This window comes from Volucribacter psittacicida (genome assembly GCF_004339025.1).
Taxonomy (GTDB): Bacteria; Pseudomonadota; Gammaproteobacteria; order Enterobacterales; family Pasteurellaceae; genus Volucribacter; species Volucribacter psittacicida.
Map to the genome: position 1 here is coordinate 57,672 of NZ_SMFT01000003.1, position 57,671 is coordinate 115,342.

General features: G+C 37.3%; 44 protein-coding genes (2 of these 44 cut by a window edge). 16 read left to right on the forward strand and 28 right to left on the reverse strand.

Annotated elements, in window-relative coordinates; genetic code table 11:
• The 4 genes in view from lepA to era are tightly spaced (at most 16 nt apart) and all read left to right on the forward strand, a layout consistent with a single transcriptional unit that may run on beyond the window.
• Nucleotides 1–1,224, forward strand: partial view of a translation elongation factor 4 gene (gene lepA / locus EV694_RS07080; RefSeq protein WP_132690971.1) — the 3' portion only. The gene continues 573 nt to the left of window position 1, outside the view; only the last 1,224 of its 1,797 coding nucleotides appear in the window; its start codon lies beyond the left edge, outside the window; the stop codon is at nt 1,222–1,224.
• A 16-nt stretch (nt 1,225–1,240) separates the two neighbouring features.
• On the forward strand, nt 1,241–2,194 hold the full coding sequence (gene lepB / locus EV694_RS07085; protein WP_132690973.1) for a signal peptidase I: 954 nt from the start codon (nt 1,241–1,243) through the stop codon (nt 2,192–2,194).
• 2 nt (nt 2,195–2,196) lie between these two features.
• On the forward strand, nt 2,197–2,868 hold the full coding sequence (rnc, locus tag EV694_RS07090) for a ribonuclease III (protein WP_132690975.1): 672 nt from the start codon (nt 2,197–2,199) through the stop codon (nt 2,866–2,868).
• Nucleotides 2,865–3,767 (forward strand): GTPase Era, encoded by a 903-nt coding sequence (gene era / locus EV694_RS07095; protein ID WP_132690977.1) that lies wholly within the window; start codon nt 2,865–2,867, stop codon nt 3,765–3,767. The genes rnc and era overlap by 4 nt, the downstream gene beginning before the upstream one ends.
• 80 nt (nt 3,768–3,847) lie before the next feature.
• Here the strand turns inward: era and ubiD are convergent, their stop codons facing one another.
• The 17 genes from ubiD to mraZ all read right to left on the reverse strand — a co-directional run bounded on the left by ubiD (nt 3,848) and on the right by mraZ (nt 23,648).
• Nucleotides 3,848–5,314, reverse strand: a complete 1,467-nt coding sequence (gene ubiD, locus EV694_RS07100; RefSeq protein ID WP_132691294.1) for a 4-hydroxy-3-polyprenylbenzoate decarboxylase — start codon at nt 5,312–5,314, stop codon at nt 3,848–3,850.
• Between the two features lie 156 nt (nt 5,315–5,470).
• On the reverse strand, nt 5,471–6,388 hold the full coding sequence (gene lpxC, locus EV694_RS07105) for a UDP-3-O-acyl-N-acetylglucosamine deacetylase (RefSeq protein WP_132690979.1): 918 nt from the start codon (nt 6,386–6,388) through the stop codon (nt 5,471–5,473).
• Nucleotides 6,389–6,421: 33 nt separating this feature from the next.
• Nucleotides 6,422–7,717 (reverse strand): cell division protein FtsZ, encoded by a 1,296-nt coding sequence (gene ftsZ / locus EV694_RS07110; RefSeq protein WP_132690981.1) that lies wholly within the window; start codon nt 7,715–7,717, stop codon nt 6,422–6,424.
• 81 nt (nt 7,718–7,798) lie between these two features.
• The gene (gene ftsA / locus EV694_RS07115) at nt 7,799–9,070 is read right to left on the reverse strand and encodes a cell division protein FtsA (protein WP_132690983.1); all 1,272 of its coding nucleotides are present in this window, start codon (nt 9,068–9,070) and stop codon (nt 7,799–7,801) included.
• Between the two features lie 39 nt (nt 9,071–9,109).
• Nucleotides 9,110–9,892 carry a cell division protein FtsQ/DivIB gene (locus EV694_RS07120; protein ID WP_132690985.1) on the reverse strand — a complete coding sequence of 261 codons (783 nt, stop codon included), beginning with the start codon at nt 9,890–9,892 and terminating at the stop codon, nt 9,110–9,112.
• Nucleotides 9,892–10,815, reverse strand: coding sequence for a D-alanine--D-alanine ligase (locus EV694_RS07125; RefSeq protein WP_132690987.1), 924 nt, complete (start codon nt 10,813–10,815; stop codon nt 9,892–9,894). Before EV694_RS07125 ends, EV694_RS07120 begins: the two co-directional genes overlap by 1 nt.
• Before the next feature lie 98 nt (nt 10,816–10,913).
• Nucleotides 10,914–12,350: a UDP-N-acetylmuramate--L-alanine ligase gene (gene murC / locus EV694_RS07130; protein ID WP_132690989.1), complete on the reverse strand. Its 1,437-nt coding sequence runs from the start codon at nt 12,348–12,350 to the stop codon at nt 10,914–10,916.
• A gap of 18 nt (nt 12,351–12,368) precedes the next feature.
• On the reverse strand, nt 12,369–13,424 hold the full coding sequence (gene murG, locus EV694_RS07135; RefSeq protein WP_132690991.1) for an undecaprenyldiphospho-muramoylpentapeptide beta-N-acetylglucosaminyltransferase: 1,056 nt from the start codon (nt 13,422–13,424) through the stop codon (nt 12,369–12,371).
• Nucleotide 13,425: 1 nt separating this feature from the next.
• Nucleotides 13,426–14,616 carry a putative lipid II flippase FtsW gene (gene ftsW / locus EV694_RS07140; protein ID WP_132690993.1) on the reverse strand — a complete coding sequence of 397 codons (1,191 nt, stop codon included), beginning with the start codon at nt 14,614–14,616 and terminating at the stop codon, nt 13,426–13,428.
• An 11-nt stretch (nt 14,617–14,627) separates the two neighbouring features.
• Complete coding sequence (gene murD, locus EV694_RS07145) at nt 14,628–15,944, reverse strand: UDP-N-acetylmuramoyl-L-alanine--D-glutamate ligase (protein WP_132690995.1); 1,317 nt, start codon at nt 15,942–15,944, stop codon at nt 14,628–14,630.
• 51 nt (nt 15,945–15,995) lie between these two features.
• Nucleotides 15,996–17,081 carry a phospho-N-acetylmuramoyl-pentapeptide-transferase gene (gene mraY, locus EV694_RS07150; RefSeq protein ID WP_132690997.1) on the reverse strand — a complete coding sequence of 362 codons (1,086 nt, stop codon included), beginning with the start codon at nt 17,079–17,081 and terminating at the stop codon, nt 15,996–15,998.
• Nucleotides 17,075–18,457, reverse strand: coding sequence for a UDP-N-acetylmuramoyl-tripeptide--D-alanyl-D-alanine ligase (gene murF, locus EV694_RS07155; RefSeq protein ID WP_132690999.1), 1,383 nt, complete (start codon nt 18,455–18,457; stop codon nt 17,075–17,077). Before murF ends, mraY begins: the two co-directional genes overlap by 7 nt.
• Nucleotides 18,454–19,926: a UDP-N-acetylmuramoyl-L-alanyl-D-glutamate--2,6-diaminopimelate ligase gene (gene murE, locus EV694_RS07160; RefSeq protein WP_132691001.1), complete on the reverse strand. Its 1,473-nt coding sequence runs from the start codon at nt 19,924–19,926 to the stop codon at nt 18,454–18,456. The genes murF and murE overlap by 4 nt, the downstream gene beginning before the upstream one ends.
• A gap of 20 nt (nt 19,927–19,946) precedes the next feature.
• Entirely contained in the window at nt 19,947–21,785 is a 1,839-nt protein-coding gene (ftsI, locus tag EV694_RS07165) for a peptidoglycan glycosyltransferase FtsI (RefSeq protein ID WP_132691003.1), read from the reverse strand.
• 7 nt (nt 21,786–21,792) lie between these two features.
• Nucleotides 21,793–22,110 (reverse strand): cell division protein FtsL, encoded by a 318-nt coding sequence (gene ftsL / locus EV694_RS07170; protein ID WP_132691005.1) that lies wholly within the window; start codon nt 22,108–22,110, stop codon nt 21,793–21,795.
• Entirely contained in the window at nt 22,110–23,081 is a 972-nt protein-coding gene (rsmH, locus tag EV694_RS07175) for a 16S rRNA (cytosine(1402)-N(4))-methyltransferase RsmH (RefSeq protein ID WP_132691007.1), read from the reverse strand. The genes ftsL and rsmH overlap by 1 nt, the downstream gene beginning before the upstream one ends.
• Before the next feature lie 108 nt (nt 23,082–23,189).
• A complete protein-coding gene (gene mraZ / locus EV694_RS07180) occupies nt 23,190–23,648 on the reverse strand; it encodes a division/cell wall cluster transcriptional repressor MraZ (RefSeq protein ID WP_132691009.1) in 459 nt (152 codons plus the stop codon).
• A 285-nt stretch (nt 23,649–23,933) separates the two neighbouring features.
• Here mraZ and EV694_RS07185 point away from each other — a divergent pair, with 285 nt between their 5' ends.
• Nucleotides 23,934–24,779 (forward strand): patatin-like phospholipase family protein, encoded by an 846-nt coding sequence (locus EV694_RS07185; protein WP_132691011.1) that lies wholly within the window; start codon nt 23,934–23,936, stop codon nt 24,777–24,779.
• A 99-nt stretch (nt 24,780–24,878) separates the two neighbouring features.
• On the opposite strand, the gene arcA is transcribed toward EV694_RS07185, so the two are convergent.
• The 3 genes from arcA to gap form a co-directional block, all read right to left on the reverse strand.
• The gene (gene arcA, locus EV694_RS07190; protein WP_132691013.1) at nt 24,879–25,589 is read right to left on the reverse strand and encodes a two-component system response regulator ArcA; all 711 of its coding nucleotides are present in this window, start codon (nt 25,587–25,589) and stop codon (nt 24,879–24,881) included.
• Between the two features lie 134 nt (nt 25,590–25,723).
• Complete coding sequence (gene prfC, locus EV694_RS07195) at nt 25,724–27,307, reverse strand: peptide chain release factor 3 (RefSeq protein ID WP_132691015.1); 1,584 nt, start codon at nt 27,305–27,307, stop codon at nt 25,724–25,726.
• Nucleotides 27,308–27,506: 199 nt separating this feature from the next.
• Nucleotides 27,507–28,508: a type I glyceraldehyde-3-phosphate dehydrogenase gene (gene gap / locus EV694_RS07200; RefSeq protein WP_132691017.1), complete on the reverse strand. Its 1,002-nt coding sequence runs from the start codon at nt 28,506–28,508 to the stop codon at nt 27,507–27,509.
• 459 nt (nt 28,509–28,967) lie between these two features.
• Here gap and rpsU point away from each other — a divergent pair, with 459 nt between their 5' ends.
• The 3 genes from rpsU to rpoD all read left to right on the forward strand — a co-directional run bounded on the left by rpsU (nt 28,968) and on the right by rpoD (nt 32,988).
• Nucleotides 28,968–29,183, forward strand: a complete 216-nt coding sequence (gene rpsU, locus EV694_RS07205) for a 30S ribosomal protein S21 (RefSeq protein WP_132691019.1) — start codon at nt 28,968–28,970, stop codon at nt 29,181–29,183.
• Between the two features lie 102 nt (nt 29,184–29,285).
• Nucleotides 29,286–31,064, forward strand: a complete 1,779-nt coding sequence (dnaG, locus tag EV694_RS07210) for a DNA primase (RefSeq protein WP_132691021.1) — start codon at nt 29,286–29,288, stop codon at nt 31,062–31,064.
• A gap of 55 nt (nt 31,065–31,119) precedes the next feature.
• Entirely contained in the window at nt 31,120–32,988 is a 1,869-nt protein-coding gene (gene rpoD / locus EV694_RS07215) for an RNA polymerase sigma factor RpoD (protein WP_132691023.1), read from the forward strand.
• Nucleotides 32,989–33,059: 71 nt separating this feature from the next.
• Here the strand turns inward: rpoD and EV694_RS07220 are convergent, their stop codons facing one another.
• On the reverse strand, nt 33,060–33,803 hold the full coding sequence (locus EV694_RS07220) for an OmpA family protein (protein WP_132691026.1): 744 nt from the start codon (nt 33,801–33,803) through the stop codon (nt 33,060–33,062).
• 43 nt (nt 33,804–33,846) lie between these two features.
• Nucleotides 33,847–36,279, reverse strand: a complete 2,433-nt coding sequence (locus tag EV694_RS07225; protein WP_132691028.1) for a YadA-like family protein — start codon at nt 36,277–36,279, stop codon at nt 33,847–33,849.
• 395 nt (nt 36,280–36,674) lie between these two features.
• Between EV694_RS07225 and gshAB the strand changes: the two genes are divergently transcribed.
• A complete protein-coding gene (gshAB, locus tag EV694_RS07230) occupies nt 36,675–38,948 on the forward strand; it encodes a bifunctional glutamate--cysteine ligase GshA/glutathione synthetase GshB (protein WP_132691030.1) in 2,274 nt (757 codons plus the stop codon).
• A 707-nt stretch (nt 38,949–39,655) separates the two neighbouring features.
• Here gshAB and EV694_RS07235 read toward each other — a convergent pair.
• From EV694_RS07235 to EV694_RS07250, 4 genes are read right to left on the reverse strand one after another with little or no spacing between them, the layout of a single operon-like run.
• Entirely contained in the window at nt 39,656–40,303 is a 648-nt protein-coding gene (locus EV694_RS07235) for an ABC transporter ATP-binding protein (RefSeq protein ID WP_132691032.1), read from the reverse strand.
• Nucleotides 40,300–41,097, reverse strand: coding sequence for an ABC transporter permease (locus EV694_RS07240; RefSeq protein WP_132691034.1), 798 nt, complete (start codon nt 41,095–41,097; stop codon nt 40,300–40,302). Before EV694_RS07240 ends, EV694_RS07235 begins: the two co-directional genes overlap by 4 nt.
• Nucleotides 41,097–42,212: a capsule biosynthesis protein gene (locus EV694_RS07245; protein WP_132691036.1), complete on the reverse strand. Its 1,116-nt coding sequence runs from the start codon at nt 42,210–42,212 to the stop codon at nt 41,097–41,099. The genes EV694_RS07240 and EV694_RS07245 overlap by 1 nt, the downstream gene beginning before the upstream one ends.
• 13 nt (nt 42,213–42,225) lie before the next feature.
• On the reverse strand, nt 42,226–43,383 hold the full coding sequence (locus EV694_RS07250; protein ID WP_165865509.1) for a polysaccharide biosynthesis/export family protein: 1,158 nt from the start codon (nt 43,381–43,383) through the stop codon (nt 42,226–42,228).
• Between the two features lie 308 nt (nt 43,384–43,691).
• On the opposite strand from EV694_RS07250, the gene EV694_RS07255 reads away from it, so the two are divergent.
• The 7 genes from EV694_RS07255 to ilvD all read left to right on the forward strand — a co-directional run bounded on the left by EV694_RS07255 (nt 43,692) and on the right by ilvD (nt 56,127).
• Nucleotides 43,692–44,795, forward strand: a complete 1,104-nt coding sequence (locus EV694_RS07255; protein WP_132691038.1) for a stealth family protein — start codon at nt 43,692–43,694, stop codon at nt 44,793–44,795.
• A 12-nt stretch (nt 44,796–44,807) separates the two neighbouring features.
• Nucleotides 44,808–48,554, forward strand: coding sequence for a CDP-glycerol glycerophosphotransferase family protein (locus EV694_RS07260; RefSeq protein ID WP_132691040.1), 3,747 nt, complete (start codon nt 44,808–44,810; stop codon nt 48,552–48,554).
• Between the two features lie 107 nt (nt 48,555–48,661).
• Nucleotides 48,662–50,725 (forward strand): capsular polysaccharide biosynthesis protein, encoded by a 2,064-nt coding sequence (locus EV694_RS07265; RefSeq protein ID WP_132691042.1) that lies wholly within the window; start codon nt 48,662–48,664, stop codon nt 50,723–50,725.
• A gap of 76 nt (nt 50,726–50,801) precedes the next feature.
• A complete protein-coding gene (locus tag EV694_RS07270) occupies nt 50,802–52,025 on the forward strand; it encodes a capsule biosynthesis protein (protein ID WP_132691044.1) in 1,224 nt (407 codons plus the stop codon).
• A 333-nt stretch (nt 52,026–52,358) separates the two neighbouring features.
• Nucleotides 52,359–54,017 (forward strand): acetolactate synthase 2 catalytic subunit, encoded by a 1,659-nt coding sequence (ilvG, locus tag EV694_RS07275; RefSeq protein ID WP_132691046.1) that lies wholly within the window; start codon nt 52,359–52,361, stop codon nt 54,015–54,017.
• Nucleotides 54,018–54,019: 2 nt separating this feature from the next.
• Nucleotides 54,020–54,253, forward strand: a complete 234-nt coding sequence (gene ilvM, locus EV694_RS07280) for an acetolactate synthase 2 small subunit (RefSeq protein ID WP_132691048.1) — start codon at nt 54,020–54,022, stop codon at nt 54,251–54,253.
• A gap of 35 nt (nt 54,254–54,288) precedes the next feature.
• Nucleotides 54,289–56,127 (forward strand): dihydroxy-acid dehydratase, encoded by a 1,839-nt coding sequence (gene ilvD / locus EV694_RS07285; protein WP_132691050.1) that lies wholly within the window; start codon nt 54,289–54,291, stop codon nt 56,125–56,127.
• 200 nt (nt 56,128–56,327) lie between these two features.
• On the opposite strand, the gene EV694_RS07290 is transcribed toward ilvD, so the two are convergent.
• Nucleotides 56,328–57,098: a M48 family metallopeptidase gene (locus EV694_RS07290; RefSeq protein WP_132691052.1), complete on the reverse strand. Its 771-nt coding sequence runs from the start codon at nt 57,096–57,098 to the stop codon at nt 56,328–56,330.
• A gap of 72 nt (nt 57,099–57,170) precedes the next feature.
• Nucleotides 57,171–57,671: the 3' portion of an inorganic diphosphatase gene (gene ppa / locus EV694_RS07295; RefSeq protein ID WP_132691054.1), read on the reverse strand. Its footprint extends 27 nt past the window's final position; 501 of the gene's 528 nt are visible here — the last part of the coding sequence; its start codon lies beyond the right edge, outside the window — the gene reads right to left on this strand; the stop codon is at nt 57,171–57,173.

Here is a 57,671-nt window from a genome sequence, read left to right on the forward strand (position 1 = left end):
CAAGCCTTGATTATTGACTCTTGGTTTGATAATTATCTTGGAGTGGTGTCTTTAGTTCGCATAAAAAATGGTACGTTGCGTAAAGGCGATAAGATTAAAGTGATGAGTACAGGGCAAACTTATGGCGTTGATCGCCTTGGTATTTTTACCCCGAAACAAGTGGATACCACCGAATTAAAATGTGGCGAAGTAGGTTGGGTGGTTTGTGCTATTAAGGATATTTTAGGGGCACCTGTGGGCGATACCCTTACTCATCAACATAATCCAGCTAACGCCGCTCTCCCTGGCTTTAAAAAAGTCAAACCGCAGGTTTATGCCGGGCTTTTCCCCGTCAGTTCTGATGATTATGAAGCATTTCGTGATGCACTGGGTAAATTAAGCCTAAATGATGCCTCGTTATTCTATGAACCAGAAAACTCAACCGCCTTGGGCTTCGGCTTCCGCTGTGGTTTTCTTGGTTTATTGCATATGGAAATTATCCAAGAACGATTAGAACGAGAATATGATCTTGATCTTATTACCACCGCCCCAACGGTAGTTTACGAAGTAGAATTAACCAATGGCGAAGTGGTTTATGTGGATAGCCCAGCGAAATTGCCACCATTAAATAATATTGCGGAAATTCGTGAACCTATTGCGGAATGTAATATGCTTTTACCACAAAGTTATCTAGGTAATGTGATTACCCTTTGTGTGGAAAAACGTGGTGTGCAGACGAATATGGTTTATCATGGCAATCAAGTGGCGTTGACCTATGAAATTCCAATGGGCGAAGTGGTACTGGATTTCTTTGATCGCTTGAAATCCACTTCTCGTGGCTATGCGTCCCTTGATTATGGTTTTAAACGTTTCCAAGCGGCGGATATGGTTAGGGTAGATATTATGATCAATGGTGAACGTGTTGATGCCTTAGCCTTAATTGTGCATAAAGATAATGCCCCTTATCGTGGACGAGAGTTGGTGGAGAAAATGCGTGAGCTTATTCCTCGCCAACAATTTGATATTGCGATTCAAGCGGCAATAGGTAATCATATTATTGCACGCTCAACAGTGAAACAATTACGTAAAAACGTCCTCGCAAAATGTTATGGTGGTGATGTTAGCCGTAAGAAAAAACTGTTACAAAAACAAAAAGAAGGTAAAAAACGAATGAAGTCTTTAGGGAATGTTGAAGTACCGCAAGAGGCGTTTTTAGCTATTCTTCATGTTGGCAAAGATAAATAACAAATAAGGAAATATTATGTCAAAATTTTTTCTGCCTATTCTACTTGTTGTTGCGTTTATCGGTTGGAAAATCCTTGATAATTTAGGTTTACCAAATACTTTTTCAATTTTGTTGGTTATTTTAACCTTTATTGCCGGGATATTTTGGTGTTACAACCGCTTTTCAGTTTTACCCAAGCGTAAACGACAAATTGCTCGTGCGGAACAACGTTCAGGTAAAACCTTAACAGAGGCAGAAAAAAATCAAATTGAACCTATTTCAGAAGGGGCGGAGTTTATTGGTTCATTATTTCCTGTGCTTGCCTTTGTGCTAATTCTACGCTCATTCTTATTTGAGCCATTTCAAATACCTTCTGGTTCTATGGAACCGACATTAAGAGTGGGGGATTTTTTATTAGTGGAAAAATATGCCTATGGCATTAAAGATCCTATTTTTCAACATACCTTAATTGAAACTGGCAAACCTCAACGTGGCGATGTGATTGTGTTTAAAGCACCACCACAACCAAGCCTTGATTATATTAAGCGTGTTATTGGGGTAGGAGGAGATAAAATCATTTATGATTTAGCCACAAGAGATATTACCCTTATTCCTAATGTCAATGGCAATCCTTGTGAACAAGATTGTGACGTTATTCATTTTAAATACTCACAACCAGTCGCTAACCCAGAATTTATTTACTACCAACAACCACAATTAGAGCGCACAGAATATGGTAGCGTTACCCATAAAATCTTAAATAATCCAGAAGCATTTTATTACCCTCAAACGGAATGGGTCGTACCTGCTGGGCATTATTTTGTGATGGGCGATAACCGTGATAATAGCGAAGACAGCCGTTTTTGGGGATTTTTACCAGAACAATCTATTGTGGGTAAAGCAAGCTATATTTGGCTAAGTTTAGATAAAAAACCAAATCAATGGCCGACAGGGTTAAGATTTGATCGAATGTTTAGCAAAATTCAGTAACAATGAATAAATTAAAAAGATTACAACAAAAAATTGGTTATCAATTTCAGCAAATTGATCTATTAGAACAAGCCCTCACTCATCGTAGTGCAGGGTATAAACATAATGAACGGTTAGAATATCTTGGCGATGCCATTTTAAATTTAACCATCGCAGAAGCCTTATATTACCGTTTTCCCAAAGCTAACGAAGGTGAGCTTAGTCGTATGCGAGCCACCTTAGTTAGAGAGCAAACCCTTGCGATTTTAGCACGAGAGTTTGACTTAGGCAGTTATTTATATTTAGGACCAGGGGAATTAAAGAGCGGTGGTTTTCGCCGAGAATCCATCTTATCTGATGGTGTTGAGGCCATTATTGGGGCTATTTTACTTGATAGTGATTTAACCTCAGCTTGTGAAGTGGTAAAACAATGGTATAAGCCATTATTACAACAAATTCAACCCGGAGAAGAGCAAAAAGATCCTAAAACAAGATTGCAAGAATATCTACAAGGCAAGCGTCTTCCGCTACCTCATTACGAAATTGTTGATATTCAAGGCAGAGATCATTGCCAAACCTTTAAAGTGAAATGCCATATTAAAAATTTGGATAAAACCTTTATGGGCATAGGATCCAGTCGCCGAAAAGCCGAACAGGCTGCCGCTGAACAAATTTTAAAAGAGTTAAAACTATGACAGAACAACAAACCTATTGTGGATTTATTGCGATTGTAGGACGTCCAAATGTGGGCAAATCTACCCTACTAAATAAGATCTTAGGTCAAAAAATTTCCATAACCTCACGCAAAGCACAAACCACTCGCCACCGCATTGTAGGTATTCATACCGAAGGGGCTTATCAAGCCATTTATGTTGATACCCCGGGCTTACATATTGAAGAAAAACGCGCTATTAATCGCTTAATGAATCGTGCTGCAAGCAGTGCTATTGGCGATGTCGATCTTATTATTTTTGTGGTAGATGGCACACATTGGAATGATGACGACGAAATGGTGTTAAACAAACTACGCAAAACGAAAACCCCTGTATTACTAGCGATTAACAAAATTGATAACGTTAAAAATAAAGATGAATTACTTCCTTTTATCAGCGAGCTAACGGCTAAATATCCTTTTGCTTATGTGGTACCTATTTCCGCTCAACGGGGAAAAAATGTACAAGAAATAGAAAAGATTGTACGTGAAACCCTACGTCCTGGAATTCATCATTTTCCTGAAGATTATGTCACAGATCGCTCCCAACGTTTTATGGCATCAGAAATTATACGCGAAAAATTAATGCGTTTTACTGGCGAAGAATTGCCTTACTCGGTAACTGTTGAGATCGAGCAATTTAAAGTGAATGAGCGTGGTATTTATGAAATTAATGGCTTAATTTTAGTAGAGCGAGAGGGACAGAAAAAAATGGTCATTGGTCGTGGCGGACAAAAAATTAAAACCATTGGCACTGAAGCTCGACAAGATATGCAACGCTTATTTGATGCAAAAGTACATTTAGAATTATGGGTGAAAGTCAAATCTGGTTGGGCTGATGACGAACGAGCTTTGAGAAGTTTAGGGTATATGGATAACTAAGAATAAAATATGAGGGATAGATACATTTTTATCTATCCTTACCCTTTAAAAGTATCATTTAAGATACTCTATTTTTCTTACTACAAAATCCCCAACTCATCCCATATCTGATCTATATGCTTTACCACCTCTGGATCTTTTTTAATGGGGGTTCCCCATTCTCTTTGGGTTTCGCCTTGCCATTTATTAGTAGCGTCTATACCCATTTTGGAGCCTAATCCAGCGATAGGCGAGGCGAAGTCGAGATAGTCTATGGGGGTGTTTTCTACAAGCGTGAGATCTCGAGCGGGATCGCAACGTGTTGTAATTGCCCAAATAACATCTTTCCAATCCCTTGCATTAATATCATCATCACAAACAATCACAAATTTGGTGTACATAAACTGACGTAAGAATGACCAAACACCCATCATCACACGTTTAGCATGACCTGCATATTGTTTTTTCATCGTTACTACCGCCAATCGATAAGAACAACCTTCTGGTGGTAAATAGAAATCAACAATTTCTGGGAATTGCTTTTGTAAAATAGGGATAAAAACTTCGTTTAATGCTTCCCCTAATACCGCTGGCTCATCTGGTGGACGTCCTGTGTAAGTGGAATGATAAATGGGATTTTGCCGCATGGTTATATGGGTTACCGTAAAAACCGGAAAATATTCTTGTTCATTATAATAACCCGTATGATCGCCATAAGGACCTTCTAAGGCTTGTTCATGGGGATCAATATAGCCTTCAAGCACAATTTCCGCACTGGCTGGCACTTGTAGATCGTTACTTATTGATTTTACCACTTCCGTTTTATTGCCTCGTAATAAGCCCGCAAAGGCATATTCTGATAGGCTATCAGGAATGGGGGTAACGGCACTTAAGATTGTGGCTGGATCTGCCCCTAATGCCACAGAAACAGGAAATGGCTGGTTAGGGTTGGCTTGTTGCCATTCTTGAAAATCTAATGCACCACCACGATGAGAAAGCCAACGCATAATTAATTTATTTTTACCAATAAGCTGTTGGCGATAGATCCCTAAATTTTGCCGAGATTTATAGGGGCCTTTTGTAATGGTTAATCCCCAAGTAATTAAGGGGGCAATATCATCTTTCCAACATTGCATTATGGGTAATCGATAAAGATCCACTTGTTCATCTTGCCAAATAATTTGTTGGCAATCTGCTTTGCTTAATACTTTGGTTGGCATATTTAAGACTTGTTTCCACTGGGGTAATTGCCCCATAAACTGTTTAAACCCCTTTGGCGGTTCTGGTTCTTTTAGAAAAGCCAGTAATTTACCCAGTTCTCGCAAGGCTTGTGTATCCTGTTGTCCCATACCTAGGGCAACACGTTTTGCTGTGCCAAATAAATTGCATAATACTGGGATATCAAAGCCTTTTGGGTTTTCAAACAATAAAGCGGGGCCTCCTGCTCGTAAAGTGCGGTCCGAAATTTCGGTCATTTCTAAATAGGGATCAATTTCTTGTGTGATACGTTTTAATTCGCCTTGCTGTTCTAATAAGGCAATAAAATCCCGTAGATTTTTATATTTTATGTTTGTCATATTAGATGATTTAAATATCGTCCTGTTAATGTGAAATAAGGTAAGTTGGCAAATCACACATTAAAGTGTTGCGTTACCAACGCTGTGGGCTATACAAAAAAAGCTATATTTCTGCTGAAATATAGCTTTTATTCTTAATATAATCAGTTAGATAAAGACTTGATTAGCGACCATATAACCATTTGGTACAGTAGCTTTATCTTCAAAGGTAACATATTCCCAAGCCTGTTGATTATCTAATAAAGCACGCAATAATTTGTTATTTAAACCATGCCCTGATTTATAAGCCTTGAAAGAACCAATGATATTATGCCCACACATAAATAAATCGCCAATAGCATCAAGCATTTTGTGGCGGACTAATTCATCTTGGAAGCGTAAACCTTCTTCATTTAAAATACGGTAGTCATCTAATACAATGGCATTGTCTAAGCTACCGCCTAAGGCTAATCCTTGTGATTGTAAATATTCAATATCTTTCATAAAGCCAAAGGTTCTCGCACGACTGATTTGATGAACAAAGGCTTGTACCGAAAAATCCATAGCGTAATGGCGTACTTTTTCACTGATAGCTGGATGATTAAAATCAATAGTGAAATCTAAATGAAAACCATTGTAAGGCGTGAACTCCGCCCATTTATCGCCATCTTCTACTCTAACTTTTTGTTTTACGCGGATAAATTTTTTCGCCGCATTTTGTTCTTCAATGCCCGCATCAAGTAATAAATAAATAAATGGGCTTGCACTACCGTCCATAATTGGAATTTCAGGGGCATCAACTTCAATAATAATATTATCAATGCCTAAGCCAGCTAAAGCGGCATTTAAATGCTCAACCGTAGAAATTCGTACGCCATCATCATTCACTAAACAAGTACAAAGCATCGTATCACGAATTGATTTCGCATCAGCTTGGAAAGAAACAGGTGGATTTAAATCTGTACGGCGATAAATAACCCCTGTATTTGCCATAGCAGGGCGTAAAGTCAAGGTAACTTTATTACCACTATGTAAGCCTACACCCGTTACTTTTACACTTTGTTTTAAGGTTCTTTGTTTAATCATTTTCTATCCTTATTATGCCAAGTGCATAAGGTATTAATCGCCATTTTTGCGTAAGAACGCGGCAACATTTAACAATCTATCATCTTCCGCTTTTAATTTACGCATTGCTGGCGGAATATCAAATTCATTTTTTGGCTCAGGATTACGATAGCCATATTGTGGATTGTTAGTTGGTGCTGTATTCGCTTGTTGCTGATTATTCTCAAAACCATGAGAAATCGCAGGTTGCGTTGGCGTTGCTGCACCCGATACTTTTGGTTTTTGTACCATAGAAAGTTCCGTTGGAGCAGGCGAACCAATGCCTGTGGCAACAATGGTTACTCGAATTTCATCTTCTAACTCTGGCATTAAGCTAGTACCAACAATCACTGTAGCATCTTCTGATGCAAAAGCACGTACAGTATCACCCACTGCACGAAATTCATCTAAAGTTAAGTTCAACCCTGCTGAAATATTAACAAGAACGCCTTTAGCACCTGATAAATCAATATCTTCTAATAATGGGCTAGCTACTGCCTCTTGAGCCGCTTTTTCAGCACGTCCGTCACCGACTTCACCTGTGCCAATTCCTGTTCCCATCATAGCGTGTCCCATTTCAGACATTACCGTTCTTACATCAGCAAAGTCCACGTTAATTAAGCCTGGAGAGGTAATCATATCAGAAATACCGCGCACAGAATTATTTAAAATATCATTTGCTGCCGAGAAAGCATCAATTAAAGAAATGTTTTTACCAAGTACTTTTAATAATTTTTCATTTGGGATAACAATTAATGAGTCAACATGTTTAGAGAGTTCTTGAATACCTAATTCAGCAAAGTGCATACGTTTTTTGCCTTCAAAAGAAAAAGGTTTTGTAACTACCGCTACTGTTAAAATACCTAATTCTTTGGCAATTTGTGCCACAACAGGGGCTGCACCTGTCCCTGTACCACCGCCCATACCAGCGGCAATAAACACCATATCAGCCCCTTCTAACATAGAACGAATAGCATCTTGATCGTCTTCCGCGGCTTTACGTCCTACATTCGGGTTAGCACCTGCTCCCAATCCTTTTGTGGTGGTTTCACCAATTTGAACGGTTTGGGTAACCTTACTTTTGCGTAAGGCTTGAGCATCAGTATTTACCACAAAAAAGCCTATGCTCGCATGTTGATCGGGATCTAATCCACCTAAGGACTGAATACCATTAACCATTTGGCTCATTTCAGCATGACCTTTCATACTTTCCACCATATGATTCAAGGCATTACCGCCCCCACCACCAACACCGACCACTTTAATGACGGCACCTTCTTGGAACGATTCGTACTCTACTGGCTCAAACATTTTCTACTCTCCCTGCTGTTAGATAGGCTAACACTCTATAAAACTCAAATTGTTACTATTGTAGATGAAAAATAAGAATTTTCAAAACTCAGACTTCACTTTATTAATAATTTTTTTCAAAATATCAAAGGTTTTACGCCCAAAACTCTCTTCATCGGCATTTGGCTTTCTTGGTTGTTCATTATTATTGTGGCTATAATGCAATAGCCCCAATACTGTTGCATATTGTGGTTTATCCACATAATCCGTCAAGCCAGCTAAATTTAATGGGCTACCAATTCGCACTTGCGAGCCAAAAATATCGGCAGCACATTGGGCGGCATCTTCTATTTGGGCACCGCCTCCTGTCAGTACGATACCTGCGATTAACTCTGACGGCATTTTGCGTTCATCTAATTCATAACGTAACTTACTCAGCTCCGCTTTTACCATAGAAAACAATTCCATATAACGGGCAGAAGTAATTTCAGATAAACTTTCTTTGGTTAAAATACGAGGCGGCCTTCCCCCCACGCCTGCCACTTCAATTTTCTTTTCTGGCTGTAAGGTTGGTGGTGTAATGGCACTACCATAATTCACTTTAATTTCTTCCGCTTTGGCTCTTGAGGTTGCCACCATATAAGCCACATCATCAGTAACCCGATTTCCTGCATAGGGAATAACCTTGCTAAAACGTAACGCACCATTGGTATAAACCATAATATCCATAGTGCCTCCGCCCATATCAATCAAACATACCCCTAATTCTTTTTCATCTTCGGTTAGCACTGAATAGCTTGAGGCAAGTCCAGAAAACACCACTTCATCAACTTTTAATTTACAACGCTCTACCGCTTTCTTTAGGTTTTTTAACCAATCTTGATGACAAGCAATAAGATGAGCCTGTGCGGTTAAGCGTACGCCTTGTAAGCCTAACGGGCTTTTTACATTGAACTGGCGATCTACGGCATATTCTTGCGGAATAACGTGCAATACTGCTAACCCCTCGTCCATTTTTACTGAACTTGCTGTGTACATCGCATTTTCAATATCATCTTGAGTGACCTCGCCATCAACAATGGGAGCCAGACCGCTTTCATTAATACTTTGAATATGCTCCCCTGTAATGGCTAAGGTTACACTCATAATTTGGCAATCGGCGACAGATTCCGCAGATTCAATGGCGCGTTGAATAGAATTCACCACCGCTTCTAAATCCGTAATCCCGCCTTTATCAATACCACGAGCAGGACAACTTCCTACCCCCAATACATTTACCACGCCGTCAGGGAGTACTTCGCCAACCACAGCAACCACCTTAGAAGTACCCACTTCTAAGCCAACCACAATTTTCGATTCCACGATTTTTGCCATATTTATACTTCTTATCTTGCTTATCTTAATATTGTTAAATTATTCCACCGCATCACTTGATTGATCAACAAACCCCACTGCGGCACCTACTTTATAACGCAAATCCACATAGGCTAATTTTTTATGTTCTGGTACTTCAATTTGCGGATAAATGGTAACAAATCGTTCAATTTTATCATTCCAATCACCACGCCCTAATTTTAATACCACATCATTATCTAAAGTAATTTGCCACGAACCTCGTTCATCTACCCCTACCGCTTTTAATTTTAAATTTCGTGCAGTTAAATGACGATAAATTTTTTGCCAAGCCTCAAGTACCATTTCCGTTTGAAAATCCGCCCCAGATAGCTGAGGTAGATTCGGGTTTTTCAACTTATCAAAGGGTAAACTAAAAACTTCTCCCTGTGGTGAAACAAGCTGCGTATCATTCCAAATTGCCACAGGTTGATATTCCAATACCCAAATACTCAAACGATTTGGCCAAATTTTCCTCACAATCGCCCCTTTGACCCAAGGCAAGGATTCAATTTGTTGGCGTAAGGTTTCCACATCTTGCCCAAAAAAGCCTTTTAATTCGCCCAGTTGCAAAAGGCTATCACGCACATCGGTATAATTGGTAAATTGTGGATTACCTAACAAAGCAAACTGACTAATAGGCTCTTTATCTAATTTCTCTAACCAATTATGCCAATTAGCATAAATAATATAGCCAATAACAACGCATAATAGCACAAATAAGGGCTTAATTAGCACAAAAAATCGGTGCGATTGTTCGCCATATCTTACATTTTGTGGGGTTTTGCGTTTTAGCATATTCATTAAACACTGAGCTCCAAAATTTTTTCCACTAGCTGTTCAAAGCTATATCCTACAGTTTTTGCCGACTTTGGAAACAAGCTATGACTGGTCATTCCCGGTGTGGTATTCACTTCCACCAAACGAAAATTGCCCTGTGCATCACTCATTACATCAATGCGACTCCAACCTCGGCAGCCCACAATATCATAAGCCCGTTTTACCAAGGTTCGGATCTCTTGCTCACGTTCCTCACTTAAACCTGCTGGGCAAAAATATTGGGTATTATCCGACACATATTTTGCCTCATAATCATAAAACTCGCCCTCTGGCACAATTTTAACCGCTGGTAAAACTTCACCGTCAAGCACTGGCACAGAAAACTCATCGCCAGCTAACCATTCTTCAATTAAAACCGTTTCATCAAATTGTAATGCGTATGCCACTGCACCTTGTAATTCATCGACAGTTTTTACTTTGGTTAAGCCCACGCTTGACCCCTCTTGTGAGGGTTTTACCATTAAAGGCAAGCCCAATTTTTTGACCACCGCTTCACAATCAAGTTCAGCAAACTGTGATTTATGCACAATCACCATATCCGCAATAGGTAAACCAAAGGCTTTCCATAACATTTTGGTTCGCATTTTGTCCATCGTTAATGCCGAGGTCATTACCCCACAACCTGTGTAAGGAATAGCTAATTGCTCAAGCAAGCCTTGTAATGAACCGTCTTCGCCACCTCGTCCGTGCAAAATATTAAAGACCCGTTCAATGCCTTGTTCTTTTAGTTTTTCCAACGGAAAATCTTTGGTATCAATGCCTTGCACATCATAGCCCTGCTGGCGTAACGCTGCTAATACCGCTTGTCCTGAGGCTAAGGAAACATCACGTTCTGCTGAATTTCCACCGTATAACACCGCGATTTTTTGTTGTTTTAATGCTTTCATGCTTTTCTCTTAATAACCACAAATAATAAAAAAATTTTTTGATTTTTGACCGCACTTTTTATCGTTGTTTCTATTTAAAATGGAACGATGATAAGGACTTATTGCGTCCATAATTTGACTAAATTGCGTGACAACACACTTACATTGCCTGCACCCTGTGCCAAAATTAAATCGCCATCTTGTATCACTTGATCGATCACGTCCGCTAATTGCTGATGATCTGTGACTAAAATAGGATCGACCTTACCCAAATTACGAATAGAACGGCATAAAGATCGGCTATCAGCACCCGCAATAGGGCTTTCGCCTGCCGCATAAACATCCAGCATAAGTAGCACATCCACTTGTGATAACACTTGCACAAAATCATCAAATAAATCCCTCGTGCGTGAATAACGATGAGGTTGAAAAATCATCACAATACGTTTATTTTGCCAACCTTGGCGTGCTGCTTGAATAGTCACATTCACTTCCGTTGGGTGATGTCCATAGTCGTCCACTAACATCACTTTGCCATTAGGGCGAATAAACTGCCCAAGCTGATCAAAGCGTCTGCCAGCCCCTTGGAAATCCGCAAGGGCGGTCAAAATTGCCGAGGTTTCAATGCCCTCCTCTTTGGCAACCGCTAATGCAGCAGTGGCATTTAAGGCATTATGCTTACCCGGCACATTTAATAAAACAGGGATATGTTCTTGCTGTGGGGTAACCACCGTATAATGCCCTTGAAAGCCCGTTTGTTGATAATCCTCAATACGATAATCCGCCTCGGCACTAAAACCATAGGTAATGACCTGTCTGCCCACTTGCTGCTCTAGCTCCACTAGCACAGGATCATCAGCACATAGCACCGCTAAGCCATAAAAGGGCAAATTATGCAAAAAATTCACATAGGTGCGTTTCATCTCTTCAAAATCGCCGTGGTAAGTATCCATATGATCAGGCTCAATATTGGTTACCACCGACACCATAGGTTGCAAATGTAAAAACGAGGCATCGCTTTCGTCCGCTTCGGCAATTAAATAACGGCTTGCGCCTAAATGTGCGTTAGTGCCAGCAGATTTAACCAGCCCACCATTCACAAAGGTGGGATCTAAACCTGCTTGAGCATAAATCATTGCCACCATTGCAGTGGTGGTGGTTTTACCATGGGTACCTGCAATGGCAATACCATGGCGAAAACGCATAATCTCTGCTAACATTTGGGCACGTTGAATCACAGGGATACGCTTTTCCTTTGCAGTAATGACTTCAATATTGTCCGCTTTAATGGCACTGGATACCACCACCACGCTGGCGTTATCCACATTTTGTCCTTGATGCCCAAAGAAAATTTTTGCCCCCAACGCCATAAGACGTTGAGTAACCGCACTTTCCGCAATATCTGAGCCTGTTACCTGATATCCCTCATTCAATAATACTTCGGCAATACCGCCCATACCTGCACCACCAATGCCGACAAAATGGATTTGTTTTACTCGGCGCATTTCAGGGATCATACAACGAATACGTTGTTGTAATTCTTGTTTTGTTGTCATCTTATCTCTCTATTCCTTTTATTTGCAATTTTGTTTAATTGCTTCTGCCACATCATAGGCTGCTTGTGGTTTTGCTTGCTGTTTCGCTAGCATTGCCATGCTTAATAATTGTTGTCGATCAAACTGTTGCAATAATTGAATTAAACACTCAGGGGTTAAATCCTGTTGTTCTATAATCTTTGCGGCTCCCACATCAGCTAAATAGGTGGCATTATAATATTGTTGCCGATCCTTATGCTGAAAAGGCACAAAAATGGCAGGCACGCCCACCGCCGCAATTTCGCTTACTGTTAATGCCCCTGCACGACAAATCACAATATCCGCCCACGCATAGGCTTCGCCAATATCATCAATAAACTCCGTTAAGGTAACTTGAGCGTCAGCAGGATATAAGGCACGCACCTGCTCCACATTGCCCTTGCCTACTTGATGACGAATATCTAACTTATCGCCAAGCTGTTTCGCAACCTCTGGCAAGGTCAAGTTCAATACTCTCGCCCCTTGACTGCCTCCCACTACAAACACTCGCAAGGCACCACTTCGTTCAGCAAAACGCTGTTCGGGGCTAGCAATCTCAAACAAGGCTTGACGCACAGGATTGCCTACCACTTCCCCTTGTGGAAATGCGCTAGGAAAGGCTTGCAAAACCTTGCGAGCAATTCTGGCTAATAATTTATTGGTAATGCCTGCTACGGCATTTTGCTCATGTAGGATAATGGGAACGCCACATAATTTTGCTGCCACGCCACCTGGGCCTGAAACATAACCGCCCATACCTAATACCGCATTAGGGCGATAATCCTTGATAATCTTTACCGCTTGCCAAATGGCTCGCAATAACATAAAAGGGGCAGCGAATAAAGGTTTAAGCCCACGATCTCGTAAGCCTTCCACTTGAATAAAACGAATAGGAATACCATATTTAGGCACCAAATTCGCCTCCATACGATCAGGCGTACCTAACCAACAAATATCCCAGCCCTGTTGTTGTAACTGTTGAGCAACGGCAATGGCAGGGAAGACGTGTCCACCTGTTCCCCCTGCCATCACTAATAATCTTTTTTGTTCTTTCATTCTAATCATCTCTTAAATAAGCATGTCCACCACGCAATAAGCGATTTTCGTGGTCAATGCGTAATAAAATGGTTACCGCTATCGCCATAATAATTAAACTGGATCCCCCATAGCTCACTAAAGGGAAAGTTAATCCTTTGGTCGGTAACAATCCTAATGCCATACCTAAATTCACAAAGCCTTGAAAGAAAATCCAAAAGCTAATGCCAAAAGCAAAAAAACCATTAAAGCGTTGTTCTAGCTGTAAGGATTCTCGCCCAATTTTCATAGCACGAAACACTAACGCCCCGAGCAACAACACCATAATCACAATGCCTAATAAGCCAAATTCTTCGCCCATTACTGCCATAACGAAGTCCGTATGGGCTTCAGGTAAATATTCTAACTTTTGGATTGAATTGCCCAAGCCTTCTCCCCAAAATTCGCCACGTCCAAATGCCATTAAGGAATTGGATAATTGGAAACCTGAGCCATAGGGATCTTTAAAAGGCTCCATAAACGCCGTTACCCGTTTTAAACGGTAAGCTGAAGATAAAACCAAGACAATAAATAAGAAAACAGCCACGCCAAATAAAGCAATAAACTGCCAAATTTTTGCCCCAACAATAAAGAGTAAGCCAAAGGTAATGACCACCAAAACCACCGCACTACCTAAATCAGGCTGTTGCAATAATAAAGCCCCCAATAATGCCACCACTAAAAAGGGCTTAAAGGCACTTAATTGTTTGCTGCGTACTTCATCATATTTACGCACAAAGTAACTGGATAAGTAACAAGTTAGGGCTAATTTCGCAAATTCTGCTGGCTGAAAGTTAAACACCACTAAGGGAATCCAACGTCTTGCCCCATTCACTTCTCGCCCTATGCCCGGGATCATCACTAACACTAATAAAATGAATGCCATAAAAAAGAGAATAACATGGCTTTGTTCCCAACGTTTCATAGGAATTTGCAAAAAGAAATAGCTGATAAAACCCGCTAGCACAATATACAAGGCATCACGTTTAGCAAAATAAAAGGGATCATCAAACAAGCGTGTGCCTACGGGAATTGAGGCGGAAGTTACCATCACAAAACCAATTAATAACAGGATCATAAATAACCATAACAAGGTGCGATCATATAATGCTCCTGTTGGCGTTATTTGTGTCCAACGCAAATAATCCTGTTTCAAGTTGTGCCAAAATTGCATACTAAATCCCATTATTTCTGGTTATTACCGTAATCTTTCGCAAGTTGAGTAAATACTTCGCCACGTTGCTCAAAATTGGTAAATTGATCCAAACTGGCACAAGCTGGCGATAATAAGACCATATCCCCTGCCACTAATTTGTCCGCCAAGGCGGCAATGGCTTGTGGCATATTGTCAAATAAAGCACTTTGTGGCGACAGGCTCGCCAGCTGTTTGCCATCACGCCCAAAGCAATAACAATGGATATGTGGTTGATTTAATAAGGGTTTTAGCTCAGAAAAATCTGCCCCTTTGCCATCGCCGCCGAGCAATAGATAAAGGTTGCCAGCTACTTGAAGCCCATTTAATGCCGCCACTGTGCTACCCACATTGGTGGCTTTTGAATCGTTGATCCAGCCTACGCCATTGGCATAATGTGCTAATTGAAAACGATGAGGTAAGCCAGTAAATTGTTGAAGTGCGGTTAAAATTGCTTGAGAATTGATTCCCGCCCCCTGTGCCAAAGCAATGGCGGCAAGGATATTGAGGTAATTATGTTGCCCTGTGAGTTTTACTTGTTCCGCCGATAACCAAACCTTATCCCCTTGCATAAATTGCACAGGCTGATGAGGGGTTAAATGATAATCCGCATTTTCTATGCCAAAACTGACCGCACTTTTTGCACTGTCCGCTGGCGGATAGGTTAGGGGATCTTGTTGATTAAATACCGCCCTTTGGCAATGTTGATAAATGCGTAACTTGGCTTGAGCATAATCTGTCATATTGTCGTAACGATCCATATGATCTTCACTGACATTTAATACCGTAGCACTGACCGCTTGTAAACTTGAGGTAGTTTCTAACTGAAAACTAGAGAGTTCTAACACATAAATATCGCAATCTTGTTTGAGCAAGGATAAGGCTGGAATACCGATATTACCGCCCATTCCCACCTTTAAGCCAGCTGATTTTGCCATTTCTGCCACTAAAGTGGTTACCGTACTTTTGCCATTGGAGCCTGTAATGGCAATGATCGGCTTTTGTGCCTCTCGGCAAAATAATTCAATATCGCCCACCACTTCCACGCCAGCTTGAAGTGCGGTCTGAATTTCCGCTGTTTTTAGCGATAATCCTGGGCTAATCACAATCAAATCCGCTTGCAATAACCATTGCTGATTTAAGCCACCTGTGTGTAATGGAATCTGGGGATCAAGTTGTTCCGCCCCTGCTGGGTTAGTCCTTGTATCCATCACCCTTAGATTAGCTTGTTTTGCCAACAAAAAATCCACAACGGATAAGCCTGTTTTGCCTAAGCCGATAATGGCGATATTTTTATTTTGATAATTCATTATTTCTATGTTCTCTATTGATTATTTGTTTTTGGCTCGCTCAATATTTGATTAACGAATTTTTAAGGTAACCAAGCCAATTAGCACTAACATTAAGGAAATAATCCAAAAGCGCACGATCACACGAGGTTCAGGCCAACCTTTCTTTTCATAATGATGATGAATCGGTGCCATCAGGAAAATGCGTTGCTTGTTACGGAGTTTATAAGAACCTACTTGTAAAATCACTGATAGGGCTTCCATAACAAATACCCCGCCCATAATCACTAATAACAATTCTTGGCGTACTAGCACCGCCACCACGCCCAATGCACCACCTAAAGAAAGCGAACCTACATCGCCCATAAACACTTGAGCAGGGTAGGTGTTAAACCATAAAAAGCCCAGTCCTGCACCCACAATCGCAGTACAAAATACCGCCAATTCTGAGCTAAATTTAATATAAGGAATATGCAAATATTCAGCAAAATTCACGTTACCTGTCGCCCAAGCAATCAGGGCAAAGGCACCTGCCACCAATACCGTTGGCATAATGGCAAGTCCGTCCAAGCCATCGGTTAAATTGACTGCATTACTCGTTCCCACAATCACAAAATAGGACAGAACAATATAGAACAAGCCTAGCTGTGGCATTATTTCTTTGAAAAAGGGAACAACCAACCTTGTGGCATCGCTATCTTTGCCAAGGGCATACATAATAAACACCGCCACCAAGGCAATGGCTGATAACCAAAAATATTTCCAACGGGCAATTAAGCCATCGGTATTTTTGCGTACTACTTTGTAATAATCGTCCACAAAGCCCACGATGCCATAACCAAATAAAATAAATAAACTTAACCAAATATAAGGATTGGTTAAATTTGCCCACAATAACACACTAATACCAATGGCGATTAAAATCATAATACCGCCCATTGTAGGTGTGCCTTTTTTGCTTAAATGGCTTTCTGGGCCTTCCGCTCGGATTACTTGCCCAAATTTTAATAACTGTAAACGGCGAATGGTTTTAGGTCCAATCCATAAACAAATTAATAAGGCAGTTAATAAGGCAAGGATTGCTCGCACTGTAATATATGAAATCACATTAAAAAAGCTATGATATTGAACTAAATAGTCCGCAAGCCACACTAACATACAAATTCACCTTCTAATTGTTGGATCAGCTCTTCCATTTTCATACGGCGAGCGCCTTTCGCTAATACTACTACGGGTTGATTTTCGTTTAATTTTTGTTTGATTATTGGGATAAGTTGGGCGATTAACGCTGTTTTCTGCTCAAAATGTTGCCCCGCACAGGCTTGGCTAATTACAGCACTTTGTTCGCCAAAGGAAAAGACCACATCAAGTTTGGCTTGAGCGGCAAAATCGGCCACCTGTTGATGACAAGCTAAACTGCTTTCGCCCAGTTCTGCCATATCGCCCACCAATAAAATGCGATAAGCAGGGTAGGCTTGCAACACCTTAATAGCGGATTGCAATGAATCCACATTGGCATTATAACTATCATCAAGTAACAATAAATTGGCACAAGGCTGGAGCGGATATAACCGTCCTTTTACCCCTTTGACTTGCTCTAATCCTTGTTTAACATCATCTAAACTCGCCCCCACATTCATCGCCAACGCCGTTGCCGCAAGGGCATTGCTGATATTATGCTCGCCGAGGTAAGGCAAATTAACAGCAATATTACCCTGTGGGGTACAAAGGGTAAATTGTGAACCATTGGCTTGTAACTTTATATCTTGGCAAAAATAATCCGCCGCCGAATTTTTTTGTGAAAACGACCGCACTTGGCGGTTTTGTATTTCACTTTGCCATTGAGGGAAATAATGGCAATCAAGGTTAACAATCGCAACGCCTTCAGCGGATAGTCCTCCATAGATTTCCCCTTTGGCTGTGGCAACGCCTGCAAGACTGCCGAAGCCCTCTAAATGAGCGGCGGCAACATTATTGACCAACGCCACATCTGGACGTACCAAATCCACCGTATAAGCAATTTCGCCCAAATGGTTCGCCCCTAATTCAACGACAGCAAATTGATGTTGCTCAGTTAAACGCAATAAAGTCAAAGGCACGCCAATATCATTATTAAAATTCCCTTGAGTAAATAACACTGCCTCTGCATTTTTCGCCGTTTGGCTTAAAATACTGGCGGTCATCTCTTTCACTGTTGTTTTGCCAGAAGATCCTGTGATGGCGACAGTTTTAGGCTTAATTTTTTGCTTTAACCATTTCGCCAATTTTCCCAATGCTAGCCGTGTATCTGCCACCACAATTTGCGTGGCAGTGAGTGCAGGTTGATATTGCTCCACCACCAACGCCACTGCTCCTTGTTGCAAGGCTTGGGGTAAATACTGATGAGCGTCAAAATTCTCGCCCTTTAAAGCAAAAAATACTGCATTATGACAAGGCTTACGGCTATCGGTGCTAACTTGATGAAAACTGACAAGCTCGCCATAATGCTGAGCGGTTAAAATCTCTGCCAGTTGTTGGCTGTTTAATGAAATCATTGTTGTAATAAATCGTTAATTATTGCTTGATCAGAAAAATGGAACTTAGTCTGTCCAATAATCTGATAATCTTCGTGTCCTTTGCCTGCCACTAAAATCACATCATCGGCTTTAGCGTGGCTTATGGCATATTGCAAAGCGAGTTCTCGCCCATGTATCACGGTGGCGTGAAGCGGATCAGCTAATCCCTGTAAAATATCTCGAATAATACGTTCAGGTTGTTCGGTACGAGGATTGTCATCAGTAATTACCACTTGATCCGCATAGCGTTCGGCAATATTCCCCATTAAGGGACGTTTACCTGTATCACGATCGCCGCCGCAACCAAATAGGCACCAAAGCTGCCCTTGGCAATGTCGGCGTGCCGCTTGTAAGGCTTTTTGCAAGGCATCAGGGGTATGGGCATAATCCACTATAACCATAGGTTTATGGGATACGGTCAATATTTCCATTCGCCCACAAACTGGCTTTAATTGCGGTGCGGTCGCCAATAATTTCTCCAGCGGATAACCCAACGCCAGTAAGGTTGCCAAAGCTAATAGCAAATTACTGGCATTAAATTCCGCCACTAAATTCGCCTGTAATTTTCCTTTGCCCCAAGTACTCTCAAATTCAATGGCAAGCCCTTGTGCGTTAAACTCAAGTGCGGTGGCTTTTACAAATTTTTTTTGTTCTATCACATAATCAGAATTAAGGCTCACTGCCACCGCTTGTGGCAATGCGGTCAGCCATTGTTGCCCCACAGGATCATCGGCATTAATAATTAGGTGTGAAACCGATAACTGTTCAAATAAGCGATATTTTGCGGCGGCATAATGCTGCATGGTTTGATGATAATCCAAATGATCTCGGCTTAAATTGGTAAATACCGCTGCGGCAAAATGTAAGGCTTCCACCCGATGTTGTACTAAACCATGAGATGACACTTCAATGGCGGCAAAATCTGCCCCTTGCTGGACAAATTGTGCCAAATTACGCTGGATTTCAAGGGCTGATCCTGTGGTATTAAGGGCTGGTGTTACCTGTCCTAATAATCCATTACCAATCGTTCCCATTACCGCACTAGATTGCCCTAATAAAGCCACCCATTGAGCGAGTAATTGACTGACAGTAGTTTTGCCATTGGTGCCAGTTACTCCCACTAAGCATAGCTGTTTAGAGGGTTCGGCATAAAATAAACCTGCCAAAGCGGAAAGTTGAGAAGATAATTGATAAAACGCCACCACTGGCACATTATCTCGCCAAGTAAGTTGTAAATGCTGTTCCGCACAATCTGCCTCGGCTAAAACACAAACTGCCCCTTGAGCAATGCTTTGTGCAATAAATTGCCGTCCGTCTGTTTGATGCCCTTTTAATGCCACAAAAAGACAGCCCGGCTTTACCGCCCGACTGTCTAATACCATATCCGTAATTTCAATGCTTTTAAGCTGATCTGCAATATCAGCTAGCATTGCCATAAGTCTTTGCATTTCTTCTGCCTTTAATCAGCTTAGTTATTTTTGCTTTCGTTATCACTTTTACTTGTTTGATTTAAGCGTACCGTACGTTTCGCTACCTGTTCCGAAGAAAGATTATCTGGCGCAATATTATTAGCCCGCAAGGTATAGCCCATAATTCTTGAGAACAAAGGGGCAGAGATGGCACCACCATAATATTTACCCGCTTTAGGATCATCAATCATTACCACTAAGGCATAACGAGGATCACTGGCTGGGGCAACGCCTGCGGTATAAGCCAAATATTTATCTACATAACGCCCATTTTCGGTTTTTTTCGCTGTTCCTGTTTTAATGGCAACACGATAACCCTCTACCGCCGCCGCTCGTCCACCACCATCAGGGGCGGCAACAGATTCCATCATTTTTACTACATCTCGAGTAATTTTTTCCGAAAACACACGGTTACCAATAATTGGCGGATCCACTTTGGTAATAGATAAAGGACGAGCAATACCAAAACTGCCTAAGGTGGCATAAGCTCTCGCTAATTGTAATGGCGTAACGGTTAAGCCATAGCCATAAGAAAAAGAGGCACGATCAATATTTGACCAACGCTTACGATTTTTTGGAAAAACGCCACTACTTTCGCCCTCTAAGCCTAAATTCGTCCGTTCGCCAAAGCCCGCATTATTATAAGTTTCAACTAGAGCCGTAGGCGGCATTTTTAACGCCAGTTTACTTACCCCAATATTACTGGAGTTTTTCAAAATACTTTCTAAATCTTGGCTATTACGCTTGGCTACGTCAGTAATGGTCTTGCCGTCCACTTTAAATGGCGTGGTATCAATAATCGTATTTTTATTGGCAACACCACGTTGAAGTGCGGTCAAAACCACAAAAGGTTTTACTGTTGATCCTGGTTCAAAGGTATCGGTAATGGCTCGATTACGGCGAAACTCAGCCTTTGATCCCTCACGATTATTCGGATTATAAGAAGGGGCGTTTGCCATTGCCAAAATCTCGCCTGTGCGAATATCCACTAACACCGCTGTACCAGATTCCGCTTTGTTTTCTGCCACCGCTTTTTTGATTTCTCGATAAACCATTGACTGCAATTTTTCATCAATGCTCAACACCACATCATTGGCATCAAATTTTTTTACATTCTCAATATTTTCAACAATGTTACCGTAACGATCTTTACGGTATGTACGAGATCCCTCTTGCCCTATTAACAACGAATTGAAACTCTTTTCGATCCCCTCAATTCCCTCGCCATCAATATTGGTATAACCAATTAAATGGGCTACTTCCTCAACCCTTGGATAAAAACGGCGAGGTTCTGTTTCAATTTGAATTCCCTTAATTTTTAATTCTCTAACATATTGTGCCACTGTCGGTGATACCTGGCGTGTAAGATAAATAAAACGTGAATTTGGATTACGTTTTACACGTTGGATCAAGGTTTTATAAGGCACATTAATCGCCTCAGCGAGGGCTTGCCAACGTTCTGTTTCCTCTAATGAATTTTTGGCTAAAGCATCTTTAGGATCCACATAAACCGAATACATCGGCACACTGACTGACAATAAATGTCCATTACGATCAAGAATTGAACCTCGAAAGGCAGGAATTTTTTGCGTACGCAAAGAACGCTTATCTGCTTCGCTCATTAATTGTTCAGCATCAATCACTTGTACATAAGCAGCTCGGGTAATTAAAGACAACAAACAAACCACAATACACGCCAATGCCCAACGATAGCGACCTTTCATAAAACTTGTATCATAACTTGGTTTCGCTTTATTGGGTTTCGCACCGCTATGATTAGTCTTCTTAGCAGGGCGGTTTAATTTAGGTTTTTTTATTGATGCATTAAACTTAACCATTCTCTACCTATTCAACAATTAAAACTTCTTGATTATGTGCAACAGGTTTCATACCTAATTTGGCAGCAATCGCTTCAATGCGTGTGCTATCTCCTTGTGTGGTTTCCTCTAATTTTAAATTTAAATAATCGGTTTCTAGCATTTGATGAGCAACCACTAACTCCCCTTTTTCTGATACAAGCTGTCTAGTTTTATGGGTAAGCCAAATGGTTGCAATCATCGTTACCACTAATAAAATTAATAAGCACAATGCCAACTTATTAGAAGAAAATAAATCTTCTACCACTAAATGACGTAACGGATAGCGTTCTTCACTATTAAACATTAGGCAAGTTTCTCCGCAACTCTCAATACCGCACTGCGTGAACGAGGGTTATATTCAATTTCTTGTTCACTCGGCATAATGGCTTTACCAATTAATTTTAATGATTGATGACGCTGAATTTGATCTTCACGCAAAGGTAACCCCTTTGGCAAAGCCTCGCCTTTACTTTTTTTCCGCATAAAATGTTTTACCATGCGATCTTCTAAAGAATGAAAACTGATAATTGCCAAGCGTCCTTGTGGCGCCAATACCGATAAAGCGGCTTCCAACACCTTTTCTAATTCCTCTAATTCCGCATTAATAAAGATCCGAATAGCTTGAAAACTACGAGTCGCAGGATGTTTATGCTTATCTTTAAAAGGAACAAGATCAGCGATTAAATTCGCTAATTGCAAGGTTCTTGTTAAACCCTGTTCGCCATTTTGTTTTGCTTGCTGATTATAATGCACAATGCCCTGAGCGATTTTTCTGGCAAAACGTTCTTCGCCAAAAGTTTTTAAAACCCAAGTTAAATCTTCCACGCTTACTTGCTTTAACCATTCCATTGCCGATATGCCCTGACTGGTATCCATACGCATATCCAATGGACCATCTTTCATAAAGCTAAAACCACGTTCCGCTTCATCTAATTGTGGCGAAGATACCCCAAGATCCAACAAAATACCGTCGATTTTCCCTACTAAATTTTGTTGTTCGCACACTTCTCGCAAAGCAGAAAAACCACTATGTACAATACTAAATCTTGGATCTTGAATTTTCTTGGCTTCCTCTATGGCACGAGGATCACGATCGATGGCAATTAAACGCCCCGCCTCAGATAAACGGGATAAAATTAAACGAGAATGCCCTCCTCGCCCAAAAGTACCGTCAATATAAATCCCCTTTTCTTGTAACGCCAACCCCTGCACAGCCTCTTCTAACAAAACTGTAATATGTTCAGGTTGTACGAAAGATAAGGTATTCTTTGCCATAGCTGATAATCTACTGATAACTCTTTATTAAATGGATAAGATAAGGCGGTGTAACCACCGCTTATCTTTGCTAGTGCGTTGCCTTTTGGTAGATTTTTCTCTTTGATATTATAAAGACAACGTTTTTAATTCTTCGGATAATGCAAACTGATCGCTCATACCTAATTGCATATCTTTTTCAATTTGAGCTTGCCATTCTAACTCGCTCCAAATCTCAAATTTATTTAATTGCCCAACCAGCATAATACTTTTTTCCAGTTTTACACGCTGACGCAATGGCGCACTAAGTAAGATTCGTCCAGCACTATCTAATTCACATTCGGTGGCATGTCCTAGCATAACACGTTGTATGCTACGTTCTGTCGGATTAAAATTGGATAACGCCAATAATTTCTTTTCAACATCAAGCCACTCATTTAAAGGATAAAGCAATAAACAAGGCTGACGAATATCAAGCGTACAAATCATTTGCCCCTGATGTTGTTCCAAGATCTCGGCACGATAACGAGTAGGAATAGCCAAGCGGCCTTTCCCATCTAAATTAATCGCCGAGGCACCACGGAACATAAGTTAATCACCTTAATATCGGAAATTATTGTTTTTTCTTCGTTGTTTTTGGTCAAAAACTCCAAAAAACACCACAAAATACCACTTTTTACCACCGTTACTAAGTTTATTATTAGTTAAACCCGCTTGCAAGCAATTTATCCGTTTTCACTCGATAAATTTATTGAAAAAAGAGAGGATCCCTATCATAAATTTTATTAAGCAAAAAATTTTCTCAAAAATGACCGCACTTTTTATGCTAAGCTATTCCGTATTTATCAACTAATATCTATACCAAAATAATCAATGAAAACAGCATTAGTGTTAGAGGGCGGTGCGATGCGGGGAATGTTTACCGCAGGGGTACTAGACGTATTACTTGAACAAAATATTCATATTGATGGTATTGTTAGCGTATCAGCTGGCGCATTATTCGGCGTAAATTATCCATCTAAACAAAAAGGGCGAGTATTGCGTTATAACCTAAAATGCCTAGGTAATAAGCAATATATGGGCTTATATAGTTGGCTTACCACAGGTAATATTGTCAATAAAGATTTTGCATTCTATCAAGTGCCTTATCATATTGATCCCTTTGATCAACAAACTTTTGCACAATCTGGTATTGATTTTTATGTTACCTTAACCAACATTGAAACAGGCAAGGCGGAATATGTAAAAATTCAGGATGTGTTTCAACAAATGGAAGTCTTTCGTGCTACTTCGGCTATGCCATTAGTCTCTAAGATCGTTGAACTTAATGGCAAAAAATATTTAGACGGCGGTATCAGCGACAGTATTCCTTTACAATATTGTCAATCTCTCGGCTATGACAAAATTATTGTGGTACTAACCCGCCCTTTAGATTATCGTAAAAGCCCTATGAACACTTTGCCATTTAAACTTGTCTATAAAAATTATCCTAATTTGATTACTGCACTAGCCCAACGTCATCAAGCCTACAATCAAACCGTAGAAAAAATTATCCAATTACATCAACAAAAACATATCTTTGTGATACGTCCCTCACAACACTTGGCAATCAAACGTATCGAAACCAATCACAATAAAATCAAAGCGATGTATGAATTAGGTGTACAAGATGCGAAACAGAGTTTGAGTGGGTTGAGGGAATATATTTATACGAGTTGATCTACTATCTGATCTTTTATAGTGCAAAGGATTTTTAAATAAAAAAGTTGCTAACAATTTAAGAAACAATTATTAGCAACAGTTTGTTTATTAGATTAATTACTCAATTTCCCCACAAAAACGATAGCCTTCACCGTGAATTGTCGCAATAATTTCTGGTGTGTCAGGATGATCTTCAAAATGTTTACGAATACGGCGGATTGTTACATCAACCGTGCGATCATGAGGTTTTAATTCTCTCCCAGTCATTTTTTTCAATAATCCTTCTCGAGTTTGGATTTTTCCCGGGTTTTGACAAAAATGTAACATAGCACGGAATTCACTACGAGGGAGTTTATGTGGTTCACCTTCAGGCGTGATAAGAGAACGGCTATCAATATCTAAAGTCCAACCATTAAAACGATATTGATTAACCGATTCCTTATGTTCTTTCTGTTTTTCATTCATTGTACGCTGTAATAGGTTGCGGGCTCGAATTGTTAATTCTCTAGGGTTGAACGGCTTTGTAATATAATCATCAGCCCCAATTTCTAAACCGAGAATTTTATCTACCTCATTATCTCTACCCGTTAAAAACATTAAGGCAATATCAGCATTTTCTCTAAGTTCTCTTGCTAACATTAGACCATTTTTACCTGGTAGATTAATATCCATAATCACAAGATTAATCATTTCACTTGCGAGAATTTTATGCATTTGAGAGCCATCAGAAGCCTGATAAACTTCATAGCCTTCAGCTTCAAAAATACTTTTTAAGGTATTACGCGTTACCGCCTCGTCCTCAACAATGAGAATTTTCGGAGTCGTCATATGATTTCCTATTGTAAATTTTATTTTCCAGTCTTAGTGAAATTGTATTATTGTCATTTCTCAATCACAATCAAAAAATGTTAAATTTGTTACGTTAATCTTAATTTTCATGATCTTTATCATAAAAAAGTAGATTAACCATGTTCTCTCGTTTTAAAGAAAGTTACATCAGGATAGCGTTCTTGTGCTAAATTAAGATTAACCATTGTCGGGGCAATATAAGTCAGATTATCGCCACCATCAAGGGCAAGATTTTGTTCATTTTTACGTTTAAATTCTTCAAATTTTTTGTTATCTGAACATTCTACCCAGCGTGCAGTTGCCACATTAACCGTTTCATAAATTGCTTCTACGTTATATTCACTTTTTAAGCGAGAAACCACAACATCAAACTGTAACACACCAACCGCCCCAACAATAAGATCATTGTTAGTTAATGGACGGAAAACCTGTACTGCCCCTTCTTCTGATAATTGAACTAATCCTTTAAGTAATTGTTTTTGCTTAAGAGGATCTTTCAGGCGAATACGTCTAAATAATTCAGGCGCAAAGTTAGGAATGCCCGTAAATTTCAACTCTTCGCCTTGGCTGAAGGTATCGCCAATTTGTATCGTACCATGATTATGTAAACCAATAATATCGCCTGCATAGGCTTCTTCCGCATGGCTACGATCTCCAGCCATAAAAGTTAAAGCATCAGAAATAACCACATCTTTACCGATTCTAACATGGCGTAATTTCATACCTTTTTCATATTTACCTGAAACAATGCGTAAAAAAGCGACACGATCTCGATGTTTAGGATCCATATTTGCTTGAATTTTAAATACAAAGCCAGTAAATTTTTCCTCAGTCGCTTCTACTTGTCTATTGGTTGCTTGACGAGCTTGTGGTGCAGGTGCCCATTGAGTTAAACCATCTAACATATGATCAACGCCAAAATTACCTAATGCCGTACCAAAGAAAACGGGCGTAAGTTCACCAGATAAAAATCCCTCTAGTTCAAAAGGATTAGAAGCCCCTTGCACCAGTTCTAATTCATCACGTAATTGTTGAGCAAGATCTTCACCAACAGCCAGATCTAAATCAGGATTATTTAATCCCTTGATTATCTTAACATCTTGAATAGTATGACCTTGTCCTGTTTGATATAAATAGGTTTCATCTTTATATAAATGATAAACGCCCTTAAAAAGTTTTCCACAGCCAATCGGCCAAGTAATAGGTGCACAATGAATTTTTAATACGCTTTCAACTTCATCGAGTAATTCCATAGGATCACGAATATCACGATCAAGTTTATTCATAAAAGTAAGGATAGGCGTATCTCGTAAACGCGTTACCTCCATCAATTTAATGGTACGCTCTTCAACCCCTTTGGCACTATCAATAACCATTAAACAACTATCTATTGCAGTCAGTGTTCGATAGGTATCTTCTGAAAAGTCTTCGTGTCCTGGGGTATCCAATAAGTTCACTAAGCAATCATTATAGGGGAACTGCATTACAGAGGTGGTAATAGAAATACCCCGTTGTTTTTCCATTTCCATCCAGTCTGATTTGGCATGTTGAGCAGAACCTTTACCCTTAACAGAACCTGCTTTTTGAATTGCATTACCATAAAGTAAGACTTTTTCAGTAATGGTGGTTTTCCCCGCATCGGGGTGAGAGATTATTGCGAAAGTTCGGCGTTTATTAACTTGTTGTGGATATGACATATTATAAAAATCAATGTAAATGAAACAAAAATAAGTGGCTAATTATGCCATAAATTCGCTGGGGGATGAAATGGGAGAGGGATATTTGGTATGAAAAAATAAAAAGTGCGGTTAGTTTTAAAATTGTTTTTTTCTATGTAAAAAGAAATAACCCTATGATTATCATAGGGTTATTATATTAATAATAATTTAGAGCTGATTACTTATGGTTATGCACTAAAGCCACTAAATCTAATACTTTGTTTGAGTAACCTGTTTCGTTATCGTACCAAGAAACTAATTTTACAAAAGTATCAGTTAATGCAATACCTGCTGCCGCATCAAAGACAGAAGTTAATGCACAGCCATTGAAGTCTGTAGAAACAACGGCATCTTCAGTGTAACCTAACACACCTTTCATTTCATTTTCAGAAGCACGTTTGATTTCTGCGCAGATTTCTTCATAGCTTGCTGGTTTTTCTAAGTTTACAGTTAAATCAACAACTGAAACGTTTGCGGTAGGAACACGGAATGCCATACCCGTTAATTTACCATTTAATGCAGGTAATACTTTACCTACTGCTTTAGCTGCACCGGTTGAAGATGGGATAATGTTTTGTGATGCACCACGACCACCACGCCAGTCTTTCGCTGATGGGCCATCAACAGTTTTTTGGGTTGCTGTGGTTGCGTGAACAGTAGTCATTAAGCCATCTTTGATACCAAATTTCTCGTGGATAACTTTCGCTAATGGTGCTAAGCAGTTAGTTGTACAAGAAGCGTTTGATACGATATCTTGTCCTGCGTATTGATCGAAGTTTACTCCATTTACGAACATTGGTGTGTTGTCTTTAGATGGACCAGTTAATACGACTTTTTTCGCACCCGCAGTGATGTGTTTACGTGCAGTTTCATCCGTTAAGAAGATACCAGTTGCTTCAACGGCGACATCAACACCAATTTCGTTCCATTTTAAGTTAGCTGGATCTTTTTCAGAAGTCACACGGATTTCTTTGCCGTTTACAACTAATTTACCGTCTTTAACTTCAACAGTACCATCGAAACGACCGTGAGTTGAATCGTATTTTAACATATACGCCATATATTCAACATCGATTAAGTCGTTGATACCGACTACTTCAATATCATCACGTTGTTGAGCTGCACGGAATACGATACGACCGATACGACCGAAGCCGTTAATACCAATTTTAATTGCCATAAGATTTTCACCTTTTTAGTTAGTTTTAAAGTTAAACGAAATTTCTGCCCTATATATTAATTTATTCAATAAAATTAATCCAGCTTTATTGTTTTAACTGTTGATAGCATAATCTTTTATCTATTTTGTTTTGCTAAAGATAGCGATTATATTTAGGTTGTACTTTGATATAAGACAAAAAGCGATAAGGTTTGTTCTTGTTTTATTGGTTTGATTGATGATTATTTATACACAGATAAAATAAAAACTCTATTGATGAGGTTATTGGTTTATTTTTAATCAATGCTTAAGTAAGTATTTTTTTCAGTTATCATAATAGCGGAGAATAAATCCGATCTTTCCACTTTACTTTTACTAGCGAAATAGATTAAAATTGCGACCTTTATTGAATAAGGTTGCCAGATTAGGTGACTGATGTAAATTGAATAGTAATTTTCTATTAATTGAGGTGAATGGCACATGCCGGTAATTAAAGTACGTGAAAACGAATCATTTGACGTTGCATTACGTCGTTTTAAACGCTCATGCGAAAAAGCAGGTATCTTAGCTGAAGTGCGTAGTCGTGAGTTTTATGAAAAACCAACGACTATTCGTAAACGTGAAAAAGCATCTCGTGCGAAACGTCATGCTAAACGTGTAGCTCGTGAGAACGCACGCAATACTCGTCTATATTAATTCATCGCATTTCTTAATTCTTTAGAAAAACCGTGAGACCTTGTAGGGATCGCGGTTTTGTTGTCCTCACTACAAATCTATTGGCTGTTACGAGGGTACAAGGTGAAAGGTCAAATTCCACGTATATTTATTGACGAATTATTAGCAAAGGTTGATATTGTTGATATTGTTAATAGTCGTGTTAAGTTAAAAAAAGCGGGACGTGATTATCAGGCTTGTTGTCCTTTTCATCATGAGAAAACACCTTCTTTCACTGTTAGCGAAAAAAAACAGTTCTATCACTGTTTTGGTTGCGGTGCACATGGTAATGCGATTACCTTTTTAATGGAATATGACAAATTAGAATTTGTTGAAGCTATTGAAGAGCTTGCTGCTTTTCTTGGGCTAGAAGTACCTTATGAACAGCGTAATCCGTCAGCAAAACCACAAATTAATTATCAAACCAAGCGTAATTTGCATGAGTTAATGCAAGAAATTACGCATTTTTATCAGCAACAACTTGAAAATCATTTATCGGCTCAGCATTATTTGCAACAGAGAGGGCTTTCTGCGGAAATAATTGAACGTTTTCAAATTGGTTTTGCTCCTGATGGAATGAATAATATATTGCAACGTTTTGCAAAAAATAGACAAGAGCAGAATCTGTTGTTTGATATTGGTATGCTTTCTCGTAATGAAAAAGGGAATGTTTATGATCGTTTTCGCCATCGTATTATGTTTCCTATTCGAGATCGGCGAGGGCGGAATATTGCCTTTGGTGGGCGGGTAATTACTGATGCAAAACCGAAATATTTAAACTCACCAGAAACGGTACTTTATCATAAAGGTAATGAGTTATACGGTTTATATGAAGCCTTGCAAATTAATGATAGCCCTGATTTTTTATTGGTGGTCGAGGGCTATATGGACGTGGTGGCGTTAGCACAGTTTGGGGTGGATTATGCTGTGGCAGCGTTAGGAACCGCTACAACGCCAGAACAAATTCAGCTTATTTTTCGTGCGACAGAACAAGTGATTTGTTGCTATGATGGGGATAGAGCTGGACGTGATGCGGCTTGGCGAGCGCTAAATAATGCCTTGCCTTATTTATATGATGGGCGACAGTTAAAATTTGTCTTTTTACCTGATGGCGAAGATCCTGATTCTTTTATACGTCAACATGGTAAACAAATTTTTGAGCAGCATTTAGCACAAGCACAATCTTTAACGGATTTTATGTTTGCACATTTGATGGCACAAGTGGATCTTGCGAGTCAAGAAGGGAGAAGTAAACTTGCTGCTTTGGCGATCCCTTTAATTAAACAAATACCAGGAGAAATGTTACGCTTATATTTGCGTAATAGCTTAGCACAAAAGCTGGGGATTCTTGATGAAAAGCAATTAGAAAAATTACTTCCTATTCAAACTAATAGCCATCAAAGTGCGGTAGATAATCAGCCTAAATTAAAACATACGCCAATGCGGATTTTAATTGCTTTATTATTGCAAAATCCACAATTAGTGAATTTAATTACTATGGATTTATCGCCATTAAAGCAACTTAATGAAGCAGGTTTTGATCTCTTTTATGATTTAGTTGAACAATGCCGTCGCCGACCTGATAGTAAAGTAGGACATCTATTAGAGCACTGGCGAGATACGGAACATTTTAAACCCCTTGAAATCTTATCAAGCTGGAACCATTTGATAAAAGATGACAAAATTGAAGCTACTTTTATTGATACATTACTTTTTTTATATGAACAATGGGCAGAACAACGAATGAATGTGCTTATTGCCAAAGATCGTAGTGATAGCTTAACAATGGAAGAAAAACTTGAGTTTGCTCAGTTATTAAATACTCACAAAAAGAAGGCGCTAGAGAATAGCCACGAACAATGATAAGATAGCGCATTAGCTGTCTTTTATGATTAATTAACCAATGCGGATAGAAAATATGGAGCAAAATCCACAATCACAATTAAAATTGTTAATCGCCCAAGGAAAAGAACAAGGGTATTTAACATACGCAGAAGTGAATGATGCACTACCTGAAGAGTTAGTGGATACCGATCAAATTGATGATATTATCCAAATGATCAATGATATGGGTATTCAAGTCTTAGAAGTTGCCCCAGATGCCGATGATCTTATGCTTAATGAAAGCATTGCAGATGAAGATGCGGTGGAAGAAGCGACACAAGTGTTGTCTAGCGTTGAAGCTGAATTGGGTAGAACGACCGATCCTGTGCGTATGTATATGCGTGAAATGGGAAGCGTTGAATTGCTTACTCGTGAAGGCGAAATTGACATTGCTAAACGCATTGAAGACGGGATTAATGAAGTACAATGTGCGGTAGCTGAATATCCTGAAGCCATTACCTATCTCTTAGATCAATATCAATTAGTTGAAGAAGGTACCGTTCGTTTATCAGATTTAATCACAGGCTTTGTGGATCCTAATGTGATGTCTGAAGAACAAATTGATGATGAACAATTATCAGATTTAGATGATGAAGATGAAGAGAGTAATGTGGATTCATCGGATTTAGATGATGACGAAGAAGATGAAGAAAGCGAATCCTCAAATTCTGATGATGGTGACAGCGACAATAGCATTGATCCAGAAGTGGCTCGTGAAAAGTTCACAGCATTAAAATTACAACATAGCAAGACCCTAGAAGTCATTCAAGCTCACGGACGAACTCATAAAAAAGCTAAAGAACAAATTGTTTTATTATCTGACATATTCCAACAATTCCGTCTTGTACCGAAACAATTTGATACGTTAGTTATCTCTATGCGAAATATGATGAAGCAAGTGCGTGTACAAGAACGTGGTATTCAGCGTTATGCAGTTGAATTTGCAAAAGCACCAAAAGGTACTTTCCAAAAAGCCTTTATTGGTAACGAAACTAATGAAGAATGGCTAGATAAACTTCTTTCCGCTGGCAAACCTTGGTCAGAAAAATTGGCGAATTATGAAAACGAGATTCGTCAGGCAATTATGGCATTAAAAGCGATTGAAGCGGAAAGCAATTTAACCATTAAACAAATTCGTGATATCGGTGAACGAATCGCACAAGGTGAATTAAAAGCTCGCCGGGCGAAAAAAGAAATGGTAGAAGCAAACTTACGTTTGGTTATTTCTATTGCTAAAAAATATACTAATCGTGGTTTACAATTCCTTGATTTAATTCAAGAAGGTAATATCGGGTTAATGAAAGCTGTCGATAAATTTGAATATCGTCGAGGATATAAATTCTCTACTTATGCGACTTGGTGGATTCGTCAGGCAATAACACGTTCTATTGCGGATCAAGCAAGAACAATTCGAATCCCGGTACATATGATTGAAACCATTAACAAATTAAACCGTATTTCTCGTCAAATGCTACAAGAAATGGGACGAGAAGCCTCGCCAGAAGAATTGGCTGAACGCATGGGAATGCCTGAAGATAAAATTCGTAAGGTGCTAAAAATTGCGAAAGAGCCGATTTCAATGGAAACACCTGTAGGCGATGATGACGATTCACATTTAGGTGATTTTATCGAGGATAATACCCTAGAACTCCCATTAGATTCAGCAACAGCACAAAGTTTACGTGCCGCTACTCACGAAGTGTTAGAGGGATTAACACCAAGAGAAGCGAAGGTTTTACGTATGCGTTTTGGTATTGATATGAATACCGACCATACCTTGGAAGAAGTTGGTAAGCAATTTGATGTGACGCGCGAACGTATTCGTCAAATTGAAGCTAAAGCCTTACGCAAATTACGTCATCCAAGTCGTTCGGAAACGTTAAGAAGTTTCTTGGATGAATAAGATGAGGGGAAATTAATAGTAAAAAGATCAGCGTTAAGCTGATCTTTTTTATGTATTTATTAATCATACAGTTATTCAGCTGTAATTACTACCCTACGGTTTGGTGCTAAACAATTTTTCAATTCTTTCCCTGTTTCCCCCTCACAAGACTTAACTTGTTCAGACTTACCATAACCTATACTAGAAATTTTATTGGAAGAAATCCCTAATGTGACTAAATATTGTTTTACAGCTTCTGCTCGTTGTTGAGAAAGAGCTAAATTATAACTCTCTGATCCTAATCGATCAGTATAACCTGCCACTCGAATATGATTAACTTTTTGAGCTTTTAGTTTTTCTGCGACTTGCGCCAAGTGTTCACGTCCTTTTGGACTTAATTGTGTAGCATTAAAATCAAATAAAAAATCACCTGAAAACTCATAACGGTTAGCACAATTCTCGGGGTACCATAATAAAGACTGTGCATTCATTTGTTTATCAAATAACACTTTAAACTGACAAATTTTGTGTTGACCATTTTCACGGAAATTAAATACGTAATCCCATTCTCTTACGCCAAATAATCCTTCATTGAAATGAGGACGACCAATTAAATTATAAATTTGATCTTTATTCATACCAGATTCAATAAGATTAACATTATCCCAGTTTGGCCAAGAGCCATATTGACTACCATCATGGTTAAATTGACTATTTTCAATTTTAGGCCATACTGGATTTTCCGTTGTTCCTTGTTCTGTTACTTCACTTAAGTTACCACACCCTATAACACTTGTTGCTATCAGAGATGTTAAAAAAAGTCGTTTAATATCCATTTTTTTTCCTTTTATTGTTTGCTCTAAAAAGTGAACGAGCATTCTACCATTGATAGCCTGCCGATGCACCTACTAGATAATCACTACGAGTATTAGCTGATGCCCCTAATTTTAATACCCATTTAGAATTATCTGAAACACGAGAAACCCCTAATGCCATAGCAGATTCTCCGCGATAGTTAGTGCCACTTACTGCTACCATAGATTTACCCGGCATAGTCGGTTGTGCCAACATACCAAGTGCGGCAGCCCCAGCGATCCCTGCTCGTAGTTTATTATCCACACGATTAATGCGATCATTTAAACGATTCTCTACATTGCCTAACTGACTCACATTTACAGCATCAGTTGGATTAACCCCAGCAGCCACATTAGTAATACGATTACCGCCATTATCTAAACCATTTTGGGTTAAGGATACTGTACCATTAGCACCACCACGAATAGTAATACCATTGTTATTCATTTTAGTATTACCTGTTGTTACACTATCAAGATTAATATCTTTATTTAAAGTAACCTGAACACCTTTAGGTGTAGTTTTCGTAGTAATATTACTATCACCCGTAATTGTCATGGTATCACCAAGTTGGCGATTTACTACCGAACCTTGATCTGCGCCAAAATTTAATCCTTTGCTAACAGTTTGTTTAACTTCATATAATTGACTACCATTTATTGCCTCTTTACTGTTTTCGCTGATTTCACCCTCATTTAGCCCAGTAATTTTCTTGCTTGAACTATCAATAGTAATATCACCAACTTTGACTTTATTAAACTCAACATTATCTGCAGTGCTTATCGTATATTCTGTTTTCTTAGTGGTGTCACCATTCCCTGAACCATTATTGGTTTCTTGTTTAGTAACCTCAATATTTTTACCCGGTTTAATATCAATTGAGCCAGAAAGATTTTTAATTTGTTCAGTTAAACTATAAGTAATAGCATAAAGTTGACTACCATTTATCGCATCAGTAGAATTTGCAGAAATTTCCCCTGCCGCAACATTTTGAATACGGCGTTCTGCTCCTGATGCACCGACTGTAACCACACCGACTGCACTGGCGCCTGCAAAATTACCAAAGGTAGCTGTCGAACCATTAGAGAAAGTCAATGTTGTATTAGATACCGTCCCTAAACCCGCTGTGGTCGTTTGCCCTGCTAAACCGTTACTAGTTAAGGCTTTAGTTCCTGCTGTTGCTCTTGAATTTGTACCAAGATAAATTGAGTTATCTACATCGGCGGTAATATTACTACCAACTACATTAGCATTTTCTGCGATAACGGTATTTAAACTACCTACTGCACTAGAGTTTGTCCCTTTAACATTATTTTTATAGCCTAAAACAATAGATTTCTCACCTGCTGCAATACCGTCAACGCCTAACATAATTGAATAATCGCCTGAAGCATTTTCTACTTCATGCGTAGATTCAGTAAAAACTCCTCTAGAGTTTTCATTCCAACCTGTAGTTTGCGTTGTCACTGAACCAATCGCAATTGCCATATTACCACTTGCAACTGTCCCTGAACCTGTTGCAATAGATTTATAACCAGAAGCTAACGAAGTAAATCCTGTTGCAATAGCATCTCTACCTGTTGCTTCAGATAATATACCTAACGCAATACCTGAAGTTTGAGTCACTCGAGATGACATACCAAGTGCTGTACCATAAGTAGCCTCATTGGTAACTGTGGCATTATCACCTATTGCTGTTGAGCCATATCCTTTAGCTTTCGCTAAAGCACCAAAAGCACTCGCACCAGCTTGTTCAGCTAAAGAATCAGCTCCCACCGCAGTAGATAAAGCCACAAGAGCATTTGCTTTTCTACCTATTGCTACCGTTGCTTGTCCTTCAGCTTTAGCATTTTGCCCCATAGAAATTGCTGTTGCATATTGGGCTTTGGCGTTTTGTCCTATAGCTATCGCCCCTTTACTTTTGTTAGCTTCCTCATTTTTACCAGCTGCTGCTCCTTCAGGACTCATATCGAAATCACTAATAACGGCTGCACCATCCCCAATTGCAATGGTACTCCAACCGCTAGAATTAGAGTTAATACCGATAGCTATTGACTTTTGTTGTAATGCTTTTGCATTTTGACCTAAGGAAATAGAACCCTCACTGACACTTTTGGCAGACGAACCAATTGCAATTGCACCAATACTTGAATATTCTTGTTTTAACTTTCTACTAGTTGCATTCGTTGCATACCATTGGTTAGTTTCTACTGTTGCACCAGCACCAATCGCAATAGATTTTTCTGCTTCTTTAGACGTTTTAGCTCCTTGTCCTGTTGCGATAGAATCTTTGCCTTGTGCATCTGTTGTCGTTGTATCTTGAGAATTAATATCAATATAATCTATGGTTTGAGCTTGAACATGTGTTGCCCAAGTCATTAATATGGTGCTCGCTAAACTTAATGGAAAAATTTTCGGAAAATGATTAATTACTAAACTCTGTTTAAAAACTTGCATTAATCTCAACACTCCTTTTGAAGTGTCGAGGGGGGGGTAATTTGGTTTTTGATGTTATCTCTGGAAATTATTGAACCAAGCATAGAGATATCATTACTTGATCGAACACATTGTGTTTTCAAAAAGTAATTCATTATAAAAACTCCTTAGTTATATTAAATGGAAATTAATTTTTTTGAATTATATAACTTTTTATAATCAAAATCACGTTTTTTATATTTATTATAAAAATGACTAAAGAAATATTAAGAATGCTTAATCTTATACCCGATATTCTCTATCACAATATGACAAAAACATCTAATTCATAAAAACTTAATCTTTGCATTTATAGGATTATTATTGATAATAGTCATTTTGATTAATCTATCGTGATCAATAATGAAAGGATAAGTATGGATATTAGAGGAATCATTAAGCAACATCAGCTTGGTTTATTATTTCAACAAGGGAGTTTCGGTTTAGAAAAAGAAAGCCAGCGAGTTTATGCTGATGGACGCATTGTGACTACGCCACACCCTGCATTATTTGGTAATCGTGCTTATCATCCTTATATCCAAACAGATTTTGCCGAAAGTCAATTAGAATTAATTACGCCACCTTGTAAGAATCTCAATGACAGTTTACGTTGGTTATCCGCTATCCACGAAGTGGTAGCACGTTCTTTGCCTGAAGATGAGTATATTTTTCCATTAAGTATGCCCGCAGGGCTACCCGATGAATCACTTATTCAAGTTGCTCAGTTAGATAATGCTGAAGATGTGGCTTATCGTGAACATTTGGTCGCTGTATATGGCAAAAATAAACAAATGGTTAGCGGTATCCATTATAATTTTCAGTTATCGCCAGATTTTATTGAAGCGTTATTTAAGGCACAAAATACGGAACAAAGTGCGGTGGATTTTCAGAATAATTTATATATGAAAATGGCACGCAACTTCTTACGTTATCAATGGATTTTGGTTTATCTCTTATCCGCAACCCCAACAGTACAAGCGGATTATTTTCAACAGGGTTCACCATTGAAAAATGGGCAATATGTGCGTAGTTTACGTTCTAGCCAATATGGTTATGTCAATGCGCCTGAAATCAAAGTTTCTTTTGAAAATTTACAAGATTATGTAGAAAGTCTAGAACATTGGGTCAATATGGGGAAATTGATTGCGGAAAAAGAATTTTATTCTAATGTCCGTTTGCGTGGCGCAAAAAAAGTACGTGATTTATTGAATAAAGGTATTCAATATTTGGAATTTCGTTTGTTTGATTTAAACCCTTTTGAGGCTTATGGCATAAATTTAGAGGATGCGAAGTTTATTCATCTTTTTGTTTTATTGATGATCTGGTTGGAAGACAGTGATCAAAGTGCGGTAGATTTAGGCAAAAAAATGTTAGGCGAAGTTGCCTTAGAATCGCCTTTGCAACCTACAAAATTCCGTCAAGAGGGCGAGCAAATTTTACAACAATTAATCGCTATGTTGAAAGAGATTGAGGCAGAACAAAAGCTAATTGACATTGTGCAAGACAAATTAAATCAATTTGCCGATCCTGCTCAAACCTTATGTGGACGTTTAGTTAAAGCCATTGAACAATCAGGTGATTATCAGATTCTCGGCGCCACATTGGCGCAACAATATAAACAACAAGCCTGTGAAAAATTTTATGCCTTGTCGGCCTTTGCCAATATGGAACTTTCCACCCAAGCCTTGATGTTTGATTTAATTCAAAAAGGCATCAAAGTAGATATTTTAGATGAAAGTGATCAATTCCTTTGTTTACAATTTGGTGAACATATTGAATATGTGAAAAATGGCAATATGACCAGTAAAGATAGCTATATTTCGCCATTAATTATGGAAAATAAAGTGGTCACGAAAAAAGTGTTAGCGAAAGCAGGTTTTAATGTTCCCCAATCTATTGAGTTTACTGATTTAGAAAGTGCGGTAGCAAATTATCCTTTATTTGAAAATCGGGCTGTCGTCATTAAACCAAAATCCACCAATTTTGGCTTAGGGATCACGATTTTTCAGCAAGGGGTAAAAAATAAACAAGATTTTGCCAAGGCAGTGGAAATTGCTTTTCGTGAAGATAAAGAAGTGATGATTGAAGATTATTTGGTTGGCACAGAATACCGCTTTTTTGTATTAGGCGATAACACTTTGGCGGTCTTATTGCGTGTGCCAGCAAATGTTGAAGGCGATGGGGTTCATACGGTAGCTGAATTAGTAGCAATGAAAAATGATCATCCACTACGTGGCGATGGTAGTCGTACCCCATTGAAAAAAATTGCCTTAGGTGAAATTGAACAGCTCCAGTTAAAAGAACAAGGCTTAACAACAGCTTCCATTCCTGCCAAAGGGCAGTTAGTACAGCTACGAGCTAATTCGAATATCAGTACAGGTGGCGATAGTATTGATATGACTGAGGCGATGCACCCTAGCTATAAAGCGTTAGCTGTGGGTATCAGCAAAGCAATGGGGGCGGCGGTGTGTGGCGTGGATTTAATTATTCCCGATCTTAATAAGCCCGCAGAACCAAGTTTAGCCTCTTGGGGCGTGATTGAGGCAAACTTTAATCCAATGATGATGATGCATATTTTCCCTTATCAAGGAAAATCTCGCCGTGTTACATTAGATGTGATTAAGATGTTGTTTCCTGAGTGGTGGAGTTAGGTGTTTTTATGATTATTTTGATCCATTAACAAAGATATAATGGTTGCTAATAATAATTTTCCCAAATTGTTAGCAACTCTTTTTATTTGAAAACTCTTATAAATATAACGTTATGCTTTTTCTTAATTTATTGTAATTAATTTCCTCTTAGGCTTACTGTATAGTCAAATAATTTCGTATTTCATAAAACTTAGTAACAATATGCGAGGAATACTGCACTTATTGGATTATTGTAAAGTTGTTTGTATGATACTTTGAGTTGTTTCGCTATAATAATGTAAATGACGAAAAAGCCATTCTTGTCAGGATATTCATTAATATTAAAATACCAAAATTTTATTTAAAGAAAATAGTGTCGATAATAATATTTAGATATGTCGATAGAGGATGTTTTAATACTGTTTGTGAGGCTTTATCAATATGTTTTTGGAGTGGCTTTTATGGGATATTGATATTTAATATAGGCTCTTTATAAGTTTTTTCTTTCTTGAAATAATGAAACTAAATTTTATTAGGATTTATAGTGGTTCAAATAAGAATATACATCATTACTAGTTTCTTTATATGTTTGTAATATATACTCTGCTTTTTTTCTTATTGTTTAAAAAAACGATTTAAAGCTTTTACTATAATGTTTTAAGCCATTTTTTAGTAATTATTTTTTCCATTATAAAACAATATTATATCAAGGATATTTATCTTACAATTTATTTTTTATTATAATATTTATATGCTTCATCAATAGACGGAAATTTATGTAAAATGCCTTCATCTAATACCATGGCGTTGTCACAATAATTTTTTATAGCAGATGGGCTGTGCGAAACTAAAATAATAGAGCGATCCTTTCTTTTTTCAAAAAGTTCATATTTACATTTATCTGAAAAGCGAGAATCCCCCACTGCAATGACTTCATCAATTAAATAACAATCAAATTCAATGGATAGCGATAAAGCAAAAGCTAATCTTGCTTTCATACCAGAGGAATATGTTTTAACAGGCTCATAGAGATATTCGCTTAATTCAGAAAACTCTTCTGTAAAATTTTTTACATAATTAATATCAGCACCATAAATACGGCAAACAAAGCGTAGGTTATCCATTCCGGTTAAACTTCCTTGAAATGCGCCACTAAATGCTAGTGGCCAAGAGATGCTCATATTTTGTTCTATATTACCGCTTGTAGGAGGCTCAACGCCACTCAGTAAACGGATAAGTGTTGATTTTCCTGCTCCATTTCGTCCAAGAATACCAACTTTTTCCCCTTTTTTTAGCTCAAAATTAATATTTTTTAATACGTTTTTCCAACCAGAGCGAGTTTGATAGCGTTTGCTTACATTAGTGATACGAATCATTGTGGTTCTACGCCTTTGCTAAAGTGTTTTACAAGTAATAGACCTATAAAAATTAGGACTAAGTCGCAGGTTAAAATAAATAAGGGTTGTTCATAGGTAATAACAGTGTCACCAAAATATCCTTTACGAAACATTTCAGTTCCATGCACCATAGGAAGCCAAAGAATATATTGTTGTGCTTGTGCTGGCAAGGAATGTACGAAGAAAAATACACCTGAGAGTGGCATCATAAGGAAAGATAAGGTTCCCCATATTTTACCAAAGGGCTCAAAATATTGGGCGATGGAAGCAATAATCAAGCCTAAACCAATTGCAAAACCAGCCATTAATCCCCAAGCTAATAGCATATAAAACATATCTTGTGGAAAATCAATAAGACCCAATGCAATGAAAAGGGTCATAATGACTAATTGAGCGATAGTTGTCCCTGCAATTTCAAGCAACATTCTTGCTAATAGCGTATCCAATACCCGGACATTACGATGATAGAGTAAGCCTATATTCCCAGCAATTGCACCAATTGCTCTCCTAGAAGCATTACGCCACATCATCATTAGTGGATACCCTGTAATTGTGAAAGCTAAAATATTTAAGGTAGAGAAACTATTCGCACGAACTGTACCCCATAATAATGCGATTAAAACGGTCATTAATAAGGGTTCAACAAATAACCACATAAAACCGATATTACGTCGTCCATAACGCGTAATAATTTCTCTCAGCAATAACGCTTTAATCACTCTCCACTGAATAACTCTAGAGCGTTTAAAGGTGGTTTTTTTACCGTAATTCATTAGTTTCTATGCTCACGAATACTCGCAACTAATAAGCGAACAATGCCATAAAGTAATAAACCGAAAAAGAATGTCGCTAAAATATTATATAAACGATGAGGTTCTAATGCTAAATCAGGTTTACTTGGTGGTGTAATGACTTCAAGATAAAGTTGTTTCCTATCGGCTTCACTAATTGCATTTTGTAATGCAGTGATCGCGGTAGTTAATTGCTGTTGAGCTAAAGTATTTGTCAATACTAAACGTTGATATTCTGCGGTTTGTGTCGCAATAGAATGCCCTCCTCCTAAGACTAAATTGATTTGTTTTTCAATTTCAGTTTTGATACTTTTTTCTCGAACTTTTAGTGTATTAATTTGAGGGTTTTGTGGCGAAAGTGCTTGAATTTGCTGTAGTTGTGTTTGTATGTTAATCAATTCATCTTGTAAACGAGAAATGGAAGATAATAAGATTTCTGATTCTGCGGTAACATCAAAAATACCATTTTTAATGCGATATTGGCTTAATGCTTGTGCAGAATCCATCACATCTTGTTCTGCTTTTTTTACCGCTTGTTCAGAAAACATAATGGTATCTTTTCTTGCTCGTTCATTAAGTCGATTAATTAACATTTCAGCTTGTTTTAATAAATTTAAACTAATTTCTTCGGCTTCATTTGCTTCAAATGCCCTAACCCTTAGGCTGGCAATACCAGATACAGAATCCACATTGACAGATAAATAATCTTGAAAATACTGATAAAAGGCTTCATCCTCAGGTTTTAATCCCAAAGGATTAAATCGTCTAAAAAAATCTCCTTTATCACTATAATATTGACGAACAGGTAAAATGTTTGATACTTGAGTTAAAGCTTCTCGAGAACGTAAAAAAGCTAATACCGTATAAGTATCATCTTGTGAGCGAGAAAATCCTACATTCTGTAATAATGAACCTACTCCCGTTAAACTCGCTTGGTTTTGTGGCGTTCTTACCACAAAGTTTGTTTCGGAAATATAAATATCTGATGCCCAAAACGTAAAATAGAGAACGGAACAGCTAGTGGGTAAAATCACCAATAGCCAAAATAATGGATTAAATTTCTTCCATAGTTTAGTGAGTAAAGGAAACTTATTCATATAACCTACTTGCTTATAAATTATTTACATTACTTGCAGTGCTAGTTACGGGTGAAGTAATGGAGAAAATTATTCTTAAGAATTTTTGGAATTCACTTAATGGCGCATTAGATACATAAACCACATCTTTATTTTGAATAGGAAAACGTTGTAACCAAAATAAGGCTTCTGGTTGTAATAAATTAATGCGATATACCGTTGGTATTTCAGTACCTACGGAATAACCTTTTTTCTGCCATAATGCTTTTTCTTGCGGATTTAACTGTTCAAATGGAGTGTAACGAAAAACAAAAACACCTCTAGGGTCAGAACGAGTATCAATTAAACCGCCCATACGTCCTATTGCCTCTGCTAAAGTAAGCCCTTTCGCAGAAAATTTTACCTCTTTATTTGCCCCTACAGCTCCTAATGCTGTAAAACTAAGGGGATTATTTAAAAGAGATAATACATCGCCAGAACGTAAAGCAATGTTTTCTTGGGGTTTAGCCGCTAATGTTTCTAAAGAAATAGTTTTTACTTCGTTGCCACGCATTAGTTGAACAGAAATATCTTCCGCATTCTCACTCACACCGCCAACGGCTGCAACGGCGTCTAATACACGTTCGCCATAAGAGGTTAAAGGCATTCGGATGCTATTGCCCTGTCGTAACACAGTAACATTAGCTGAATTGTTTTTCACTAATCTAACCATCGCTTGTGGTTGATTCGCCATAGGCCTTAATCGTTTAATAATTTCTTGTTGGATTTGCTCAGGGGTTTTCCCTGCTACATGAATAGCCCCAAGAAATGGTATAGTAATTTTCCCATTGGAACTTACCATTTGCTCTGGTAAAGAAGTTAATTGAGAATTTCCCGTACCAGTACTGTTCAATCCACCTCCAAATAAAATAGCAGGCGGAGCTTCCCACAGCATAACATCTAATATATCGCCAACTCCTACGGTACCTGTATAGTTACGTTGAGCTGAAGGAAATTGGCTAAAGGATTGTGCTTGTTGTTGGTTAAATAAGTTTGTTACTGTGCGATTATCCACATCAATAACATCAACTCGAGATTCTAAAGAACTGGTTTGTTGTAAATCCATTACTTTACTTTGGCTAGGCCCAGAAGTAGGCATAGCATTACAGCCTGTTAGTAGGGCTATACTGATTAATAGAGGTAGTTTTTTCATTGGTACAATTTGGTATAACAAAATTTGAGTTTTTAATTTGTCTAAAAATTTTAGTGTATATTCTAAGATGATTAGATATAAATGGCAAAGTTTTTCATTTTTTATTCTAATTTTTCTTACAAAACTCATTAATTTACGTGTAAAATATTATATTTATCAATTGGTTACCCCCCCCCTCCCACCCTGATTATTAGGGTTAGTAAATTTAGTTGATTTTCAGTTTTTCTATAGAGTAGAATTATTTCTAGTTAAATTTGTATAATATATCTTTAGAGATTTCATAAGTTTAGAATAGAGTTTAGAATATAATGAAGAATATTAGAAAACTTTTTACTAATCCTCATATTTTCTTTCGTGACTATTTGAACAAAAAATACCCTATAAAAAATATTGAGCAACCTTATCACGAGGATGAAGAAAGGACAGTTATTAATATTGAAAAAAAGTTAAATTCTGTAATTACTAGAAACTGTTTAGATAAAGAGAATCAAAATAATGTAGATATTGTTTTTACTTGGGTTAATAATTCGGATAAAAATTGGTTAGAAAAATATCATAAATACAATAATGGTGATGTTATTTCTGCCTTATACGCAACTGATATGGCTAGGTTTTGTAATCATAATGAGTTGTTTTATTCTGTAAATTCAGTTTTAAGATTTTTACCATGGGTAAATAAAATTTATATTATTACTGATAATCAAGTACCATTTTGGTTTAAGAACCATCCTAAAGTAAAGATAATTGATCATAGGGAAATTATAGATGATAGATTTCTCCCTACATTTAATTCTCATGTCATTGAAGCTTTTTTATATAAGATACCAGACTTAAGTGAGAATTTTATTTACTTTAATGATGATGTTTTTGTTGCTCAAGAATTATCAAAAGAACATTTTTTTCTTCAAAATGGTATAGCTTCTATTTTTTTAGCTGATAAAAGTTTAAAGAAAATGGAATCTAAAGGGAAAATAACTGCTACGTTGTCTGCCTCTAAAAATAGTATTTTCTTATTAAAGAAATATTATAATATTAATATTGATACTCCACTAGTACATACTTACATCCCTTTAAAAAGAAGTGCTTATGAGTTAGCTTGGTCATTATATGAAGAAGCTATTTTAGCTTTTCTTCCTAATAAATTTAGAAATAATAATGATATTAATTTAGCTAATTTTTTAGTTCCCTGGTTAATGTATTTAGAAGGTAAATCTGTGCCTAGAAGTGATATTTGTTATTATTTTAATATAAGATCAAGAAATGCCCCTATCCAATATAAGAAATTACTAAATAAGAAAAACCTAAACGAGTCTCCCCACTCATTTTGTGCCAATGATTTTAATAGTATTAGTGAATCTATACCGGATTATCAAAAACAATTGATTAATATGTTAAATAATTATTATGACTAAGGATCTAAATCTATGAAAAAAACAACTAGAAAATTCAAAAAATTAATCAATAATCCTCGTTTATTCTTTAAAGATATGTATTTGAAGCATTCAGTAAAAATTAAACGCATTATTCCAAAGAAGTATGAATCAAGACATAATTTTACTATTGTTTCAGCTGTTTATAATGTTGAAAAATATCTAGATGATTATTTTAATAGTATTGTCAAGCAGTCAATACATTTCAAAGATCATATCCATATTATTTGTGTGGATGATGGTTCTACAGATAATTCTGCAAAAATTATTAAAAAATGGCAAAGAAAGTACCCTAATAATATTACCTATTTCTATAAAGATAACGGGGGGCAATCATCTGCAAGAAATTTAGGACTAAAGCATGTTAAAACAGAATGGGTAACATTTACTGACCCTGATGATTTTTTACATCCTGATTATTTTAAGGAAATAGATGATGTTTTGGCTAAGGATAGTGATATTTCTCTAATTGGAACTAATCTAATTTTTTATTTTGAAAATGGTAAAATTTTTAAAGATTCTCATCCTCTAAAATATAAATTCACTAAAGATGTATCTATAATGTCTCTAAAAAGTATGAATAATTTTATACAAATGAGTGCACCTAGTACAATCTTTAAAATTTCTGATAGAAGAATTGGAGGCCTACTATTTGATGAGAAAGTTAAACCTAGTTTTGAAGACGCTAAATTTACTTCTGAATATATATTAAAAAATTTTGATAAAAAAATAGCATTTCTAAAAAACTCAATTTATTTTTATCGTAAAAGAAGTGATAATAGTTCTACTTTGAATAATGCTAATTCCATGCCAGAACAGTATTTAGATGTATATAAATATGGAGTTATTCCTGTGTTAGAGAAATATCACAAAGAGCTAAATTACATTCCTTTATTTATACAAATTACAGCCTTATATCATATATCTTGGTATATTATAGGACTAGTTAATAATGATGAAAAAACTAATTTTCTTAGCAATAATGAGAAAGATAATTTCTTGAAATATTTGCATAGAGTTTTTGATTTCATTAATATAGAAACAATTATGTCGTTTAATTTATCAGGTATATGGTTTCTTCAGAAAGTTGGATTATTAGGATTATTCAAGAATACTGCTCCTAAACTACAAATTGTCTATGTTGAAAATATAGATTTAAGTAAGAAACAGATATTAATTTCCTATTTTACTCATTTTGATAATGAGCTAGATAACTTCTATCTAGATAATCAAGATATTGTTCCTAAAATATATAAAACAACTATACACACTTTTGTTGGTAATCCTTTTGTCTATGAGAAACGCATTTGGATTCCATTTGATAATGAAGAACAAGTTTTATCTGTAAAAATAAATAATATTCTTGCAAGAATTAGTTTAAAAGGTAAACATTATCAGTCAATAAAAGTTAAAGATATATTAAAGTCTTTTAAGCCATCATTAAAATATCAAACAGATGACACATGGTTAATAATGGATCGAGATATTCAAGCTGATGATAATGCAGAGCATTTATATCGCTACTTGAAAGAAAATTATCCTGAACAAGTCTGTTATTTTGCTTTGAGAAAAGATTCTCATGATTGGGAACGCTTGAAAAAAGAAGGATTTAATTTATTGGATTATGGTTCTTATGAATTTGAGCAACACTTATGTAGAGCTTCTAAAATTATTAGTAGTCATTTAGATAGATATATTAATAATTATTTTGGTGATGAATATGAATATAGTAAAAAGTTTATATTTCTACAACATGGCATAACTAAAGACAATATGTCAAGTTGGTTCAATACTAAGAAAAATCTACAATGTTTAATTACTGCGACAGTTTCAGAATATCATTCTATAGCGGATAACTATAATAGTTATAAATTAAGCTCTAAAGAGGTCGTATTAACGGGGTTTCCTCGTCATGATGAACTATTAAAATGTAATCAAAAAGATAATAAAATTATCTTAATTATGCCGACTTGGAGAAGAAGTATTGTAGGTAATACTGTTGGTAATGGTAATAATCGTTTATTATCAGATAGTTTTATGCAAACTAATTATGCTCAATCTTGGTATAAAATAATTCATCATAATAAATTAAAACAATTAGTTAATGACTATGGATATCAGGTTATCTTTGCACCTCATGCAAATATAATGCCTTATTTGGGTTTATTTAATATACCGTCTTTTATTAACGTATGGAAATCAACTACTTCAAGTGAGAGTATTCAGCAATTATTCCAAAAAGCTCAACTAATGATCACTGATTACTCTTCTGTAGCATTTGAGATGGCATTATTAGAGAAAATGGTTATTTATTATCAATTTGACCAAGAAAGTGCATTCTCAGGAGAGCATATCTATCAAAAAGGTTATTTTTCTTATGAAAATGATGGTTTTGGTCCAGTAGTATTTACAGAATATGAATTATTTAATCAATTAGAAAAACTTCTTGCTAATGACGGTAAACCGTTTGAACCTTATCTTAGCCGAATTCAGAATACATTTCCATTTAGAGATGGAAAAAATTGTGAAAGAGTTTATCAAGCGATTATTGATTTAGATAAACCTGATGAGACAAGTATTAATTTAGAAGTACTAAAATTATTTTTAGATAAAGCTGTTAAGCATCGTGATTGGAAATTGGCTGAATCTAGAGCTAGATTATTATTAATATATGACAATAATCGAGAAAATATCCAACTATTAATAAAGCTCCTTATTGAACAAAATAAATATTCCCAAGCTAAAGAAATGATCTTCGAGCTAGATAATTTAGATATTCAATTATCTTTATTATTATCAATTGCATTAAAAACACAGGATTGGAAGCAAACTATTAAGATTATTAAACGTAATGTTTCTTTATCATTAGAAAATATTATTATATTAATGCATTGTTATATTGAGCTTAGTGAAAATGATAAATTTATGGAGTTATATAAAAAATATGGAAGTAAAAATTTTATTAATGAATATAAAATCTTATTAGAATTATGGCTGTATACAGTAAAAAATGAATGGGAAAAGATACTTTCTTTAGAAGAAGAAATTACACTATTACCTCAAAATATTCTAATAGATTTTCAGCCTCAGTTATTGTTAGCAAGAGCTTATAGAAAACTGGGTAATTTTTCTGCTGCTCATATTCAGTTAGTTGCTTTTGAAAAACATTCTGCTGGTTTAAGAAATAGTAGATTTGAAATTGCACTTTTGGCTTATGAACAGAAAAATTATGTAAAAGTTATTTCTCAATTAGAGAAATCTTTAGCTAATGGCAATAATATTTGTTTATTACCATCTGAAGTATTAGAAAAATATATTATTTCTCTAAGAAAACAGAAATCTCCTAACTTTAGGGAAACTTTAGATGAAGCTATTTTATTATACCCTAATAATGAGTTATATCAGGAGTATAAAATACTACAAAGTATGGAGGATAGAAATTGGTTAGATATCTTACAACAGTCTAAATCAATCTCTTTTACATTAAGAAATAAGCTGATTTTTCCAATTATTTTAGCGTATTATCGTCTGGGAGAAATAGAGAAAGCTAAACAACAATATATAGTTCCAAATTATCAACATCCATATGAATATTGGGACTTATGTTTAGAAATAGCTCAGGTTTTTGGTGATTTAGAACAACAAATATATTGTTTAAGGGGGTTGACTGCCATTTATCCAGATAAAAATAAAAGAGAAAATAAAGAAAAATTATTAGCGTTAATAAAAAGTATAAAATAGATATAACTAGTATAGAGAAATGTTTTATGTTTAAAAGTGTGTTTCTTAAGTAGATTTCAAACTTATTATGATACTAAACTAAAATAGTAAATAGGTTTTATAGTTATATGAACAAGTTATCTCCACTTTTATTTTCCAAAGGCATCGCCAAAATTCCTTTTTTGGCGAATTTTTTTCCTGAATGGAAAATACAAAGATACCAAGTCTGGAAAAGGAATTATTGTGATGCGGTGCTAGGTTGGGGATTGCGCCCAACTGCTCAGCGAGCTAGGCGTTATGCAAAACAGCATAATTTACCTTATATTGCTGTAGAAGACGGCTTTCTACGCTCTTTAGATTTGGGCGTGAAAGGGGCGCCTCCCTTATCTTTGGTTTATGATGATCTTGGCATTTATTATGATACAACAGTACCTTCACGTTTAGAGGCATTAATTTTACAGGCTAATTTTTCTGTAGAAATGTTAAAAATGGCTCAACAAGCGTTAAATTTGATTATTGAGTATCAATTATCAAAATATAACCATGTTGTGCAAACCCCTTTATTAACAAAAAATTCAAAAGAAATTGTCTTGGTTATTGATCAGACTTTTGGCGATATGGCGGTAAAATATGGGCAAGCTGATGAACATTCTTTTACGATAATGTTAGAAACGGCTATTGCTGAAAACCCTCAAGCCGAAATTTGGTTGAAAACGCACCCTGACGTATTAAGTGGTAAAAAACAAGGCTATTTTTCCGATATTTTCGCTTATCAAAATAAAATTCATTTATTAGCACAAGACTGCAACCCTTTAGCATTATTAGAACAAGTAGATAAAGTTTATTGCGTTACTTCACAAATGGGATTTGAGGCATTAATGTTAGGTAAGCCAGTGGTTACCTTTGGCTTACCTTGGTTTGCGGGTTGGGGCTTAACCGATGATCGTCATCCGAATAGCTGCGTGTTAGTTCAATCGAATCGGCGGATAAAACGTTCATTATTAGAACTCTTTACAGCAGCTTATTTGCAATATAGCCGTTATCTGAACCCTTTTAGTGGGGAGCAAGGAACAATTTTTGATGTGATTGATTATTTACATCAAGTAAAACAACGTAACCAGCAATTGGCAGGTGATTTATATTGTGTTGGAATGTCCCTTTGGAAAAGGGCTGTTATTAAGCCATTCTTTAATTTACCAAGTTGTCGTCTTCATTTTATTAGTTCGGCACGCAAATTGGCGAATATTCAGTTACCTGAAAATGCCAAACTTTTATTATGGGGTAATGGTAAAGCAGAATTATTGGTCATTGCACAACAACGTAATTTATCTATATTAAGAATGGAAGATGGTTTTATCCGTTCTGTTGGTTTGGGGTCTAATTTAGTTGCACCATTATCTTTAGTTGTTGATGATTTAGGTATTTATTTTAATGCTCAACAGCCTTCACGTTTAGAATATATATTACAAAATCAATGTTTTACTGAGAAAGATCTCACTTTTGCAGCAAATTTACATCAACAGCTTGTTAGCAAGCATATTGGTAAATACAATGTGGGAGAAGTGAATTTTAGGCTGCCTGAAATAAATCAGATAAAAATTTTAGTGGTAGGGCAAGTGGAGGATGATGCTTCTATCCGATATGGTTCTCCGAATATTCAATCTAATCTTGCGTTATTACAGCAAGTACGTAAACAGAATCCCGAGGCTTATATTGTGTATAAACCACATCCTGATGTTGTGAGTGGTAATCGTATAGGGCATATTACTCAAGCACAAATGCAACAATATGCAGATCAAGTTGTTACTCATGCTAATGTGCTAGATTGTATTAATGAAGTAGATGAAGTACATACAATGACTTCCTTAGCGGGTTTTGAAGCCTTATTGCGAGGAAAAAAAGTGTATTGTTATGGTTTACCCTTTTATGCTAATTGGGGATTGACTATTGATGAAATAAATTTACCTCGCCGTCAGCGCCGACTTACTCTTAATCAATTAATTGCTGGAACATTGATCTATTATCCTTTATATATTAATCCAAACATTAAACAATTTACTCATGCAGAGCAAGCAATTACTATTTTGTTAAAACAAAAAGAACAAATTGCTAATCATTCTATTCATAAAAGTTGGTTGGCGAAACAATTGGGTAAATTTAGGCAACTTTATAATATTCTAAAAAATACTTAAAAAATAAACCGCACTTTGTTAGAGTAAGCCATTTTTTATAACAATCTAAAATTATAAATATGATAGGAATAAGTTCATGTTAAAGCATAATTTAACAGAATTAGTAGAAAACTCTCAAAATATTTTATTATTGCAAGGACCTATCGGATCATTTTTTCAGGATTTTTCTCATTGGTTAGTTAGCCAACAAAAAACCTTATTTAAAATTAATTTTAACCAAGGTGATGAATATTTTTATCCTTTGAGTAATGAGCCTTATAATCCTTATTGCTATCGTGGGGAGTTAGAACAATTTAAACATTTTCTGCAAGAATTTCTCTATCAACATAAAATAGATACTTTAATCTGTTTTGGCGATAATCGTCCTTATCATAAAATTGCTAAAATCCTTGCTGAACAAAATCAGCTTAATTTTTGGGTTTTTGAAGAAGGCTATTTTAGACCTCATTATGTTACTTTAGAAAAATATGGCGTTAATGATTTTTCCAAAATTCCTAGAAAGGCTGAGTTTTTTTTACAACAAATGGATCAATTCACCCCCGTATCTGAACCAGAGCCTTTAGCTCCAGGCTTTTTCCCTGTGGCAAGTTTAGCTACTCGTTACTATACACAATCTTATTGGAATACACAAAAATATCCTAATTATTTTCATCATCGTATTTTGAATATTAATTATTACATTAAATTATGGCTTATTTCAGGTTATAAAAAGGCTTACCATTATTTACCAGAAAAGATATTTGCACATCATGTTGAAAAAGGGCGCTTAGGTGAGTTTTTTATTGTGCCATTACAAGTTTATGATGATAGTCAAGTTAAAGTGCATAGCAACTTTAACAGCGTTCGGGATTTTCTTGTACATGTATTGGATTCTTTTGTTCAATATGCACCAGAGCATCTTAATTTGATAGTTAAACATCATCCTATGGATAGAGGATTTATTAGTTATAAAGCAACCATTAAGGACTATATTAAACGTTATCCACAACTTAAAAAACGGCTACATTATATTTATGACATGCCTTTACCTGTTTTACTGCGTAAAGGGAAAGGAATGATAACCTTAAATAGTACCAGTGGGCTTTCGGCGTTATTGCATAATATGCCAGTGATTACATTAGGGCGTGCTAATTATAATTTCCAAGGTTTAACACATCAAGGAGAACTAACAGACTTTTGGCATAATCCAACCCCGCCTAATCCAGAGGTCTTTCAGGCTTATCGCCAATATCATTTATGCAAAACTCAGATCAATGGCAGTTTTTATAATAAAGTCATATTGGATAAAGTTTCTAACTAGCTTTTATCCTTAGACAATCATATTGTTATGCAAACGTTTGCCTAAATTTTCACAAAAAATGAAAAAATTATTTGCATTCTAAATAAAATATGCTATCTATATTAAGGTCGAAAAGACACACAACATACATACTAGACCAGCATTGGATATTGAATTATGGCGTATCGCGCATTAGTCAGCATTATTAACCTCCTCGTGGTGATTATTACCGCGAGGCGAGGTTTGCTGAGCTAAGTCAATAAAAGATTTTAGGTCAACATAAACCCTCGCTAATCATAGCCGAGGGTTTTTTTATAGCAAAAATAATCTTTGAAATTGTAGAGTGAGAAAAGTATGAATGGGGCAAATTTAGTTATTGAATGTTTAAAAGCCCATGGGGTAACCACGATGTTTGGCTATCCTGGGGGAGCGATTATGCCAGTTTATGATGCGATTTATGATTCAGGAATAGAACATTTATTGTGCCGTAATGAGCAAGGTGCTGCTATGGCGGCGATTGGTTATGCGAGAGCCAGCGGTAAAACAGGGGTATGTCTTGCGACTTCTGGGCCGGGAGCGACAAATTTGATTACAGGTTTAGCTGATGCGTTGCTGGATTCTATTCCCATTGTGGCGATTACGGGGCAGGTGGCAACGCCTTTTATTGGTACAGATGCTTTCCAAGAAATTGATGTGTTAGGTTTGTCTTTGGCTTGTACGAAACATAGTTTTATTGTGCAAAATATTGAGGAATTACCCGAGATTATGGCAAAAGCCTTTCAAATTGCACAATCTGGACGTCCAGGACCGGTTTTAGTGGATATTCCGAAAGATGTTCAATTTGCTCAAACCAATGCTACCCCTATTTGTTACCCTGTGTTAGCCCCAGCCAGCTTATCGGCACAAAATATTGAGCAAGCAGTGAGCTTGTTACAACAGGCTAAACGCCCTTTAGTTTATGTCGGCGGTGGGGTTGGTATGGCAAAAGCCGTTGCGGAATTGCGAGAGTTTTTAGCGATGACGTTATTACCCTGTGTTTCTACGCTAAAAGGATTGGGGGCAATTCCTGCTGATCAACCTTATTATATGGGAATGATTGGTATGCATGGTACTAAAGCGGCAAATTATGCGGCACAAGAAGCCGATTTATTATTGGTATTTGGGGCAAGATTTGATGATCGTGTTACGGGGAAATTAGACACCTTTGCTCCTCATGCTAAAGTGGTTCATGCAGATATTGATATTGCAGAAATTGGGAAATTACGCCGTCCAGATGTGGTGTTATTAGGCGATTTAAAACAAGCCTTTCAACAGCTTAGCTGTCCTCTTGATATTGCAGATTGGCAAGCGGATATTGTTCGTTTAAAACAGGATTTTGATTTCCGTTATACCCAACCTGCTACGGAGCAGGATATTAATCCACTGACTTTATTACATCGTTTATCCTTAAAAAAACCAAATCATGCCATTATTACCACTGATGTAGGACAACATCAAATGTGGTCAGCTCAACATATTCAGCATTTTGCCCCTGAAAATTATATTACGTCTGCAGGCTTAGGTACGATGGGCTTTGGTTTACCTGCGGCGATTGGGGCGCAAAAAGCACGCCCTCAAGATCCTGTGATTTTAATTTCGGGCGATGGTTCATTTATGATGAATATCCAAGAATTAGGAACGTTCAAACGTGCGAACACGCCAATTAAAATTTTATTAATTGATAATCAACGGCTTGGTATGGTACGTCAATGGCAATCCTTATTTTTTAAAGGACGCCATAGTCAAACCATTCTTGATGATAATCCTGATTTTGTTGCTTTAGCGGCAGCATTTGGTATTCAAGGGGAACGTATTGAAAAAGCCAGTGAAGTGGAAGGGGCATTGGATCGTTTATTAAGTGCCGAACAAGCCTATTTATTGCACGTTTGTATTTATGAAGAAGAAAATGTTTGGCCATTAGTGCCGCCGGGAGCTTGTAATGCGGATATGATGGAAGAAGATATTGGAGTGTAGCTATGAATGAATATCAATTATTATTAATCGCCCAACATCGCCCAGAAACCTTAGAACGACTTTTACGTGTTATTCGTCATCGTGGCTTTAGCGTGACACAATTTACTGCCCAAGTTGATGAGCAACAGCAAAAAGTGCGGTTAGATTTTAAGGTAAAATCTTTACGTTCAGAGTCGTTACTCGTTAATCAACTCTTAAAACTCTATGATGTTGAAAGTGTAGAACTTATTGCTTAAAACAATAACCCTAACAAAATTTATTTGGAGAGATTATGCCAAAACTACGTTCATCGACCAGCACACAAGGTCGTAATATGGCGGGTGCAAGAGCCTTATGGCGAGCAACTGGAATGAAAGAAAATGATTTCGGAAAGCCCATTATTGCGGTAGTCAATTCTTTTACTCAGTTTGTTCCTGGGCATGTGCATTTACGTGATATTGGAAAATTAGTGGCAGAACAAATTGAAGCCACAGGTTTAGCGGTAGCAAAAGAATTTAACACCATTGCCGTTGATGATGGCATTGCAATGGGTCATGGGGGAATGTTGTATTCTTTGCCATCAAGGGATTTAATTGCAGATTCTGTGGAATATATGGTTAATGCTCACTGTGCAGATGCCATGGTGTGCATTTCTAACTGCGATAAAATTACCCCAGGAATGTTAATGGCAGCAATGCGATTAAATATTCCAACCGTCTTTGTTTCAGGGGGACCGATGGAGGCAGGGAAAACCAAACTTTCTGACCAGCTTATTCGCTTAGATTTAGTGGATGCTATGATTGAAAGTGCGGATAAAAATGTCAGTGATGATCGAGTTGATGCCATTGAAAAAGCCGCTTGCCCAACTTGTGGTTCCTGTTCTGGTATGTTTACCGCTAATTCTATGAATTGCTTGACCGAAGCCTTAGGCCTAAGTTTACCGGGTAATGGCTCAATGTTGGCGACCCACGCCGATCGTAAAACCTTATTCCTCAAAGCTGGCGAACAGATTGTTGAGCTTTGCAAACGTTATTATGAACAAGATGATGACAGCGTATTACCTCGCTCTATCGCCACCTTTGAAGCCTTTGAAAATGCCATGAGCTTAGATATTGCAATGGGCGGATCGTCCAATACCGTCTTGCATTTACTCGCCGCAGCGCAAGAGGCTGGTGTGGATTTTACTATGGCGGATATTGATCGCCTTTCTCGTAAAGTACCTTGCTTGAGTAAAGTCGCCCCAAATACCAACAAATATCATATGGAAGATGTCCATCATGCTGGGGGGATTATGGGGATTTTAGGTGAATTAGATCGTGCGAATTTATTACATCGTCATACTCGCACTATCTTAGGTTTAAGCCTAGAAGAGCAATTAAATCAATATGATATTATGCGTAACCGCGATCCAGAACTATTAAAATTCTTCCGAGCAGGTCCAGCGGGTATTCGCACCACCAAAGCCTTTTCGCAAGATTGCCGTTGGGACGATGTTGATGATGATCGCCAGCATGGTTGTATTCGTAGCAAAGAGTACGCTTATAGCCAAGAGGGCGGATTAGCAATGTTATCAGGCAATGTGGCTTTAGACGGCTGTATTGTAAAAACCGCAGGGGTTGATGAATCTATTTGGCAATTTCGTGGCGAAGCTATTGTATTTGAAAGCCAAGAAGATGCGGTAGAAGGCATTTTAGGTGGAAAAGTCCGGGCTGGCCATGTGGTGGTTATACGCTATGAAGGTCCAAAAGGCGGACCAGGTATGCAAGAAATGCTTTATCCCACCAGTTATCTCAAATCTATTGGTTTAGGCAAACAATGTGCCTTATTAACCGACGGGCGTTTTTCTGGAGGAACATCAGGATTATCCATTGGACATGTATCGCCAGAAGCCGCATCAGGCGGTGCGATTGGCTTAGTGCGAGATGGTGATATTATTGAAATTGATATTCCTAACCGAGCTATCAATTTACAAGTATCAGAACAAGAACTGGCTCAACGCCGAGCGGAACAAGATCAAAAAGGCTGGAAACCAGCTAACCGCCAACGCGAAGTCTCCTTTGCTCTCAAAGTCTTTGGGCATTTTGCCACTTCAGCAGATAAGGGCGCAGTGAGAGATAAGTCTAAATTATAAAATTAAGCGAAATCGCCTATTCTTATTGAATAGGCGATTTTTTATAGTTATTCCAATTTAAAAGAATATAAAGTGGTAAGGGTAATAGTTGTATAAATAGTATGAGGATGAAATGACTATATTGCCTATTACACCTAAAATTTACTCTTTAGTGAGTAAGTTTTATCTTTTTTAAAATAGATTTATACATTGCTTCATAACTAATTACCAGCCCGATACAATGCCATTGCCTCAGGCATTAAGCGTTCTAAGTTTTTTTGGCGATCGGCGTTGGTTGGGTGGGTTGACATTAATCCTGCTAATGCACTGTTGGAATTGCCTGTGGCTTGGTTCATTTTTATCCATAATTTCGGCGCAGCTTGAGGATTGTAGCCTGCTTTTGCCATAAGCATAAGCCCCACTTCATCTGCTTCGGTTTCATTACTGCGAGAATAAGGTTTATCTAATCCCCAGTCTTTTGCTACGCCGATGACTAAGCCGCTGGCATCAGAGCCAATTTGAGTGGAGAGAGCAATATGTGCAACTTGAGCAAAGACACCTGTAATTTGTCCCATATTTACTTTCTTTTTTCCATGCTCTTTTAAGGCGTGTGCCATTTCGTGCCCCATCACAACAGCAATTTCGTCATCATTGAGTTTTAATTTATCTACTAATCCTGTATAGAATACCATTTTGCCACCTGGCATAGCCCAAGCATTAAGTTGCTCAGATTTGATTACGTTAATTTCCCAATTAAAGGCTTGCCCAGTGTGATTTTCTTGGTTTGCGTAGGGCACCATTTTGTGGAAAACCTTATGGATACGTTTTGCTGTATTTGAACTTGTATCCAATGCCCCTTGTGCACGAACTTGATTAATTTCTTGTGTGTAACTTAAAGCTGCTTGTTGGTTAATTTCTGCTGAGCTAGCGCAGGCATTAAGTAGGAGAATGACACTAAAAAGTGCGGTGAGTTTTTTTAGTGAATTTAGCATGGTAAAGGATTCCTTGAGTTAAACAATAAAAAAATACCGTTTTATTTAAAACGGTATTAGATTGAATAAAGATTATTTTTTAGCACGTTCAAAGGAGTCTAAAATCTCTTGGCGAGCTTCATTGACATCAGCCCAGCCATCAACTTTTACCCATTTGCCTGCTTCTAAGGCTTTATAGCTTTCAAAGAAATGCTGAATTTGTGCTTTTAACAAGGTAGGAAGATCATTGACATCTTTAATATGATCATATTCTTTGGTTAATTTGCTATGAGGTACGGCGATCACTTTAGCATCTTGTCCTGATTCATCTGTCATTTTTAATACGCCAACTGGACGGCAACGAATAACAGAGCCGGGTTGTAATGGATAAGGGGTAGGCACAAGGACATCAACAGGATCACCATCTAATGATAGGGTGTTGTTGATATAGCCATAGTTTGCTGGATAGAACATTGCAGTTGCCATAAAACGGTCAACAAATAACGTGCCTGTTTCTTTATCCACTTCATATTTAATCGGATCTGAGTTAGCTGGAATTTCAATCACGACATAAATATCATCTGGTAATTCTTT

Bases quoted from the DNA above. Each gene is read 5' to 3' on its own strand.
- rnc (WP_132690975.1), top strand. From the start codon at position 2,197: ATGAATAAATTAAAAAGATTACAACAAAAAATTGGTTATCAATTTCAG.
- rpoD (WP_132691023.1), top strand. From the start codon at position 31,120: ATGGAGCAAAATCCACAATCACAATTAAAATTGTTAATCGCCCAAGGA.
- murF (WP_132690999.1), bottom strand. From the start codon at position 18,457: ATGATTTCATTAAACAGCCAACAACTGGCAGAGATTTTAACCGCTCAG.
- ftsW (WP_132690993.1), bottom strand. From the start codon at position 14,616: ATGCAATTTTGGCACAACTTGAAACAGGATTATTTGCGTTGGACACAA.
- mraZ (WP_132691009.1), bottom strand. From the start codon at position 23,648: ATGTTCCGTGGTGCCTCGGCGATTAATTTAGATGGGAAAGGCCGCTTG.
- murD (WP_132690995.1), bottom strand. From the start codon at position 15,944: ATGAATTATCAAAATAAAAATATCGCCATTATCGGCTTAGGCAAAACA.
- ftsA (WP_132690983.1), bottom strand. From the start codon at position 9,070: ATGGCAAAAATCGTGGAATCGAAAATTGTGGTTGGCTTAGAAGTGGGT.
- ilvD (WP_132691050.1), top strand. From the start codon at position 54,289: ATGCCAAAACTACGTTCATCGACCAGCACACAAGGTCGTAATATGGCG.
- gshAB (WP_132691030.1), top strand. From the start codon at position 36,675: ATGGATATTAGAGGAATCATTAAGCAACATCAGCTTGGTTTATTATTT.
- EV694_RS07185 (WP_132691011.1), top strand. From the start codon at position 23,934: ATGAAAACAGCATTAGTGTTAGAGGGCGGTGCGATGCGGGGAATGTTT.
- murG (WP_132690991.1), bottom strand. From the start codon at position 13,424: ATGAAAGAACAAAAAAGATTATTAGTGATGGCAGGGGGAACAGGTGGA.
- mraY (WP_132690997.1), bottom strand. From the start codon at position 17,081: ATGTTAGTGTGGCTTGCGGACTATTTAGTTCAATATCATAGCTTTTTT.
- EV694_RS07290 (WP_132691052.1), bottom strand. From the start codon at position 57,098: ATGCTAAATTCACTAAAAAAACTCACCGCACTTTTTAGTGTCATTCTC.
- EV694_RS07120 (WP_132690985.1), bottom strand. From the start codon at position 9,892: ATGAATATGCTAAAACGCAAAACCCCACAAAATGTAAGATATGGCGAA.
- EV694_RS07270 (WP_132691044.1), top strand. From the start codon at position 50,802: ATGTTAAAGCATAATTTAACAGAATTAGTAGAAAACTCTCAAAATATT.
- EV694_RS07225 (WP_132691028.1), bottom strand. From the start codon at position 36,279: ATGCAAGTTTTTAAACAGAGTTTAGTAATTAATCATTTTCCGAAAATT.
- rsmH (WP_132691007.1), bottom strand. From the start codon at position 23,081: ATGGCAAAGAATACCTTATCTTTCGTACAACCTGAACATATTACAGTT.
- lpxC (WP_132690979.1), bottom strand. From the start codon at position 6,388: ATGATTAAACAAAGAACCTTAAAACAAAGTGTAAAAGTAACGGGTGTA.
- prfC (WP_132691015.1), bottom strand. From the start codon at position 27,307: ATGTCATATCCACAACAAGTTAATAAACGCCGAACTTTCGCAATAATC.
- murC (WP_132690989.1), bottom strand. From the start codon at position 12,350: ATGACAACAAAACAAGAATTACAACAACGTATTCGTTGTATGATCCCT.
- ftsL (WP_132691005.1), bottom strand. From the start codon at position 22,110: ATGTTTAATAGTGAAGAACGCTATCCGTTACGTCATTTAGTGGTAGAA.
- EV694_RS07240 (WP_132691034.1), bottom strand. From the start codon at position 41,097: ATGAATTACGGTAAAAAAACCACCTTTAAACGCTCTAGAGTTATTCAG.
- ftsI (WP_132691003.1), bottom strand. From the start codon at position 21,785: ATGGTTAAGTTTAATGCATCAATAAAAAAACCTAAATTAAACCGCCCT.
- murE (WP_132691001.1), bottom strand. From the start codon at position 19,926: ATGCAAAGACTTATGGCAATGCTAGCTGATATTGCAGATCAGCTTAAA.
- EV694_RS07265 (WP_132691042.1), top strand. From the start codon at position 48,662: ATGAACAAGTTATCTCCACTTTTATTTTCCAAAGGCATCGCCAAAATT.
- gap (WP_132691017.1), bottom strand. From the start codon at position 28,508: ATGGCAATTAAAATTGGTATTAACGGCTTCGGTCGTATCGGTCGTATC.
- ftsZ (WP_132690981.1), bottom strand. From the start codon at position 7,717: ATGTTTGAGCCAGTAGAGTACGAATCGTTCCAAGAAGGTGCCGTCATT.
- ilvM (WP_132691048.1), top strand. From the start codon at position 54,020: ATGAATGAATATCAATTATTATTAATCGCCCAACATCGCCCAGAAACC.
- EV694_RS07250 (WP_165865509.1), bottom strand. From the start codon at position 43,383: ATGAAAAAACTACCTCTATTAATCAGTATAGCCCTACTAACAGGCTGT.
- rpsU (WP_132691019.1), top strand. From the start codon at position 28,968: ATGCCGGTAATTAAAGTACGTGAAAACGAATCATTTGACGTTGCATTA.
- EV694_RS07235 (WP_132691032.1), bottom strand. From the start codon at position 40,303: ATGATTCGTATCACTAATGTAAGCAAACGCTATCAAACTCGCTCTGGT.
- lepB (WP_132690973.1), top strand. From the start codon at position 1,241: ATGTCAAAATTTTTTCTGCCTATTCTACTTGTTGTTGCGTTTATCGGT.
- EV694_RS07260 (WP_132691040.1), top strand. From the start codon at position 44,808: ATGAAAAAAACAACTAGAAAATTCAAAAAATTAATCAATAATCCTCGT.
- EV694_RS07245 (WP_132691036.1), bottom strand. From the start codon at position 42,212: ATGAATAAGTTTCCTTTACTCACTAAACTATGGAAGAAATTTAATCCA.
- arcA (WP_132691013.1), bottom strand. From the start codon at position 25,589: ATGACGACTCCGAAAATTCTCATTGTTGAGGACGAGGCGGTAACGCGT.
- era (WP_132690977.1), top strand. From the start codon at position 2,865: ATGACAGAACAACAAACCTATTGTGGATTTATTGCGATTGTAGGACGT.
- ilvG (WP_132691046.1), top strand. From the start codon at position 52,359: ATGAATGGGGCAAATTTAGTTATTGAATGTTTAAAAGCCCATGGGGTA.
- EV694_RS07255 (WP_132691038.1), top strand. From the start codon at position 43,692: ATGAAGAATATTAGAAAACTTTTTACTAATCCTCATATTTTCTTTCGT.
- EV694_RS07220 (WP_132691026.1), bottom strand. From the start codon at position 33,803: ATGGATATTAAACGACTTTTTTTAACATCTCTGATAGCAACAAGTGTT.
- EV694_RS07125 (WP_132690987.1), bottom strand. From the start codon at position 10,815: ATGAAAGCATTAAAACAACAAAAAATCGCGGTGTTATACGGTGGAAAT.